Source organism: Sphingobium sp. FW305-3-2-15-F-TSA7 (assembly GCF_058787155.1).
This window is the reverse complement of sequence record NZ_JBYSZM010000013.1, coordinates 55,506-111,662: the sequence shown is the minus strand read 5'-3', so window position 1 is coordinate 111,662 and position 56,157 is coordinate 55,506. Positions and strand designations below refer to the sequence as shown.

Genomic DNA, 56,157 nt, shown 5'->3' with positions numbered 1-56,157 from the left:
CTGCGACGGCTGCGTCCGGCACATGCCCGTGCCGCGCTGAGCCTGATGCTCGATCATGCGCCGGGCCGCTGCGGCCAGGCCGTCGCCGATCCCTATTATGGCGACGATGCCGGTTTCGACGTCACCTGGGCCGATGTGACGGCGGGCGCGAAAGGGTTGGCGGCGCTGATCGCGCGCGGCGGGTAAGGCCGGAACCACACGCCTTCGTTTGGGCTGAAAACCGGCCGCAAGCTAGCCCCCATTCTTTGGTATTTATCCCGCTGAGAGGCATGCTGAACTCGTTTCAGTATCCATGCCACAACTCGTATTATCGCGCCCGTTTGGGCATGGACCCTGAAACAAGCTCAAGGTGACGGACGGGGCGGTTGGTCACCCACGAGCTCAGCCCAAACCGCCGGGACGCCGAAGCCTCACCTCAGCACATAACGCTCGATCAGGTCGTAGCGCGCGCCTTCGCCGCCCAATGTGGATTCGAACAGGCCGAAATGGGTGACGGCGAAGGGCTCGCTCGACAATCCGCCATGGAGCGTCGCGAAACCCGACAGATCGTCGGTGCCGCGGGTGAAGCGGGCCAGGGTGATATGTGGCTGAAAGGCGCGTTCCTCGGCGTCCAGCCCGATGCGGACCATGGCCTGGTCGATCTTGCGATGAAGGGCCGCGACCTCGTCGTGCGGATGGACGCCGGCCCACAGCGTGTTGATCCGTCCCTTGCGGTCGAATGTCCCGACGCCCGACAATGCGAGGTCGAAGGGCGGGTGATAGACCCCGCCAAGCGCGGCGGCGATGTCGGCGGCGACATGGCGATCGACCTTTCCGATGAAGCGCAGGGTCAGGTGAAGCTGGTCGTCATCCTGCCAGCGCGCGCCCGGAACGCCGCCCATGCAGGCAAGAAGCTGGGCGCGGATCGCGGCGGGGGGACGGAGCGCGACGAAGAGTCTGTGCACGGCGAATTGTTTCCAAATGTTTCTGGATCGGTTGCGAATTCCGGTTTTCCTTGAATCGCGGCGCGATTGCCACGATATTCAGGCTATCCGGCAAAATTGCCGGCCAAAGGAGATGTATTTCAATGGCTGACTGGTCTGATCCCCGGGCGACCGCCGCGCCTTTCCCGTCACAGGCGGGTGCGCGCGATGCCGCATATGATGCGGGTCTGCGGTCGTACATGCTTTCCGTCTACAACTATATGGCGTCGGGTGTCCTGCTGACGGGCATCGTCGCTTTGCTGTTCTCGCGCGGCGGGCTCGAATCGCCGGCCGCGACGATCATCCTGTCCGGCGGTCTGCTGGCCTGGATCATCATGCTCGCCCCTCTGGGCTTCGTGATGGTGCTGAGCTTCGGCATCAACCGTCTTTCGACGGGGGCCGCGCAGGCGCTGTTCTGGGCGTTCGCGGTGGTGATGGGCCTTTCCATGTCCACCATCTTCCTGCGCTTCACCGGTGAATCGATCGCCACGACCTTCTTCGCGACCACGGCCGCTTTCGCTGGCCTCAGCCTGTTCGGCTATACGACGAAGAAGGATCTGAGCGGCTTCGGCACGTTCCTGATCATGGGCGTGGTCGGCATCCTGGTCGCGTCGATCATCAACCTGTTCCTGCAGTCGAGCGTGATGTCGCTGGTGATCAGCATCGTCGGCGTGCTGCTGTTCGCGGGCCTCACCGCCTATGACACGCAGCGGATCAAGAGCATGTATGCTTATGTCGCGGGCACGGACATGATGGGCAAGACCGTGATCATGGGCGCGCTGTCGCTCTATCTCGACTTCGTCAACATGTTCACGTTCCTGCTCAACCTGATGGGCAGCCGCGACTGATCGCGGCGGCTACAGGCCGACACAGAAGGGCCCGGCGGAGCGATCCGCCGGGCCCTTTCTTTTTCTGCTCAGCAGGAACGGCGTCGATCAGGCCCGTTTCGGCATCAGCGCATCATCCTTCTCCGTCGCGCGCCGATAGGCCGGCCGGGCGTGAAGGCGATCGACATAGGCCTCGAAGGCGGGCCGCCTGGGCAGCGTACCGAACTGGAGACCCCAGCCGAGCTGCGATCCGACATAGACGTCGGCGGCGGTGAAACCGTCGCCGGCAACATACTCGCGGCCAGAGACCGCCTGTTCCAGCACATCGACCATCTGGTCGAAACTGCCATAGCCGACCATGCGGCCCTGCTCGGCGGTCGGCGTCATGCCCATCGCCTTGTTGGTCACGGCCTGCTCGACCGGGCCGGCGGCGTAGAAGAGCCAGCGATAATAATCGGCGCGATCGTCGGCCGGCGGCGCGAGTCCGGCTTCGGGAAAGGCGTCGGCCAGATAGGCGCAGATCGCGGCGCATTCGGTGACGATCTTGTCGCCATGCCGGATCGCGGGAACCTTGCCCATCGGATTGATGGACAGATAGGGCTGCTGCTTCATCGTCGTGGCATAGTCGAGCAGCTGCGTCTCATAGGGCGCACCGATCTCCTCCAGCATCCAGCGGGCGATCCGTCCGCGCGACATCGGATTGGTGTAGAAAGTCAGGTCGGTCACATCGCTCTCCCTCGCGATCTCATCGGCAGCGGAGATTAGCGCCTTGGCTGCGGTTGGGCGAGGCCCTGTGCCTCCGGTTATGTCGGCGATATCAAGGTTTTTCCGATCGTCACCCTGAACTCGTTTCAGGGTCCATGCCGAAATGGGCGCGATGGTGCGGTTTGCGGCATGGATGCTGAAACGAGTTCAGCATGACGATGGAGTATTCCTGGTCCGGCGATAGACACCCCATGTTTCACGATTGTCACGCGATTGTCGCGCTTCCGTCACGGACGATACGCCGCGCCGTCATTCCCCGCCGCTAACGACGCCGCAGCGCCCCAGCGCTTTCGATTCATTGCTTTCTCATTAGGGGGACATCCTAAATGTCGCATCTCACGGACGAAGCGCGCGCACCTTATCGCGACGCTGACGGCACGATCACCGTTCCCGGCCAGTCGCTCGAAGAACTGGTCGCCGCCAATCCCGCCCGCCGCTCGATCCTCAAGAGCTTCGGCCTGATCTCGGCGCTCGGCCTCGCTGGCGGCCTCGCCGCATGCTCGGACGACGACACGCCGACTCCCACGCCGACACCAACCCCCACGCCGACGCCGACCCCCACGCCGACCCCGGTCAGCTATGCGGTCGATTTCACGCCCGTCGCGGCGAACCAGGACGACAAGGTCACCGTCCCGACCGGCTATGTCGCGGAAGTCCTGTTCTCCGCGGGCGACGCAGTCGTCCCCGGCGCGACCGCCTGGTCGGCCGGCACGTTCCTGGATTCGGCTGCGGCCGAGAAGGTCGCCGGCGGCAACCATGACGGCATGCATCTTTTCGAGCATCCGACGCTCACCGCCAACCAGGGCGGTCTGCTCGTGATCAACCACGAGCTGCCCGACTACAACATCCTGTTCGCCAGCAAGTCGTACAATGCCGCGACCGCGACGGCCGAGCAGAAGAAGATCGCGCTTTCGGCGGTCGGTGTTTCGGTGATCGAGATCACCAAGGCCAGCGACGGCAAATGGTCGGTCAACAAGGCCTCGACCTACAATAAGCGCTACACCGGCAACAGCATCTACCGCGTCGGTGGTCCCGCCGCGGGCATCGTCGGCACCAGTGTCGTCGGCACGCTCAATAACTGCGCAAGCGGCGCCACGCCCTGGGGAACCTACCTGACCTGCGAAGAGACGACGGACAATTATCTTGATCCGACCCGTCCCGCCGTGGGTTATGGCTGGGTGGTCGAGATCGATCCGCGGGGCGAACTGACCGAACCGACCAAGCGCACCGCGATGGGCCGTTTCGATCACGAGAATGTCGCCTACATGACCGACACGGGCAACCGCGTTGCATTCTATATGGGTGACGACGGCACGCCCGGCTGCATATACAAGTTCATCCCCAGCCGCGCCTATTCGCCGACCAATCGCGCAGCGAACACCGATCTCCTCGACAGCGGCACCCTCTATGTCGCCAGGTTCAAGGCCGATGGCACGGGCGACTGGATTGAATTGACCCAGGGCAAGAACGGGCTGGTCAATGGCGCAGTCGATCCGGGCAATGTCTCGCAGGGGCCGCAGACTCCGGCGACTGTGAATTTTGCCACCCAGGCCGATGTCCTGATCAACACCAAGGTGGCCGCGCGCGTCGCCGGCGCCACGGTCATGGATCGTCCCGAGTGGATCACGGTCGCACCCGACAAGTCGATCTTCTGCACGCTCACCAACAATTCGGGCCGCCGCGTCGTCGACGCCGCGAACCCGCGCGTCACCAACCTCCACGGCCATATCGTCAAGTGGAAGGAAAACGGGGATTCGCCGCTGGCGACCAGCTTTACCTGGAGCATCTTCCTTTTGGCGGGCGATCCGTCGCTGGCGAGCGGCGGCGACAATCTGGTCGGCAATATCGTCGGTGATACCTTCTCCAGCCCCGACGGCATCCGCGTCGATCCGCAGGGCCGCCTTTGGGTGCAGACCGATCACTCGGTTCCCGGCAATTCCGGTGTCGCGGGCAAGACCATCGACGGCACGTTCGGCTATAACGCGATGTTCTACATCGATCAGACCAGCAAGCGTTCGCGTCGCTTCCTGGTGGGGCCGATGGGCAATGAGATCACGGGTATCGCCTATTCGCCCGACCTGACCACCTTCTTCATCAACGTCCAGCACCCCACGGGGAACTGGCCGGAAGCAGGCAAGGAGCCGCGTTCTTCGACCGTCGTCATCCGCCGTACCGACGGAAAGCCGGTCGGCGCCTGACATGTACCGGTGACGTAACAGGGGGCGGGGGCGGCGCGTATATGCCGCCCCCGTATTCCCGTCGCCGCCATTTGCGTAGATATCCCGGTGGAACGCATGACCGGGAGTGACTCGTGACACCATTGGATTCGGGCCAGCTCTGGGTGATGCGCATCCATGGCGCCATTGCCGCGGCGGTTCTGATCGCACTGGCGCTTGCCGCCGAACTCGTGGTCGCGACGATACCCGAAGACCTGCCGCCGAGCGGCCTGATCGCGGGCCTTGTCGTCCTCGCGCTCATCTATCCCTGCCTGATCTCACCCGGCCGCCGTTACCGCGCTTGGGGGTATCGCATCGAATCCGACGAGCTTCATATCGGCCATGGCGTGCTGACCAGGGTCTTCACGGTCGTGCCCTTCGTCCGTGTCCAGCATATCGACGTGGCGCAGGGGCCGATCGAGCGTGTCTTCGGTGTCAGCCGGCTGATGCTGCACACGGCGGGAACCGAGCACAGCCTGGTGGTATTGCCTGGGCTGGATGCGGAGACCGCGGAACGGCTGCGCGACGATATCCGTGCCCGTATCCGCGCGGACGCGGCATGACGGAGCCTGTCGTCGCCGACCGGCGACTGCATCCCGGCACGATGGCATTGCGCCTGCTCAAGGCGCTTCCCCAGACATTGCTGATCTTTCCCGCGATCCTGACCATGGCATCGGACATCGGGTGGCGATATTTCCTGCCGGTCGCGGCCGTGAGCGTCGCGCTGTCGGGCCTGGCGCGATGGATTGGATGGCGATGCTTCCGCTATGGGATCGGGCCGGGCGAACTCGTCATCGAACAGGGCCTGATCCAGCGCAGCCGCCGCACCATCCCCTTCGATCGGATCCAGGACGTCGATTTCGAGCAGGGGCCGCTTCATCGTATCTTCGGCCTGGTCCGGCTGCGCTTCGAAACCGGCGGGCAGGGGGCCGACGAAGGCGTTCTCGACAGCGTGACGGTCGCCGAGGCCGAACGGCTTCGTGCGGCGGTGCGCGGAGCACCGCGCGATGCGGTGCCGGACGCAGTTGGCACCGATGCGGTCGCGACGCCGCTCTTCGCCATGCCGATCGAACGCGTGATCCTGTCCGGCCTGTTCAATTTCTCGCTGCTGTGGATCGCCGGCATCTTCGCGCTGTTGCAGACCTTCTCGAATTGGCTGCCCTTCGATGTGCGCGATATCGGCGCCTGGATCGGGTTGGCGGAACGGAACCTGGCCGGGCGTGTGACAGTGGGGGCGGTCGTCGGCGTGCTGCTGCTCGCGGTGGTGCTGGGGTTGGCGAGCGGCGTGGTGAACACGGTGACGCGCGATTTCGGCTTTCGGCTGACGCGCGAGCGCAAGGGGTTCCGCTGTGAACGGGGGTTGCTCACGCGCCGCGACGTGCTGATCCCGCGCGCGCGCATCCAGCTTGGCCTGCTCAGGTCCGGTCCGATCCGGCGCGCGGCCGGTTTCCAGGCGCTGACTTTCCAGACCCTGGGCATGGGCGAGGCGGATGGCGCCGGCGGATTGCAGGATGCCGCGCCCTTTGCCCGCATCGACGAGATCGCCGCGATCGTTGCCGAGACCGACGGGTTGCGGTTGCCCGCCGACGTCCCCCTCGCACGCGTGTCGCACCGTCATTTGTGGAAGGCAGCGTTGCCCACGGCGATCATCGCGTCGGCCCTCGTCGTCGCCGCGACGATATTCGATCCCCGGCTGATTCTCACCGGATTTGCCGTCCCGCCGCTCGTCGCGATCGCGATCGTCGAACGACGGAGCCATGGTTATGCGTTCGACCGCGAATTGCTGTTCGTACAGGCCGGGTATTGGCGGCGCGCGCTGTGGATCCTGCCGGTGGCGAATGTCCAGACGGTGGCGATGCGGCGGGGCTGGCTGCAGCGGCGGCTCGGTCTCGCGACGCTGGTTTTCGATACGGCCGGAGCTCCATCCGGTGGTGGAGCCGCGATCCACGACATCCGCGACGACCTTGGCGATGCGCTGCTTCTTGCCATGACGGAACGAAACCGTAACGGACGGGTTTGACGCCCATGAACGGCGGGGATCCGAAGCAATCGATCATCGAGGCTGGCAGGAATTGCTGGCGGGTCGCGCGCGCGGACCGTGCGGCGGTGATCGTCGATGCCTGCGATTATTTCCATGTCGCGCGGCAGGCGATGGAGAAGGCCAGGCACCGGATCCTCCTGATCGGATGGGATTTCGATGCGCGTATCCAGCTCGAGCGATCCGAGAACGGCAAGGACGGGCAGAGCCTGGGTGCGTTCCTGCTGGAGGTCGCGCAGCGCCGACCGGAGATCGCGATCGACATCCTCAAATGGGATGTCGGCGCGCTCAAGCAGCTTGGGCGCGGTGCGTCGCTGCTGATGCTGGGGCGCTGGGCGATGACGCCGCAGATCACCTTCAAATTCGACAGCGCGCATCCCACCGGCTGCAGCCATCATCAGAAGATCGTCGTGATCGACGACAGTTTCGCGGTGTGCGGCGGGATCGACATGACCGGCGATCGCTGGGACACGAGCGCGCATCGCGACGACGATCCCTGCCGGCGGCGGCCGGGCGGGCAGCCCTATGGCCCCTGGCACGACGTGACGATGGTGGTCGACGGCGCCGCGGCCAAGGCGCTGGCCGAACTGGGGCACGACCGCTGGCAGGTCGCGACCGGGGAGGATCTGCGACCGATCCCGCAGGACAATGATCCCTGGCCCGACGATCTGGTGCCGCAATTCCACAATGTCGATCTGGCGATCGCGCGGACGCGTGCCGAATATGGCGAGGTCGCCGAAGTCCGCGAGATCGAGGCATTGTGGCTCGACCTGATCGCCGATGCGAAGCGCTTCATCTATATCGAGAACCAGTATTTCACCTCGGGCAAGCTCGCCGCCGCCATCGCGCGACGGATGCAGGAGCCGCACCCGCCCGAGATCGTGATGATCAACCCGATCCGCGCCGATGGCTGGCTGGAGCAGAAGGCGATGGATGGCGCGCGGGTGAAGCTGGTGCGTGCGATCGGCGCGCTCGACACCAGCAATCGCCTGCGCATCTACACGCCCAGGACCGCGGGCGGCGAGGACATCTACGTCCATGCCAAGGTGATGATCGTCGACGATCGCGTGCTGCGGGTCGGATCCTCCAACATGAACAATCGGTCGCTGGGGCTGGACAGCGAGTGCGACATGGCGCTCGATTGCCGGACGGCGGGCAATGAGGCGTGCGCGGCCGCGATCGCGGCATTGCGGACCAGGCTGATGGCCGAACATCTCGGCATCGAGGAAAAGGTGGTCGCGGCCAAGCTCGAAGAGACCGGCTCGTTGATCGAAACGATCGAGGTCCTGCGCGGCAGGGGCAAGACCCTGGTCCCGCTGATCCTCGAGGAACCCGACGCGGTGGAGGACTTCATCGCGGAAAACGAACTGCTCGATCCTGAGCGTCCCGACGAGATGTTCGAGACGCCGGGCAAGCGCGGGCTGTTCAGGCGTTGGCGGCGGCGGGCGCTGCGGTGATCATCTCACGCTTCGGGCGGCTTATGGCTGGTCCGTGGCCATCGGAATCGGCTTCGCCTTGGGACGGGGCGCGATCGGTGCCGCGTCGTCCTGTGGCTCGGGCGCCGGCCGCAGCAGCGCCGTGCGCAGATCCTGCAGGCTGACGCGTTCCTTGCCGGTGCGTGGCGCGCGCGTCTCCTGCGCAGTGACGGTGCGCGTCTTCATACAGTCGCGCTTGTCGGCGCGATTGAATTCGTCGCAATTCCACAGCGATTTCTCGAAGCCGCTCTTGCGATCGCGCAGGTAGCTGAACGACATGCCGGCCAGCGCGGCCGGATCGACCGGGAAGCTGCGCGGGGTTTCGGCGATTTCGGCCCAGCCCATCACCTTGCAGTGATCGAGCGTGCCGCAGGCGGCAAGCGCGAGGCTGGGAAAGCTGTCGGGTGATGCCTTGCGGCCAAAGGGCACGATGAAGCTGTCGCCTTCGCGCACGATCGTCTTGTCGTAGCGCGCGAGCAGGAGGGGATCGGCCAGCGCCTCGATCGGGGCAGCGATGCCATCGGCCATCAGTACCGCGCCGCCGCGATGCGCCTCGGATAGGCCGGCAAGTTGCCCCATTGCGGGTTCGCCGCCGGCATAGCGATCGTGGAAAGCGCCGGGCGTGCCCCACCAGCCCGTCCAGCGGAAGAACAGATGCGTGCCGACCGCGGTCACCTTGTCGAGGCTGGCGCTCCAATAGGGCACCACCCAGTCGGTGTGGTAATGGGTCGCATATCCGACCGACGTGTAGACATGGCCGCCGAGCATCTGCTGCGCGACCGCGCGTGCGCGCGTCCATGCCTCGGCAGAGGGAATGCGGCGCATCGCGCCGTCGCAGGTGAAGGTGAACTGGCACCCGGTCCGGCGTTCCGATCCCTGGAACACAACGCCGCAGATCGTCTTGGGAAAGGCGGGATGGCGGAGCCGGTTGAGCACGACCTGGATCACCGAGCGCTGACCGTCGGCATCGCCCGAGCCGGCTTCGTACAGCCCGACCGCCGCCAGGCAATCGACCGAGCGGGCATAGTCCGGAGAGGTCGGCGCCAGGAAGAAGGGGCGGGCGGCAGGATTGGGCGCGGTCGAGAAGGGGACTGCGGCGTTGATCGCGACCGCGTCCTGCGGCGCCACGGCCTTGAGCTCGAGCGGTTCCACGGGCGGCGGCGGTGTCGTCGGCCGTGCATAGCGTGCCGCTGCCTGGGGCGGCGCGACCGGATCGGTCCGCGCCACTATCCAGGCAGCCGCCAGCAGCCCCAGCGAGAGGACGAGCAGCATCGCCCGGCCGAGGATATCGGCCGTTGGCGCCACGGGCATCGGGGCGTCAGCGATGGCAGTCTGCATCAATATGGGGCTTCGCCTTCCGCCTCAGCTCTCGGGCAGGAAATCCGGCACCGAGAGATAGCGCTCGCCGGTGTCGTAATTGAAGCCAAGAACGCGGCTGCCCGCCGGGAGTTCCGCCAGCTTCTGCGCGATGGCGGCAAGCGTGGCGCCCGACGAGATGCCGACCAGCACGCCTTCCTCGCGCGCGGCGCGGCGCGCCATCTCCTTGGCATCGGCGGGATCGACCTGGATCACGCCGTCGATCGCCTGGGTGTGGAGATTGGCGGGGATGAAGCCCGCGCCGATGCCCTGGATCGGGTGAGGCCCCGGCTGGCCGCCGGAAATGACGGGGGAGAGGGTCGGTTCGACCGCATAGACCTTGAGCGCGGGCCAGTGGCGCTTCAGCTCCTCGGCGCAGCCCGTGATATGGCCGCCGGTGCCGACGCCGGTGACGAGCACGTCGATCGGCGCGTCGGCGAAGTCGCGCAGGATCTCGCGCGCGGTCGTGCGGACATGGACGTCGATATTGGCCGGATTCTCGAACTGCTGCGGCATCCAGGCGCCGGGTGTCTGGTCGACCAGTTCCATCGCGCGCTCGATTGCGCCCTTCATGCCCTTTTCCTTGGGAGTCAGGTCGAACGACGCGCCATAGGCGAGCATCAGGCGGCGGCGCTCGAGCGACATGCTCTCGGGCATGACGAGGACGAGCTTATAGCCTTTGACGGCCGCGACCATGGCCAGGCCGACGCCGGTATTGCCCGAAGTCGGCTCGACGATAGTACCGCCGGGCTGCAGGTCGCCCGACGCTTCGGCCGCCTCGATCATCGCGAGCGCGATGCGATCCTTGATCGAACCGCCCGGATTGGCACGCTCCGACTTGATCCACACCTCGGCATCGCCGAACAGGCGGCCGACGCGGACGTGCGGGGTGTTTCCGATCGTGTCGAGTATCGATGCGGCCTTCATGTCGCTGTCTCCTTCAAGGGTATCGTCTCAAGAGTCTTTGGCGGGGCAAAGGTCCGCGCAGCGCGCAGTTCGGGGAACCAGCGCGCCCAGAGCCCGGCCACCAATATGGCACCGATTCCGCCCGCGACAACCGCCGCGACGGGCCCGATCAGCGCGGCGAGGAATCCCGATTCGGCCTCACCCAATTCATTCGACCCCGAAACGAACAATGTCGAGACCGCGCCGACGCGCCCGCGCATATCGTCGGGCGTATAGATCTGGATCAGCGACTGCCGCACATAGACCGACAGCATGTCCGCGGCGCCGAGCACCACGAGCATGGCGAGCGAGAGCGTCATGTCGCGCGACATGCCGAAGGCGATGGTCGCCGCGCCGAAGATCGCGACGCCGATCAGCAGCTTGGTGCCGACATCCTGGCGCAGCGGCCGCCAGGCGAACCACAAGGCGACGAAAACCGCGCCCAGCGCCGGCGCCGCGCGCAAATGGCCGAGACCTTCGGCGCCGACATGCAAAATGTCGCGCGCATAGACCGGCAGCATGGCGGTGGCGCCGCCGAGCAGCACCGCGAACAGGTCGAGCGAGATCGCGCCGAGCACCAGCCGGTTGCGCCGCACATAGCGAAGCCCGTCCAGCATCTGCTGCCAGGGATTGGCGGTGCCCAGCATCGCGGTGCGCCGGATCGGCCGGATCGTCATCAGCGCGACGAACGCGATCGCGAACAGCCCGGCGCACACCGCATAGGGCAATGCATGATGCGCGGCATAGAGATAGCCGCCCATCGCCGGGCCGAACACCGATCCCGATTGCCAGGCCAGCGAACTCATCGCGATCGCGGCGGGCAGCGACGTGGCGGGGATCAGATTGGGAGCCAGCGCCTGGAGCGCGGGGCTGGCAAAGGCGCGGGCGACGCCGAGCAGCGCCGCGACGGCGAACAAAGCGGGCAGGGCGATCGCGTCGGTCCAGCTCAGCCAGCCCAGAGCGAGCGCGCAGCCCGCCTCGAGCGCGATCGATCCGCGGGCGATCCAGCGCCGGTCGATCTTGTCCGCCACCCAGCCGACGACCGGGGTCAGGATCAGCAGCGGCAGGAACTGGGCAACGCCGATCAGCCCGAGCTGGAGCGCGGCTTCCTTTGGCGTCATGCCGAGCTGGCTGCGCGACAGGTCATAAACCTGCCAGCCGATGACGATGACCATCGCCATCTGCGCCAGTGTCGACGTCAACCGCGCCACGAAATAGGCACGGAAATCGCGGAATGCGAAGGGGTGCGCTGGCTTCTCCACGCCCGCCTCCTAGAGCCTGATCGGTCTCGTTGGAAGCGCTTTGCGATTCCAACGGGAGCGTGAATCAGGCTCGAAGCCAATGTCCTGATCGGTCTCGTTGGAAGCGCTTTGCGATTCCGACGGGAGCGTGAATCAGGCGCCGAACGGCATCGCGATCAGGCCGGGCGGAGACCTTCGGTCAGCCCAGCGAAACCTCGGCTACCTTGTCCTTATAATCCTGTTTCGGATCGCCCAGGCCGAGCATCATTTTCGCCCCGGCGAACAGGCTGTTCTCGTCGAGCCAGATCTGGGCGCGCTCTGGATCGAGGCGAATGAGCTGAAGTTGGGGATCGTCCTTTCCGCCGGGAAACCAGGCGGCGACCCAGCGATTCCACAGCCGGTCGATCATGCCGCGATCGTCCTCGATGACGAGATCGCCGTGGATCGTCGCGAACAGATCATGTCCTTTCGATGTGAAATGCGCGATCGCGCGGTGACCCAGTTTCATTTCCTTCACCAGCATATTGTCCCGCGTGGTGAAGAACCAGATCGGGCTGCGTTCCGTATCCTCGTCGGTCAGTGCCGTCATCGGCTGGGCATGACCGTCGGCGATCCCGTCGAGCCCGAGCATCATCGTGCGATCGGATCGCAACGCCTTCCAGAAACGGGTTTCGAGTTCTTGCGGGCTGGTCATGACACGCTCCTGCATGGGGGTGGAGCAGGAACGGGCCGCATTGCCGCCGGGTTCCGATGTCAGGCGAAGAAGGTCGTCAGCCAGTAGAAGAGCGAACCGATCACCGCGGCCGCCGGCAGGGTCACGACCCAGGCGACGACGATGCTCGACGCGATGTTCCAGCGCACCGCCGACAGCCGCCGCGACGCGCCGACGCCGACGATCGCGCCGGTGATGGTGTGCGTCGTCGAAACCGGGATGCCGAAATGGGTGGCGGCGAACAGGGTGATCGCGCCGCCCGTTTCCGCGCAGAAACCCTGTGCCGGCGTCAGGCGCGTAATCTTCGATCCCATGGTGTGGACGATCTTCCATCCGCCGAACAGCGTGCCCATTCCCATCGCCGCCTGACACGAGATCACGACCCAGAAGGGAACGTGGAATTCGCCCTGAAGCATGCCCTGCGAATAGAGCAGCACCGCGATGATCCCCATCGTCTTCTGCGCGTCGTTGCCGCCATGGCCGAGCGAATAGAGCGATGCGGAAACGAGCTGGAGCTTGCGGAACCAGCGGTCGGCGGAAAGCGGGGTGAAGCGCACGAACAGCCAGGATGTGATCAGCACCAGCATCAAGGCCAGGAACAGGCCGATCGCCGGCGACATCACGATCGCGGCACTGGTCTTGAACACGCCACTCCACACCACGGCGGACAGCCCGGCCTTGGCGGTGCCCGCGCCGAGCAGGCCGCCGATCAGCGCATGGCTGCTGCTCGACGGGATGCCGAGCGCCCAGGTGATCAGATTCCAGCTGATCGCGCCCATCAGCGCGCCGAAAATCACCTGCGCGTCGATGATATTGGCCTGGACGATGCCCTTGCCGACGGTTTCGGCGACATGGAGGCCGAAGAAGAGAAAGGCGATGAAGTTGAAGAACGCCGCCCAGGCGACTGCATATTGCGGGCGCAGCACGCGGGTGGAGACGATGGTCGCGATCGAATTGGCGGCGTCGTGCAGCCCGTTGAGGAAATCGAACGCCAATGCGACGCCGATAAGCGCGATCAGCAAGGGAAAGGCGATATGTGCGGCGTCCATGTGCGGTCGTCGGCTCAGGCGTGATCGATCACGAGACCCTGGATCTCGTTCGCGACATCCTCGAACCGGTCGGTGACCTTTTCCAGATGGCTATAGATTTCGCGTCCGACGATGAAGGTCATCGGATTGCCGTTCTTGCCCGCCTTGAACAGCGCCTTGAGGCCGGCTTCGTGGATCTCGTCGGCATGGCCTTCCAGCTTCACCAGCCGCTCGGTCAGGTCGTGCAGGCGCGGGGCGTTGATGTTGAGCGATCGCAGCAGCGGCATCGCCTCGGCGGTGATCCGTGCGGCCTCGACGATGATCGCGCTCATATCCTGCATCTGCGGCGCGAATTCGGTCACTTCGAACAGCTGGATCGCCTTGGCGGTCTGGTTCATCTGGTCGATCGCATCGTCCATGACGCCGATCAGGTCGGTGATCGCGCTGCGGTCGAACGGCGTGACGAAGGTGCGCCGGACGTCCTGCAGCACGTCGCGGATGATGTCGTCCGCTTCATGTTCGCGGTCGAAGATCTCCTGACAATGGCGCGCCATGTCCGGCCCGCCCTTCAGCAGCTTGGCGAGCGCGTCGGCGCCCGCGACGAGCGTCGCCGCATGATCCTCGAACTGCTCGAAGAATCGGCCTTGCTTGGGCATCAATGCCTGGAACCAGCGCAGCATGGGTATCCTTTCCGCTCCCTGTTCGCGGAGCCATAATATTGCGCGATACAATGGGCCCGGGGCCGGTGGCGGCTCCCTGAAGGCCGCGATGATCGCCTTGAGATCGAGTTCGTCCACGGCCTCGGCGGCTTCGGACACCGAAAACCAGCGGGTTTCCCGTTCGTCCCGCTCGGGCCAGGTTTTGGACTGATCGGTGACGGCCAGCGGGAACACGTCCACCGTCGCCGTCCGCGCCGATCCGTCGCGCCGATTCTTGCGATATTGGTAACGGCCGAGCGGCGCGGGACAGGCGACGCCGGCAATGCCCGCTTCCTCGAACGCTTCCACCTCGGCGGCGCGGTGCGCGGCCAGGCCCTTGATCCGATTGCCCTTGGGAATCACCCAGCGCCGCGTCTCCCGCGACGTGATCAGCAGGATGCGCATCGCGCCGGTTTCGTCGGTCGAATAGGGAAGGGCGGCGATCTGCCGGATGGTCGGGCTCCTGTTGCTGTCACGAGCCTGTAGCGTAACTGTAATTAGATTGTCACAAATGATTGTCGGCCAAATCCACACCCGTCGCTCCAGCGAAAGGATCTCCTGAGCGAAGTCGAAGGGCTGGAGCCCATACGATCTGTCGGTTGCAGCGAAGTTGACGGCATGGCTTGGGCTCCAGCTTTCGCTGGAGCGACAGGTGGATTAGGCCTTGTTTTCGAAGGCTTACGCGGCGGGCAGCTTCGCCCCGACCTGCAGCATCTGTCCGTCGGTGATGATCACGCGATCGCCCAGTCTGACCTGGTCGAACAGCAATTTGGCGAATTCGAGGGGAACGCCGATGCAGCCATGCGTTGCAGATCCCCATTTCACGTCGCTGCCATGGATGGCGACGCCGTCATTGGTCAGGCGCAGCATATAGGGCATCGGCGCATTGTAGAGATTCGAGATATGGTGCTTTTTCATCTGCGTGATCGGAAAGGTGCCGAGCGGGCTCGGCTTGTCGGTCGCGCCATAGAGGATGACGGCGACGCCGATCTCATAGCCGTCGCGGAAGACCGACAGTGTTTGTGCCGTGAGGTCGACAGTGATCAGCATCGGCCCGTCGGGAACGCCCTCGTCGTTCCACACATAAGCGCCATGTTTCAGCGGACCGTCAATCTGGAGCGCCGACTTGATCACATAGGGCGCAGGCTCGGCAGATTCGGCGGCGACGGGTCGGGGCGTGGCCTTCGGCATGGGCGCGGTTGCCGGCGCGATTTCGGCCTTGGGTGTCGCGGGCGTCGCCACGGGCTTGGGGCGCGATGCGGTGGGCAGCATCTTCGTGGGCAATCCGCTCGCCGCGACCGCGCTTCCGATCAGGCCGACGGCAAGAAAGGCCTTTACGCCCGCGCCGATCGCGCTTTTCATTGCCTTGCCCGCCACTGCCGATGCTCCCGGTTCGATTCACACTTTGTTTACCCAAAGCGCGGGCGAGAAGAAGGGGCGGATTTCCGCTGTGCCGGGACGGGACGACGGCGTGGCGAGATGTTAATTGGTAAATGACGATGATCCGGCCGGGGGCGGTGCGGGCCGGGACGCGAGGGCGAAAGAACGATGAATTTCTTCAACCTGCTGCGATCGCTCGACGAACTGCTCTACGAAGTCATGTCCTGGCTGGTCTTTTATCCGGTCACTCTGTGGCGGACGCTGCGTTATCCGCGCAGGATGATGGATTATGCGGACAGTGAGCTCGGCGATTCAGCGGAGCGGCAATATACCGATACGCTCAGTCCGCCCTTGTTCCTGCTGCTCACGCTCGTTCTCGGCCATGCGATCGAACTGGCCGTCGTCGGTGAGAACAGCATCGTGAAGAGCCATGTCGGCCTGGCCGGCCTGATCGACAGCGATACCAATCTCGTGCTGCTGCGCGTCGTGATCTTCAGCCTGTTTCCGCTGATCATGGCGACGCGGCTGGTCCGCAAGCAGCGGATCGGGCTCGAACGCGCGACACTGCGGCCGCCATTCTACAGTCAATGCTATGTCGCGGCGCCCTTCGCGCTCCTGCTCGGGATCGCCGCGATCATCGTTCAGCTTCCCTGGATCTGGGCGCCGCCGCTTGGCCTGGCGATGATCCTGGTCGCTTTGCTCTGCTATGGCGGTCTCCAGATCGGCTGGTTCGCACGGCATCTGCGCGTTTCGCGCTGGCAGGGCCTGTGGAACGCATCGCTTGCCATGATCGAATGCGTGGTTGCCGCCAGCATCGGCGCGCTTCTGTTCAGTTGAACTTTCTCAGCCGAGCGTCACGAAACTGTCCATCACGCGCTTGCGTCCGGCCTGCTCGAAATCGATCTCCAGCTTGTTGCCCTCGATCTCGGCAACGGTGCCGTAGCCGAATTTCTGGTGGAAGACGCGCATGCCCAGGCTGATGTCGCTGCGGCCCTTATTGCCCAGGCTGACCGCGCTGGTCCGTGCCTCCATCACGCGTTGCGGCGCGGTCGAGAAGCTGCCGGTGGCGGCGGCGCGCTGCCAGCCGGGGCCGCGGCCGGTGCCGCGACCGACATTGGCGAAGGGATCGGCGCGTTCGGACCAGCTGGCGCGCCACAGGCTTTCGCCGCCCGACATGCTGCTCTGTTCCTCGATATGCTCACGGGGCAATTCGCCGACGAAGCGGCTGGGGATGCTGCTCGTCCATTGGCCATAGATGCGCCGGTTCGCGGCGTGGAGGATGACGGCGCGGCGGCGCGCGCGGGTGATCGCGACATAAGCGAGCCGGCGCTCCTCCTCGAGCGAGGCGAGGCCGCCTTCGTCCAGCGCGCGCTGTGACGGAAACACGCCTTCTTCCCAGCCGACGAGAAAGATGGTGTCGAACTCCAGCCCCTTGGCGGCATGGATCGTCATGATCGTCACCCTGGCCTCTTCGGCGGTGGCTTCATTGTCCATCACCAGGCTGACATGTTCGAGGAACGCGCCCAGCGTCTCATATTCCTCCATCGCGCGGACGAGCTCGTTGAGATTCTCGAGCCGTCCCGATGCCTCGACCGATTTTTCGGCCTGCCACATCGCGGTATAGCCGCTTTCGTCGAGGATCTGGCGGGCCAGTTCGGGATGGGGCAGCGTGTTCGCCATGTCGCGCCAGCGGGCAACGTCGCCGACGAAATTGCCGAGCGCGCGGCGTGCCTGCGGCGTGATCTCGTCGGTGTCGAGGATCCGCGCGGCGGCGAGCGTCAGCGGAATGCCCTCGGCGCGGGCGAGCATGTGTAGCTTCGCCACCGCCTTGTCGCCCAGGCCGCGCTTGGGGACGTTGACGATCCTTTCGAAGGCGAGGTCGTCGGCGGGCTGGTGGACGATGCGCAGATAGGCGAGCGCATCGCGGATTTCCTGGCGTTCGTAGAAACGGAAACCGCCGACGATGCGATAATTGAGCCCGATCGCGATGAAGCGATCCTCGAACTCGCGCGTCTGATGCTGCGCACGGACCAGTATGGCGGCGTCGTCGAGCGATCCGCCGCGGCGCGTATGCGCCTCGATCTCCTCGCCGACGCGGCGCGCTTCCTCCGGCCCGTCCCAGACGCCGAGTATTTCGACCTTTTCGCCGTTGCCGGCATCGGTGAAGAGCGTCTTGCCCAGCCGTCCGGCATTGTTGGCGATGACGCCCGATGCCGCGGCCAGGATATGCGATGTCGACCGGTAATTCTGTTCGAGGCGGATGACAGCAGCGCCCGGGAAGTCCTTCTCGAACTTCAGGATATTCTCCACCTGTGCGCCGCGCCAGCTATAGATGGACTGGTCGTCATCTCCAACGCAGCAGATGTTCTTGCTCGCCTGGGCGAGCAGGCGGAGCCACAGATACTGGCTCGAATTGGTGTCCTGATACTCGTCCACCATGATGTATTTGAAGCGCTGCTGATAGTGTTCCAGCACGTCGCGATGACGCTTCAATATGGTGAGCATGTGGAGCAGGAGGTCGCCGAAATCGCAGGCGTTGAGCGCGCGCAGTCGGTCCTGATAAATCTGGTACAGCGCCTGTCCGCGGCCATTGGCGAACAATTCGCTTTCGCCCGCGTCGAGCATGTCGGGGGTCAGCCCCTTGTTCTTCCATCCGTCGATCAGGCCGCCGAGCTGCCGTGCCGGCCAGCGCTTCTCGTCGAGATCGGCGGCGGCGATGAGCTGCTTGATCAGGCGGAGCTGATCGTCGGTGTCGAGGATGGTGAAATTGGATTGCAGGCCGACCAGCTCGGCATGGCGGCGCAGCATCTTTGCGCCGATCGCGTGGAAGGTGCCGAGCCAGGGCATGCCTTCGACCACGTCGCCGACCAGGCGGCCGACGCGTTCCTTCATCTCGCGCGCCGCCTTGTTGGTGAAGGTGACCGACAGGATCTCCGACGGCCATGCCTTGCGCGTGTGCAGCAGGTGCGCGAGCCGCGCGGTGAGTGCCGCGGTCTTGCCGGTGCCCGCGCCGGCCAGCACGAGCACGGGGCCTTCGGTGGTCAGCACGGCCTGGCGCTGTGCTGGGTTCAGGCCGCGCAGATAGGGCGGGTCTTCGGTGGGGGCAGGAACGGTCACGCGTGAACAGTTAGGGAACATGGCGCGCCGGGGCAAGCCATCCGCGGCTCAGTTCGTGGCTTGCGCGATCTGGACCTGATTGCGGCCTTGTTTCTTGGCCAGGTACAATGCCTGATCGGCCGCCTTCAACGCGCCACGCGGATCCTCATGGGCCAGCACATCGGCGATTCCGGCGGAAAAGGTGACGGTGGGCAGCCTTTTGCCCGTCACCCGATTGACCAGATTGCGTTGCGATAGCGTCTCGCGCGCGTCGTCGACGATCTCGAAGACCTGCGCGCTGGTCATGTTGCGGAACAGCATGACGAATTCCTCGCCGCCATGGCGGGCGACATGGCAAGCTTCGCCGGAAATGTCCGAAAGGATCTCGGCGACGAGTTTCAGCACGCGATCGCCGGTCGCATGGCCATGGGTGTCGTTGACCGTCTTGAAGTGATCGATATCGCAAAAGGCGATGGTGAGGGCTTCGCCCGCGCTGCCGGCGGCTTTGGCATCTTCGGCCAGACGCGTTTCGAAGGCCCGCCGATTGGGCAGGCCGGTCAGGTGATCATGCTCGGCTGCGTGTCGCGCGCTGGCCAGACTCTTCTCGAGCAGCTGGACCTGCTTCTGCTGGCGCCGCAATTCCTTTTCGACGTCGCGGGTTTCCTTGATCATCGATTCGGTCAGGCTCAGCAATTTGATGAAGCCGCTCGAATTGTCGATCGTGGGCAGATCCTCCGCGGCACCGGCCAGTGCCTTGCCATAATCCCTCGCCGAGATATGCGATCGATCGATCACCGTCGCGGCATCGCCGAGATTGGCCTCGATCCGCTCGATCATCGTGCGGAGCGCGTCGGCGGTCAGTTCTTGATCCCGTTCCGCGGCGAGCAGCGCCTCGGCCCAGCTGTCGGTGATCGTGCCGGATGCCTGGAGCCGCGCGGCGACCGCCGTCGCGATCCGGTGATTGTTCCCGGTGAGATAATCGCTCGCCAGGCTGAAATTGAGCGGCGTCAAATCCAGGTCGTGGGTGAACAGGAACGTGCCGATCTCGTCGAACAGCCGGCGACGCTGCTCGCCGGCGCGCGCAAAGGATCCGCCGTCGTTGCCGGATCCCACCCAGCGTGCGATCCGTTTCGTGATGCTTTCATTTTCGCTCATACGCATCCGGTCAGTGCCGCCGCATCGGTCCCCACCGCGACGACCCGGACCGCTCCCCACTCAAGTCCGAACTGTCACCCCCCATAAGGCCGAGTCGCGCATGCGCCGAGTCCCTTGTTGCGTGATTTCTTCGTTTATTCGGGGCAAAAGGGGCCGGATGGCGTCAAATCGGTGCTGCATGACGTCATACGGCAAGGGCGCGCAACGATGGCGACTCGCCGGGACCGGGATCATTTGCGGCCATGCACCGACCGTCGCCGCCAAAAATCAATGCGAGATGGTTCGGAAAAAGCGGGCGATGCCGGGGCCGGGATTGTCGTAGCGGCGCGTGGTGTCGTCGCAGCGATAGGCATGGAAATCGCCGGCGCCGATCGTCTTCGATCCGTCAATGAAGGTGATGACGAGCGTGCCCTCCGTCACGCACACCGTCTCGGTCCAGGCCGGGCCATGGATGACGGGCGTGTAGCACTCGCCCGGCGCCAGCGACCAGCGCCAGACCTCGACTTCCTGCCGCGTGGTGAAACTCGACAGCAATGTGCCGGAGCTTTCCGGTGTGTCCCCGGCCCAGGCCAATGCCTCGATCTTTTCCGGATTGGCGCCGGCGGGCCCCTGGACGAGATCGGAAAAACGCACGCCCAGCGCTTCGGCAAGACGATCGAGCGTGGCGAGGCTGACATTGGCGTCGCCGGCTTCGATCGCCGCGATCATGCGCCGGCTGACGGATGAGGCGGTGGCGAGTGCGTCCTGACTCATATTTTCGGCGTTCCGATAGCGACGCAGATTGCCGGCGACATGCGCGAGAAGGGGTGGGCGGGGTTGACTGTGCAATATATTGCTCATAGCGATATGTGCATTATGCTGCACAATGTTCGGAGGAGCAAGGCATGTCCGGGATGACGGGGCGGAACATCGCCTATCCGATCCTGTTGCTGCTGATCGCGATGGTCTCGATCCAGATCGGGGCGACGATCGCCAAGGGGCTGTTTCCGCTGGTCGGCGCGCCGGGCGCCAGCGCGTTGCGGCTTGGCCTGGGTGCGCTGATCCTGATCGTCGCGATGCGACCTTGGCGGACCATGCCCGGGCCGGGCGAATGGCGGGCGCTGCTGCTGTACGGCGCGGCCCTCGGTTGCATGAACCTGCTCTATTACATGTCGCTGCGCACGGTGCCGATCGGCATCGCGGTCTCGCTCGAATTTGTCGGGCCGCTTGCGGTCGCGGTCTTCGGTTCGCGGCGTGCGCTCGATTTCCTCTGGGTCGCGCTGGCCGCGGGGGGATTGCTGCTTCTGCTGCCGATCGGGACGGGCGGCAGCGATATCGATCCGCTGGGCGCCGCCTATGCGCTGGCGGCGGGTGCCTTCTGGGCGGGCTATATCCTGTTCGGCAAGAAGGCCGGCGGCGATCTCGGCGCGGGCAGTGTCGCCTGGGGGACGATCATCGCCGCATTGCTCGTGGTGCCCGTCGGCGTGGCGGACGCGGGCATGGCATTGCTCAACCCCGCACTGCTGCCGATGGCGCTGGGCGTGGCGATCCTGTCGACTGCCTTGCCCTATACGCTGGAGATGGCGGCGCTGACGCGCATGCCGGCGCATCTGTTCGGCACGCTGATGAGCGTCGAACCCGCGATCGGCGCGCTCTCCGGCCTGATCCTGCTCGGTGAGCATCTCGCGCCGATGCAATGGGCCGCGATCGGCGCGATCATCATGGCATCGCTCGGCGCATCGCTGACCATCGGCGGCGGGGAAAAGGTGGTTCCGGCGGCGGATTAGGGGCACAATCTTCTCCTCCCTGCGCATGGCGTGGGGAGGGGGACCGCTCCAGCATAAGCTGGAGTGGTGGAGGGGAATTTCGACACCGCAAGCCGCTCCGCGGCTCCCCTCCGCCATGCTGCGCATGGTCCCCCTCCCCACGGCTGCGCCGCAGGGAGGATTTAACGGTCCGATTTCCCGCTTTTGCGCCGAAGCGTTAAACGGCTATGGCGCTGGTCGGGGAGAGGTCATGACCAATAAAAGCATATCCGCGCCGTCCAACCGTCGCATCCTGTTCGCGAGCCTCGTCGGCACGTCGGTCGAATTCTACGATTTCTATATCTATGCGACCGCGGCGGCATTGGTGTTCGGGCCGCTATTCTTCCCGTCGAGCGATCCGGGCATGGAGATGCTGCTCTCCTATGCCAGCCTCGGCACCGCCTTTATCGCGCGGCCGGTCGGCGCCTGGGTGTTCGGTCATTATGGCGACCGGATCGGGCGAAAATCGACGCTGGTCGCCTCATTGATGATGATGGGCGGATCGACGTTGCTGATCGCGTTCCTGCCGACCTATGCGACCGCCGGCATCTGGGCGCCGATCCTGCTCAACATCCTGCGTTTCGGCCAGGGTTTCGGCCTGGGTGGTGAATGGGGTGGGGCAGCGCTGCTCGCGGTCGAGAATGCCGCGCCGGGGCGTCGCGGCCGCTATGGCATGGTCCCGCAACTCGGGGCGCCGGTGGGATTCATCGCCGCCAACGGGCTGTTCCTGATCCTCGGCACGATGATGACCACCGATCAGTTCTTCGCCTGGGGCTGGCGTATCCCGTTCCTGCTCAGCATCATACTGGTCGGCGTGGGGCTCTGGGTCCGCCTCAAGATCACCGAAACCCCCGCCTTCGCCGCGGTGCTGGAGGAGGGGCCGCCGCCCGCGGTACCGATGGGCGAGTTGTTGCGGGATCACTGGAAAGTGACGGTCGGTGCCACCTTTGGCGTGATCGCCTGTTTCGCGGTCTATTATCTCTCCACGGCCTTCGCGCTCGGCTATGCGACCAAGACGCTGGGCATCGATCGGCAGGTCTTCCTGTCGATGCAGATCGGCGCGATCATGTTCATGGCGCTGGGCATCTGTCTGGCGGGCTTGTGGTCCGACCGGATCGGTGCCGGACGCGTGCTGATCTACGGCACGATGGCGGCGATTGTGACCGGGCTGTTGCTCGCCCCGGCGCTCGAATCCGGCTCGCTCGCCATCATCTTCATCGGGCTCAGCGTCGCGCTGTTCGTGATGGGCTTCGTCTACGGCCCGCTCGGCGCATGGCTGCCCAGCCTGTTCCCGACGCGGGTGCGCTATACCGGCGTGTCGATGACATTCAACGTGGCGGGCATCGTCGGCGGCGGGCTGACGCCGGTCGCGGCGCAGGCGCTGTCGGATTATGGCGGGCTGATCTGGGTCGGCGTGTATCTCGCGGCCGCGTCGTCGATCAGCCTGGTGGCACTGCTCGCGCTGGGTGCACGGGATTAGGGCCGGCCAACTCACTTTCCGTCATTCCCGCGAACGCGGGAATGACAAAAGGGAGATCGAGAAGGGGCAGGTGGGCTGGATCATCGGCCCGGCACCGCCGATCCCGATCAATCCATGGTCAGCAGGGTCAGCTTCGCCTTGCCGTGGACACGCTCGACGGCAACGGTGAATCCTGGAATCTCGACCGCCTCTCGGGCGCCGGTCTCCAGGCTGACCCAGGTGCCCGGGGCGATCGCGCCCCGCGTGACGAGTCCGGCCAGCGCCTTTTGACCCAACCCGCTGTCATAGGGCGGGTCGAGCATGACGAGGTCGAAGGGCCCCATCAGCGGCGACAATGCCGATTGGGCGCGGATATCGGCGCGGTCGCCGGCCTTCAGCGCATCGGCATTGGCCCGCAGCGATGCGATTGCCGCGCGATCCTGTTCGACGAAGGTGCAGCGCGCCGCGCCGCGCGACAGCGCTTCCAGCCCGAGCGCGCCGGTGCCCGCGAACAGGTCGGCCACCCGCAATTCCTCGAAATTGCCGAGGCGGCTGGCAAGCATCGAGAACAGCGCCTCGCGCGTGCGGTCGGCGGTCGGCCGGGTTGCGTCCCCGACCGGCGCGCGCAGCACCCGGCCGCGCCAATCCCCGGCGATTATCCGCATATCGCCGATCCGTCGGCCAATGACGCGGACGTCACTTCAGCCCTTTCCTGAACGCGACGAGATCATGCTGCAGCACTTCGTCAACCGCACCGCTGGGCAGGTCGCCCAGTGATAGCGTGCCATAGGATGTCCGGATCAGGCGTGAGACCTGGAGGCCCAGATGTTCGAGCACGCGGCGAACCTCGCGATTCTTCCCTTCGGTGAGCTTCATCTCGACCCAGACATTGGCGCCGGTGCGGCGTTCCAGATTGGCGTCGATCGAACCATAGCGCACGCCCTCGATCTCGACGCCTTCGATCAGATCCTCCAGCTGTGCCTGGGAGACGTGCCCATAGGCGCGCGCGCGATAGCTGCGGACCACGCCGGAGCGCGGCAGCTCGAGCTGCCGCTTGAGCTCGCCATCGGTGGTCAGCAGCAGCAGCCCTTCGGTATTGAGGTCGAGCCGGCCGACGGGAATCACGCGCGGCAAGTCCTCGGGCAGCTTGTCGTAGATGGTCGGGCGGCCAGTGAAATCCCGTTCCGCGGTGAGCAGGCCGGCTGGCTTATGATAACGGAACAGACGCGTCGGCGCCGCGGCATTCACCGGTGTACCGTCCACTGTGATCCCGGCTAGCGAGGGCAGGATCGTCGCGGGCGTGTCCAGTGTTGTGCCGTTCAACGCGATGCGCCCTTCCTCGATCATCCGCTCGATCTCGCGACGCGACGCGATGCCCGCGCGTGCGAGCAGCTTGGCGATGCGTTGGCCGGCCTTGGGATCGGCCTGTGCATCGGTTGCCGGGATCGCATTCGGGTCTGCGCTGGGAGCGGCCTTGGCGAAGGGTTTTGGGCCGGGGGTGGAACTGCGCTTCGGCTCTGCCCTGGGATAGGGCTTTGGGCCAGCATCCGCACCGCGTCGTGCTTCGGGTCTGCCAAAGGGTTTCGCACCGGTGTCGGCACCGCGCCGTACGTCGGGCTTGCCGAAGGGCTTCGGACCGGCATCGGCACCGCGCCGTGCGTCAGGCTTGCCGAAGGGCTTCGGACCGGCATCGGCACCGCGCCGTGCGTCAGGCTTGCCGAAGGGCTTCGGACCGGCACCGGCACCGCGCCGTGCGTCAGGCTTGCCGAAGGGCTTCGAGCCGGCCTCGGCGCCGCGCCGCGCATCGGACCTGCCAAAGGGTTTCGGGCCGGCCTCGGTGCCACGCCGTGTGTCGGGCCTGCCAAAGGGCTTCGAGCCGCCCTCGGCGCCGCGCCGTGTGTCGGGCCTGCCAAAGGGCTTCGAGCCGGCCTCGCCGCCGCGCCGTGCGTCGGGCCTGCCAAAGGGCTTCGAGCCGGCATCGGCACCGCGCCGCGTATTGGCTTTGCCATGGGGCTTCGCGCTGGCGTCGCCGCGCTTTGCTTCGGCCTTGGAATAGAGCTTCGAGTCGGCGTCGCCGCCGCGTCTGGCATTGGCTTTGGCATAGGGTTTCGAGCCGGCGTCGGCATCGCGCTTTGGACCAGCCTTGGAATGAGGCTTGGAAGCGTCCTTGGCGCCGGACTTCGGGCCGCCTTTGGGATCGGGCCTGGAGCCCGTTTTGGGACCGGATTTACGACCGGTCTTCGCGTTATGCGGCGGCGGGGGCACGGGCAGACTCCGGAACAAAATGAATCGATGCGCGCTCATTGGCGAGCGGCTATGCGCTACGCGTATCGCGAAAGGACAAGCGCATAGATGCTGTTTGGGCGCAAGCAAAGGCTGATCAACCGGCTGCTTATCGTAGAGGATGAGCCGTTGGTGGCGTTCGACCTCGAAAATGCCCTGAGTCATGCGGGTTATCAGGTGGTCGCGACGGTCGATCGCTATCGCGATGCGATGGCGGTGATCGAGGCAGAACCGCTCGATCTGGTCCTGAGCGACGTGAAACTGACCGGGAAACGCGATGGCGTCGATCTGGCGCGTGCGGTGAAGCCGCGCGGGCTCCGACTGATGTTCGTGACCGCAAGCTGCCCGATCGATGCGCCGGACTTGTCGATCGGCTGCCTCGCCAAGCCCTATGGGCACAGGGAGCTGCTCGATGCGCTCGCGGTGGTCGATGCGACCTTGGGGGGCAAGCGCCCGAAGCGGCTGCCGGTGGGATTGAGTCTCTACGCGCTGTAACGAACGGCACGCCGGTCAGCCCAGATGCGCGTCCACCGTATCGTGGAACGTGCGGATGCCGGTCTCCAGCGTGCCGAGCGTCAGCCGTTCGATCGCGCCGGAGGCGAGACCTTCCTGGCCCAGCGCCGCGGCGCGGAAATCCTCGCCCGCGAAGACGCCTTCATCGAGCAAGGTCCAGCTCCGTTCCCAATGCGCCAGCGCCTTGTCGGTCGCGGGCGGTTCGGGGATCAGCATGAAATCCTCGACCAGCACACGGTCCACCGCGCGGGGCATCAGCACCATCAGGTTCACATAATCGGGACTGACGATGATGACGGTGGCGGGAAACAGCTGATAGGCGAAGGTGATGCTCGCGCGCAGCGACTGCCAGTCGTTCAGGTCGAGCGCCGCGACCGCGGCCTCGCGGCCGACCGCGGAGCGCTGATGCGGGCCGATCGTGTCTCCGCTCGTCACCCCGTCCTGAAAGAAGGGGCCGATCGTGTCGGCATGGAGCCGCTGGACGTGATAGCTTTCCAGGAACGCGTCCATGATCAGCTTCCAGTTGGCGGGCACGTCATGGGTCCGGCGGCGGAACAGATGCTGGCCGCCAAGCGCGAAAGCGTCGAAATCATGCGACAGCGTTTCCGCCCCGGCAAAATCGGCCTGCTCGGCGAAGGAGAACCAGATCAGCCCGCCCGCTTCGAAGGTCGGGAGCTTCACCAGCCCGAAATCCTGCTTGTCGAGCCCCGGAAAACTGTCCGGCCGCGGCATGCCGGCAAGCGAGCCGTCGAGTTTGTAGGTCCAGGCATGATAGGGGCAGACGAGCCGGGGCGCGCAGACGGCTTCGCCGCCTTCGACCAGGCGCGTGCCGCGATGCCGGCAGACATTGCGAAAGACATGCGCCACCCCCTTGCCGTCGCGCGCGATCAGCAGCGGCGTGCCGAATCCGTCATGCGGCACCGCCATATTGGGACGCGGCAGCAGCGCCGACGGTGCGATCACCTGGGGCAGGCCGCGGAACAATCTTTCCTGTTCGGTGTCGAAGCGGATGGGGTCGGTATAGGCGCTGGCGGGAACGCTGGTGACGCCTTCGCCCGTGCGCGGACAGCCATGCGCGATCGCATCCGCCAGCGCGAGCTGGCCCGAAGTGGGGGTGAGCGCGTTCATGCCGCAATTCCTCTCCGTTCGCGGTATTCCGGTTGTTCTGGGGCTAGGCATATCCCAGAAATTCTATAGTTTCCCGCGGAAATTGAAGGGGCGGGGTATGGTTCATGGCTGACGCTACGGCATCGGGGACTTCAAGCTTTCTCGAAACAATGCGTCCCTATATACGCCCGCGTCCGCTGGCTGCGCTGCTGCTCGGCATATCGAGCGGCTTTCCGCTTGCGCTCCTCCTCGGGACGATGACCTTCTGGCTGGCGAAGGTCGGCATCGACAAGAAGACCATCGGTTTCGCGATCGGCCTGACGACGCCCTACACGCTGAAATTCCTGTGGGCGCCGCTGGTCGATCGGATCAATCTTCCGATCCTGACGCCGCTCTTTGGGCAACGGCGTTCATGGCTGTTTCTTGTCCAGTCGCTGCTGTTCCTGTCGGTTTGGATGCTCGGCGCGAGCCAGCCGGAACACCATCTTGGCGTCTTCGCCTTCTGGGCGATCCTGACGGCCTTTCTGGGCGCGACGCAGGACATCATCATCGACGCGTATCGGATCGAGATCCTTTCCGACGAGGAACTGCCGCACGGCACCGCGACAAATCAGCTGGGATATCGCATCGGCGCCTTTATCGCGGGTGTCGGCACGATCGCGATGGCCTCGACCGAGGGACTCAATCTGGGCTGGGCGCTTGCCTATGGCTTGACGGCGCTGTGCATCATTCCCGGCATCGTCGCCGCGATGTGGGCCGGGCCGGGCCTGCACGACAGGGCAATGAAGCGCGTCACGACGGGCGGCCAGTGGCTCAAAGATACCATCATCTCGCCCTTCGCCGATTTCCTGAAGCGGCGCGGCGCGGTGCTGATCCTGTTCTTCGTCCTGCTCTACAAGGTCGGCGATGCGATGGGGCAGGGCATGCTCAATCCGATGATCGTCGAACTGGGCTTCTCCGACACCGAGTTCATCGCGATCAACAAGGTGCTCGGTTTCTGGGGCCTGATCGTTGGAACTGCGCTTGCGGCACCATTCATGGCCTGGCTGGGCATGGGCCGCGCGCTTTTCATCTCCGGTCTCATGATGATGCTGAGCAACTTCTTCTTCGTGATCGTCGCGCTTGCCGGGCATTCCGTTCCGTGGCTGGCGGTTGCGATTGCGGTCGAACAGATCACCAGCGGTATCGGACTGACCGTGATGGTCACTTATTTTTCGGGCCTTTCGAGTGTGGCTTACACCGCGACTCAATTCGCGTTGCTTTCCGCCCTGGCGGGCGTCGGCCGCACTTGGATGTCCACGCCGTCGGGCTATCTTGCCGAATCATTGGGCTGGCCGGGCTTCTGGCTCTTCACGATCGTGGCGGCGATTCCGGGCATGGTCCTGCTCTGGATCCTGTGGAAGCGCGGCTTCGTGGCAGAGACCGTGCGGCAACCCGGTACTCAGGCCGTCGAGGAAAAGGCGAGCGGCTGATGCCCTGGCTGATCGTCTCCGTCCTGATCCAGCTCGCCTGCGCGATCCATGTGATCCGCAGCGGGCGCAACCAGACCTGGATCATGGTGATCATGTTCCTGCCGCTCGCGGGCGCGGCCGCCTATTTCATTCTCGAGATCATGCCGGGATTGCGGGGCAATCGGCATGTGCGGACGGTGCATGCGGTGTCGCGGCTCGACCCGGAACGCGATCTCCGCGGCGCGCGTGACGCATTGTCGCTGGCGGATACGGTGGCGAACCGGATCTTGATGGCCGATGCGCTCGCCGGGCTCGACCGGTATGAGGAAGCGGTGTCCTATTATCGCGAGGCGCTCGTGCGTTCGCCCGGCGGCGACGACCGGACCAAGGCCAAGCTCGCCCGCGCCCCGATCGAGATCGGCGAGGCCGCGGAGGCGGAACGGCTGGTCGACGAGATCGCGCCGCCCACCGGCATCGGCGAGCAGGATCGGCTGGCGATGCTGCGCGCGCGCGTCCTTGAAGCGCAGGGCAAGATCGCGCCGGCGATGGCGACCTATGCCGATCTGGTCGCGCGCTATCCGGGTGAGGAAGCGCGCTGCCGCTACGCCGCGCTGCTGCTGCAGACCGGCGATCGCCGGCGCGCCAGGGATGTGCTGGAGGAAGTGGAGCAGCGCATGAAGCGTCTCGACCGCACCCAGCGCGCGGCGGAGGCCGATATGTACGATTGGGCGACGGACCAGCTTCGTTCGCTGCGAGCATAAGCTGCAATCAGGTCTCGCATCTCGACCTTGGCGTTGGCGATTATACCTTCGACCGAGGCCGGGGCCCACATCGTCACCCTGAACTTGTTTCAGGGTCCATGCCCAAACGGGCGCGGTGGTGTGGGTTGCGGCTTGGATGCTGAAACGAGTTCAGCATGACAATGAAGTGTCCTTGGCTCAGCGAGATAAGCCGTGCTTATACCCCTCCGCTCAGCCCGAACGGTCTTCCATCCATCTCGAACTTACCGGAAAACCACCGACTTCCCGTCATTGAGGAACACCCGCCGCTCGCCCAGCGCGTTGACCGCACGGGCCAGTACCTGAGCCTCGATATCGCGGCCGATGCGGATCATGTCGTCGACCGAGGCGCGGTGATCGACGCGCTCGACGGCCTGTTCGACGATCGGGCCTTCGTCGAGATCGGCGGTCACGAAATGCGCGGTCGCGCCGATCAGCTTCACGCCGCGCGCATGGGCGCGATGATAGGGTTTGGCGCCCTTGAAGCCGGGCAGGAAGCTGTGATGGATGTTGATGCAGCGTCCGCTCAAGCGCGCCGAGAAATCCTGCGACAGCACCTGCATATAGCGGGCGAGCACCAGCAGTTCCGCGCCGGTATCGGCCATCAGTGCTTCGATCGCGCGCTCCTGCGTATCGCGATTGTCGGCATTCACCGGCAGATGATGCCAGGGCAGACCATGCCATTCGACCAGCCCGCGCAGATCGTCGTGATTGGAGACGACACCGACGATATCGACCGAAAGACCGCCGGTCTGCCGCCGATGGAGCAGGTCGTTCAGGCAATGCGATCCCTTGGACACGGCGATGAGTGCGCGGGGGCGCTCGGTGGCGGCGGTCAGCGACCAGTCCAGGTCCAGCGTCGCGGCGGTTTCGGCGAACTCGGCGCACAATTGCTCGGTTTCGCGGGGAAAATCGGGGCCGCCGGCGGTGAAGACGACGCGCATGAAGAAGCGCGCCGTCTCGATATCGGCATATTGCTGGCTGTCGAGGATGAAGCCGCTGCGCGCGGCGAGAAAGGCGCTGACACCCGCGACGATGCCGACCCGGTCGTTGCAGGTCAGTGTCAGGATCCAGCTCGGTTCGCTCATCAGGCGGCCAGCCCCGGAACCGCGACCGCGCCGACCGCGTCGGCCTCGAAGCTGCCGATCGGATAAGCGCAATAATCCGCGGCATAATAGGCGCTTGGCCGATGATTGCCTGATGCGCCCAGCCCGCCGAACGGCATGTTGCCCGCCGCGCCCGTCGTCGGCCGGTTGCGGTTGACGATGCCCGCACGGCTCCCTTCCAGGAAGCGATCCCAGAGCGCCGCGTCAGCGCTGATCAATCCGGCGGAAAGGCCGAATGCCGTTGCGTTCGCCGCTGCGATCGCCGCATCGAAATCGGCGACGCGCGTGATCTGGAGAACCGGTGCGAAGATTTCCGCATCGGGCACGTCGACACCCGTCACGTCCAGGATCGCCGGCGTGACGAAGGCGGCGGAGCGTCCGTCGACGCCGTCAAAGCCGCGAATGGTACGCGCGCCGCGCGCTTCCAGCCCGGCAAAGGCGGCACGTGCGCCAGCGGCGGCCGCGTCCGAGACCAGCGGTCCCATAAAGCCATCCTCGGCATCGTTCCATGCCCCGATGCGCAGCCGGCCCGCCATCGCGTCGACCGCGTCGACGATCGCATCGCCGGTCGCGCCCTGTGGTACGATCAGCCGGCGCGCGCACGAACAGCGCTGCCCGGTGGTGACGAATGCCGACTGGACGATGATCGACGCGGCCGCCTCGGGCGAATCCCACACGATCAGCGGATTGTTGCCGCCCAGCTCGAGCGCCAGGATCAGATGCGGGCGATCGATGGTCGCGCGCTTCAACGCCGCGCCTGCGCCGGCCGAACCGGTGAAGAGCAGCCCGTCGATATCGGCAGCGACCAGCGCCTCGCCCGTGGCGCGGGCGCCTTGGACGAGATTGAGCACGCCCGCAGGAAGCCCCGCCTTTTCCCATGCCTGCATCATCCGCTCGCCGGTGGCGGGGGTGATTTCGGACGGTTTGAAGACGATGGTGTTGCCGGCCAGCAGCGCGGGCACGATATGGCCGTTGGGCAGGTGGCCCGGGAAATTATAGGGGCCGAGCACCGCCATCACGCCATGCGCGCGATGGCGCAGCACGGCGCGGCCGAAATCGGTGTCCGCCGATCGTTCACCTGTCCGTTCCGCGTTCGCCGCGATCGAAACCGCGACCTTGGCGATCATCGATCCGATCTCGGCGCGGGTCTCCCACAGCAATTTGCCGGTCTCGCGCGAGATCAGCTGGGCAAATGCCTCGCGATCGGCTTCAAGCGCTTCGGCGAAGCGGCGCACCGCCGCGATGCGACCGTCGAGCGGCGCCGCGCGCCATGCCGGCATTGCCTTACGTGCGGCAGCGACGGCGGTCGCGATATCCGCGGGGGTCGCGGCCGCGCCCTCCCACACCGTCTCTCCCGTCGCGGGATCGAGCGACCGAAAGACCTCGCCGCCTGCCTGATTCCATTGGCCGTTCACATGCATCGATATCACCCATTCACTCGAACGGCCTCACCTTCGCGGAGGCCTAGCGCGGTTGCGGTTTGCGGATCAACCGTCAGTGTGCCGTCGTCGATCGCGGCGGCGGCGTGCGTCGCCCGGAAAGTGGGGATCGCGGCGCTCGACAGCAAGCATTGCGGGCCCTCGACGTCATGGCCGATGCCCAGGCGCAGCGTGCGGCCGCCGCGCACCGTTGCCAGTGCGTCGCGCTGGCAGGTCATGGTGGGGCCGCCATCGAAGATGTCGACCAGTCCCGATCGTTCGAAACCCTCGCGTTCCAGCAGCGCGCGTGCGGGTTCTCCGTCGCGATGGACGCGGCCGATCGCCTCGGCGGCATCCTGGTCGATCAGCTCGACATAGATGGGATGGCGCGGCGCCAGGTCGAGGATGAACTGGCCGTCGCTGGCGGTCACCATATGATCGGCCTGTTCGAAGGGGATGCGGTAGAATTTGTACGACACGCCTTCCCAGAAGGGCGATCGGCCGTCCTCGTCGAACCAGCCGCGCAGTTCCGACATCACCGTGTGCGAGAAACGCAGCGGATCCGCGCCGATCAGCATGTAGCGCGATCGGGCGAGCAGGCTGCCGGCGCCGCCGCTGCGGCGGTCCGCACGGACGAACAGCGATCCGACTTCGGTCCAGCCCGCGCATTCGTTGACCAGCACCAGCGCCTGGTGGTCGAAGCGCGTTTTCGTCGCCAGCGAATGCTGGGCGAGGGTGACGATCCGGAACGAGAAATGCGGCCGGCCCATGCCGACCGCGGCGCGCACGCCCGCGACGCCGGCAACGGCGCCGGTCTCCGCATCCTCGAGCATCAACGTGTACCAGGCTTCGGCCGGCGCGATGCTGCTGGCGAAGCTCTGCTCCGACAGGGCCAGCCGCTCGGACAGCACCGCTTCGTCTTCGGGCAGGCTGGTGAAGCCGCGGCCCGACAGGACCGCAAGCTCCATCAACGCGTCCAGGTCCGCCGGTCCGGCGGGCCGCACCACCAGCATCAAGCGGCCTTTGCGAGGTGGGCGCGGGCGGCTTCGCAGGCTGCTTCCAGCCGGGTGACGGCTTCTGCCGCTTCCTCATGGCTCAGGATCAGCGGGGGCAGCAGGCGGACGCAATTCTCGCCGCCGCCGGCAATGAGCACGCCATGATCGCGCGCCAGCGCCATGAACTCGCGATTATTGGGAATCATCTTCAGGCCGATCAGAAGCCCCTTGCCGCGGACGTCGACGATCAGGTCGGGATAACGCGCTGCCAGGTCGGTCAGCCGGGTCTTGAGATCGTCGGCGATCGCGCGGGCATGGGCCAGCGTCGCGTCCTTGGCGATCTCGTCGAACGCCGCGATCGCGACCGCCATCGCCAGTGGATTGCCGCCGAAGGTGGAGCCGTGGACGCCGACGGTCATGCCCTTTGCGGCTTCGCTGGTGGCCAGGCATGCGCCGACGGGGAAACCGCCGCCCAGCGCCTTGGCGATGCCCATGATGTCGGGCTCGACGCCCTCGAACCACTGATGCGCGAACAGCTTGCCGGTGCGGCCCATGCCGCTCTGCACTTCGTCATAGATCAGCAGCACGCCATGGGCCGTGCACAGGTCGCGGACGCGCTTCAGCCATTCGCCGGTCAGCGCGCGCGCGCCGCCTTCGCCCTGGACGGGTTCGACGATCAGCGCCGCGGTGGTCGGCCGTGCGATCGCTTCGGCGATGCCCGCCTCGTCGTCGATGGTCAGCTGGACATAGCCGGGCAGGCGGGGGCCGAAACCCTCGACATAGGACGGGTTGCCCGCCGCGTTGATCGCGGCATAGGTTCGGCCGTGGAACGATCCGGCAAAGCCGATCACGTCGATCCGCTCGGGCTGGCCATTGACGAAATGATAGCGGCGCGCGGTCTTGAGCGCGCACTCGATCGCTTCCGACCCCGAATTGCCGAAGAACACGACATCGGCGAAGCTCGCATCGGTCAGGCGCTTCGCCAGTTCTTCCTGCGCCGGGATGCGGAAGATGTTGGAGACGTGCCAGAGCTTGCCGGCCTGCTCGGTCAGCGCAGCGACCAGTGCCGGATGCGCGTGGCCCAGCGCGTCGGTGGCGATACCCGCGACGCAATCGAGATAGGCGCGGCCTTCAATATCGTGGAGCCAGGCGCCGCTGCCGTGCGAAACGGCGAGCGGCGCGCGATTGTAAACGCCCATCAATGCATCGGTCATGTCGTTGCTCCCATTAGAGTGATTTGCAGTTCGATGGAATCATCGAACGACTCGAAAATCGCGTTAAAACAAATATATAGAGCAGGCTCTCCGCTTCCATCAAAACACAGCCTGCTCTAGTCCAAAATCCACCCGGCCGATCGGCGCCGGTGCGATCAGTTGCTGCACGGCGCCGGACAGAGCACGCGTCTCCGCCGGCACCAGCCGCTGATACCAATGCGCATTGCCCGGCCCGATGCCATGCTCAGCGCTGAAGCTGCCGCCATAGCCTTCGACCACCGCAACGAACACCGCCGCGCGGGCGGCTTCGCCGATTTCCGGGTCGAAGGGGCCGGCCTCGGCCGGCCAGACCATGTTGAAGTGCAGGCCGCCGTCGCCGATATGCCCGAAATCATGGAGGCGCAGTTGCGGCGCGATGCCCGCCAGCCGCTCTGCCAGATCGCGGCGGAAACGCATCACGTCACCGCGCCGGAGCGCGATATCGCAGGCGACCACCTTGCCCGCGGCACGCAATCCTTCGGGAACGGCATGGCGGATCGCCCAGAGGCTGTCGCCGCGATCGACCGCCGCATCCCGGATCGTGCCGCGATCGAACCAGGGCATCAATGCCGCGCCGAGCTTGTCCTCGAGCAATTCGGCATCGAACGCCGCGCCCGCCGAAAGCTCGATCAGCACGGCATAATCGGGCCGCACGCCGGCGAAGGGATCGCGCAGGCGCGGCACATGATGGAGCGCCGCTTCGAGTGCCGGGCCGGAAATCCCCTCGAATGCGGTCAGCAGGGTGCCGAAACCCTGTTCGAGCGCGACAAGCAGGTCGGTCGCCGACTCGGCGCGATCGAGCGCGACCATCGCGGTCACCGTGGCGGCGGGCCGGGGGGCCAGGGCCAATGTCGCGCGGGTCACGATGCCGAGCGAACCCGAGCTGCCGACAACGAGCTGTTTGAGGTCCAGCCCGACATTGTTCTTCCACAGTGCGGCGCCGAGCCGCATCAGGCGGGGCTCGGCATCGGCGGTCACCAGCTCGATGCCCAGCAGGTTGCGGCGCACATCGCCATAGCGCAGGAAGCGCGCGCCACCGGTGTTCGCCGCGATCATGCCGCCCACCGACGGATCGGCGCCCAGATCGATCGGAAAGAACAGTCCATGCTCCGCCGCCGCGGCGTTGATGGCGGACAGCGGCACGCCGGCATCGACCTCCGCGGTGCGATTGACCGGATCGATGACCGGCGGGCGGGCAAGCCGTTCGAGCGTCAGCACGATCTCGTCGCCTTGCGGTCCCGCGATTCCGGCGGCGACCAGGCCGGTGCGCGCGCCCTGCGGCACCAGCCGGACCTGAGCCGCTACGGCGAGCCGGACGATCCGCGACACCTCGTCCGCACTCGACGGACGCGCCACCGCAAGCGGTGCGCCGGTCGCACCGCGCCCGTCGCTGGCATAGCTGGCGAGATCGCCTGGATCGGTCAGCAGATTCGCCGGCCCGACAATCTCCGCCAGAGCGGCGAGAAGGATGGTTTGGCCGGTCACGCCGCCCGCGTCATCGCGAAGATGCCCGTTGCGTTGCCGCTGTCGAATGCGAGGTCGAGTGCGCCCGTCGCGGGATCGGTTTCACGCGTAATGAATTCGTAGAAAGAACCGGGGACCGTTCGCGGCATGCCATTGCCGCCGACGAACGAACGCTCGACCGGGTCGGCGCGAAAGGCGGTCTGGCGGACGCGCCCGCTGCCCGAGATTTCGACGCTATCCTTGATTGGCCAGCCCTCGCCGCGCAGCCGGTCGGCCAGCGCATCGACATCGGCGACTCGATCGGTCGCGTGGTTGAAGGCATTGCCCTCGGTCGCGATCCACCCTGCCTCGGCCGATCGCGCGAGCAGGATTTCATAATCCGCGACGCTGATTTCGCCATGATGCCGGTCGAACGCGGCGGCGATGCGCGGCAGCATGGCAAGTGCCTGCGCGAAGGGGACGGCATTGTGGCGCGCGAAATCGTGGAGCAGCGCGGCTTCCTCGGGACCCAGCGGGTCGCGCGATCCACCGAATACGCGCCGCGCCGCCGCGCCGAACGCGTCGTCGAAGCGCTCGACATGCAATTCGCTCACGAAATATTGCGGGATCGCCTCGGGCAGGTCGCGATGGCAATAGGCATGGCCCGTCATCTTGAGCGCCGGCAGCGGATAGACGCCCGCGACATGATAGCCGAGCGGCGCCAGGATGCGCGCGAACGCGTCCTGGCCGGCGGGCAGGGCGCCGGTGGGGCCGACGGGAAAGCGGATGGTCCGCAGCGCGCCATGATCGAACAGGATCTTTTCGCCGCGCGCACGGCGTTCCACGCCATAAGCCGCGCCGCTGGGGACGCGGGCCAGCAGCCCGTCAAACAGCACCGCGCCCAGCGCCATGGCGAAGGCGGCACGCGAGACGGTCTGTCCGGTTTCGGCCAGCAGTCGCGGATCGATCGCCAGCGCATCGAGCGCGGCCATGCCCGCCGCGTCGCCCAGCGTGCCGATAACGAGCCGTTCGATCGTGCTTTCATTCCCGTTGCGCATGATTACCTCCAACGCGATCTGGCGGCTCTCTGATGCAGATGCTACGATATGACAAACGCGAAGGGGTCATCTGCTGATGATGGATTGGAATGAAGGAGCGCGCAGATTGTTGCCGCCAATGGGTGCGCTCAACAGCTTCGTGGCCGCGGCGCGGCTCGGCAGCTTCTCGCGTGCGGGGGAAGAGGTCGGCCTGACCCAGAGCGCTGTCAGTCGGCAGGTGGCGCTGCTGGAGGATTGGCTGCAGGCGCCATTGTTCACGCGGACCGGCCGCCGGGTCAGCCTCAATGCGGAGGGGCGGGCCTATGCCGAGGATGTCGGTCCGGCGCTCGATCGGATCCGCCGTGCCACCGCGCGCTTTGCCGATGGGCGGCCGACCAACGAGCTGAGCATCGCGACATTGCCGAGCTTCGGGATGCGCTGGCTCGCGCCGCGCCTGCCGCGACTCACCGCACGGCATCCCGAACTGGTGGTGAATTTCGCCGCGCGCTCATTCCCGTTCGATTTCGCCGATGAGGCATTCGATGCCGCGATCCATTTCGGGCGCCCCGACTGGCCGGGCGCGGTGCATGATTTCCTGCTTCGGGAAACGGCGCTGCCGGTCTGTTCGCCCGAATGGCTCGCGGCCAATCCGATCGCCACGCCCGCCGATTTCCTGGGGAAATCCTTGTTGTTCCAGACATCGCGCCGCACGGCCTGGGATCGCTGGCTGCGTGCCGCGGGCGTCGATGCACCGGGCATCACCGGCGGGCCGGCGTTCGAGCATTTCCTGATGCTGGCGCAGGCGGCGGCGGCCGGGGCGGGGGCCGCGCTGATCCCGAGCTTCCTGATCGAGCCCGAGCTCGCGGCGGGCACATTGGTCTGTCCGATCCCGGTGCCGCTCTCGACCGACGAGGCCTATTATCTCGTCTATCCCGAAGGTGCGGCGATCAGCGCGCCGCTCGCACGGTTTCGGACGTGGATCGGCGAGGAAGCGCGCGACGCGGTCTTGTGACGGTCAGGCGTCCGGACGGGGCGCGAGCCGGTGCAGCGTCAGTCGTGAGAGTTCGAGCGCGCGATCGCGCGGCATGCGGGTCGGTGACAGGCAGAAATCGATCCAGAGCCCGTCGGTCACCGCCGAGAGCAAGGCGGCAATGTCATGGGCCGGCACCGGGCCCGGCGGCAGGCGCAGCACCGCTTCGGCCAGCATCTCGCGCAACCGGCGATTATAATCCTCGCTGACCGCCGCGAATTCCTCGTTGCTGCGCACCAATGTCCAGAATGCGATCCAGGCGCCCAATATATCGGGATTGGCCCATTCGTCGGAGAACAGCATGACCAGGAAACGATCGATCGTTTCCCATGGATCGTCATGAGGCAGCATCATCTCCGCCTCGAAGCGCACGATCACGCTGTCGCACAGCTCCTGATAGGTTTCGAGCAGCAGATTGTCGGGGTTTTTGAAATAGTGGCGAAGCAGGCCGTGCGAGACGCCGGCCTGGCGGCAGATCTCGCGGCCTGTGGTCCCGCGCGCGCCCAGCCGCGCAAGGCAGCTGATCGTCACCGCAAGCAGATCCTGACGCCGTACGGTCGGTGCCTGCCGGCGCACGCGCCGACGCGGCGGTTTTTCAGCTTCGGCGTTTGTTTCCACGGACTTGGTCATCGCCGGGTGCGTATCGCAGCCGGTTGAGCACACCGCAAGCGCTCATACCAAGGCTCGATGAGCATGACTCATCGAGCCTTGGTAAAGCCCGCGCGGCGCTTGAGCGTTCCAGGGTGCGGATGCGTCAGCATCCCTGCACCTTGGCATAGGACGCGTTGGCCGATCAGTCGGTGACGGGAACGCCGAACAGGTCGTGCTCGTCGGCATCCTCGATCTCGACCGCAACGATGTCGCCGGGCTTCAGTCCCTCGGCGTCGCGCAGATGGACTTCGCCGTCGATCTCGGGCGCATCGGCCTTGGAGCGGCCGGTCGCGCCGCCTTCATCGTCGACCGCATCGATGATGACGTCGAGCGTGCGGCCGATCTTGGCTTCGAGCTTCTCGGCGGAGATCCGCGCGGTCAGCTCCATCAGCCGGGCGTAGCGCTCTTCCTTGACCTCCTCCGGTACCGGATCGGGCAGGTCGTTGGCGGCGGCGCCCTCGACGGGTTCGAAGCGGAAGGCGCCGACACGGTCGAGCCGGGCTTCCTCCAGCCAGTCCATCAGATAGCGGAAATCATCCTCGGTCTCGCCGGGGAAGCCGACGACGAAGGTCGAGCGGACCGCGATGTCGGGGCAGATGTCACGCCATTTCTTGATCCGTTCCAGCACCTTCGCTTCGTTGGCGGGGCGCTTCATCGCGCGCAACACGTTGCGGCTGGCATGCTGGAAAGGAATGTCGAGATAAGGGAGCACCAGCCCCTCGGCCATCAGCGGGATCACCTGATCGACATGGGGGTAGGGATAGACATAATGGAGCCGGATCCACGCGCCCAGGCTGCCCAGTTCGCGCGACAGGTCGGTCATGTGCGCGCGGACTTCGCGGCCATGCCATTCGCGCGGCTGGTGACGGATATCGACGCCATAGGCCGACGTATCCTGGCTGATCACCAGCAGCTCTTTGGTTCCGGCCGTGACCAGCTTTTCGGCTTCGCGCAGGATTGCATCGGGGCGGCGGCTGACCAGATCGCCGCGCAGCGAGGGGATGATGCAAAAGGCGCAGCGATGGTTGCAGCCTTCTGAGATCTTCAGATAGCTGTAATGGCGCGGCGTCAGCTTCAGGTCGCGCTCGGGCACCAGGTTGAGGAAGGCGGAGGGCGGCATCGGCGCTGCTTCATGGACCGCGCCGACCACTTCCTCATATTGATGCGCACCGGTGACCGCGAGCACGCCGGGGAAGCGCGCGCGGATCGCCTCGGCTTCCTTGCCCATGCAGCCGGTGACGATGACGCGGCCATTCTCCGCGATCGCCTCACCGATCGCCTCCAGGCTCTCTTCCTTCGCGGAATCGAGAAAGCCGCAGGTATTGACCAGCACCACGTCCGCGCCGGCATAGTCGGGCGACATGCTGTAGCCGTCGGCGCGCAGCTTGGTCAGGATGCGTTCGCTGTCCACGAGGTTCTTGGGACAGCCGAGCGAAACCATGCCGACCTTCGGCGGAGAGGGAAGTTGGAGTGCCATGGGAGCGCGCCACATAGTGCCTGCGCGCGCAAATGTCATCAGGGCGTGACGATCAGGGTTTCTGGGCGCCATCCCCCTGGACGATCGCGAGGATCGTGTCGCCGGCCTCGAGCGACGCCGCGGCGGGCTGCCAGAATGCGATCGGGGCGCCGTCGCGATAGATGCGGACGCCGATTCCGTCGGTGATCGCCGACAGCGGCTTGCCGATTTCGTGTGGCGCTGCCGGCCGCTCGGACAGCTTCACGCTGCCGTCGGTGGCCGCGAGATCGGCCATATAATCAGCGATATGCGGGCCATGGCACGATCCGGCGAGCAGCAGCCCGGCGAAGCTGACCGGATTGATCACCGTGGTCGCGCCGGCCTGGCGCGCGAGGATCTCATTGTCCTCAGCGCGCACGAGCACGCTGATGGGTACATGGTCGGCCAGATGCCTGACGGTCAGCACGATCAGGATCGAGGTGTCGTCGCGCCCGGCCGAGACGATGACGTTGCGGGCACGGTCGATCTTGACCGCCTTGAGCGATTCGTCGCGCGTGGCGTCCGCCTCGATCACCGAGCAGCCACAGGCCGCGGCTTGTTCCAATGCGACGGCGGATCGGTCGATCACGACGATCTCGCGCGGATCGGTGCCGCGAGCGAGCAGTTCCTGGACCGATTCGGAACCGCTGGTGCCGAAGCCGCAGACGACGATATGGTCGTGGAGATTCTTCTGGATCAGCTTCATGCGCCATTTGTCCCAGGTTCTTTTGAACACGAAATTATACGCCGTGCCGAGGAAGACGAGTACGACGAAGACGCGGATCGGCGTGACTATGAGCGCGTCGAACAGCCGCGCGCGCTCCGAAACCGGCGCGATATCGCCGTAACCGGTCGTCGTGATCGAGATCATCGTGAAATAGATGACGTCGACGAAGCTCACATGCCCGTCATAATTGTCGCGCAGCCCGGTGCGGTCGATCCAGTGAACGCCGACCGCGATCCCGACCAGCGCGAGCACGAACAGCACGCGCCAGCCAATAGAGAGCCAGACGGGGGTGCGCGTGTTGCGCTGGAGCGTCTCGTAACGCAGGTCGAAACGGGATTTGCGGATCGGCATCAAGCGGGCGGCAGATGCTTGATCGGATCGACCGGCTTGCTGTTCTGGCGGATCTCGAAATGGAGCTGGGGCTGGTCGGCGAAGCCGGACTGGCCGCTGCGTCCGATCACCTGACCGCGCTTCACCGCCTGGCCGCGCGAGACCAGCAATTCCTGGGCATGGCCATAGGCGGTCGCCCAGCCGCTGCCATGGCGGATCAGGATCAGCCCGCCATAGGCATTCACGCCGTCGCCGACATAGGCGACGACGCCGTCGGCCGCGGCCTTGATGTCGGTGCCGCGCGGCAGTGCGATGTTGACGCCCTGATTCACCTGACCCTTTCCACTCGGCCCGAAACGCGTGAGCAGCCGACCGGTTGCGGGCCAGATGAATCCGCCCTGGAAGCGTGACGGAGCCGCCACGGCGGCATTGGGCGGCAAAGTGCGTGCGGCGGTGGCGGCAGGACGGGCAGGGGGCTTGCCCTCGGGCAATGCCGGTTCGCCGCCGCTCAGGATCGATGCGATGTCGAGCCGGAAGGCGGCGGCGCGCTGTTCGAGCGTCTGGCGCTGCGGCGGTGCGGCGGCATCGGGCAGCGCAAGCCGCTGGCCGACACGCAGCACGAACGGCTCCTGCAAACCGTTGAGCGCGAGGATGTCGGACCAGCCGACGCCATAGGCGCGCGCGATGGCGATGCCGGTTTCGCCCTGGCCGACGCGGTGATAGCGGCCGGCGGGAATGCGCAGCATCTGGCCGGGAAAGATGGTGTAAGGCGCGACCAGGCTGTTGGCGCGCGCGATCGCTTCGGATCCGGCGCCGGTCTTTTCGCCCACGCCGCGCAACGTGTCGCCGTCCGCCACGCGGTAGAGCGAACCCTCGACCTGCTTCGCGCCGGCTGCGGCGGGCTTGGCTTCCCAGGCGGGTGGCGTTTCGGGAAGATTGACGATCTCGGTTTCGAGCATCGGCACGGGCGGCGGCGGGGCGGGCGGCGCGGATCCGCCGCGCGGGACGCAGCCCGCGACGAGCAGCGCCGTTGCTGCGATGATGCTTCTGGTCCCCACCCTAGCGCCCATATTGTTTAGACTAGCATGGATTTCAGCGGTTTGCATGCACCGTCATGCAACGGCTTATCGATAAAGCGCGTCGACCGCGGCCATCGATTCGTCGTGGGTGAGGTCGAGGTGCAGCGGCGTCACCGTGATCCAGTCTTCGGCGATGGCCTCCAGGTCGGTGGCATGACCCGGCGTATGCTCGGTAGTGCCCAGGCCGAACCAGTAATAGGGATAGCCACGCGGGTCGGTGCCCTTGACGATGCGGGTGCGGCCATAATCGTGAAAACCCTGCCGCACCGCTTTCACGCCGCGCACCGCATCGGGCGTGGTGGCGGGGAAATTGACGTTGATGAGCGTGCGGAACGGCATCTTCATGCCGATCAGCGGACGCAGCACGCGTTCGCCCCAGGCCTCGGCGACGGCGAAGGGCACGCTGTCGCCCATGCCTTCGCGCGCATAGACCTGGCTGAGCGCGATTGCGGGCACGCCGGCGAGCGCGCCCTCCATCGCCGCGGAGACGGTGCCCGAATAGGTGACGTCTTCGCCGAGATTGGCGCCGCGATTCACCCCGGACAATACGAGGTCGGGCTTCTCACCCTCGACCAGCTGGCCGAGCGCCATCAGCACCGAGTCGGTGGGCGTGCCCGTCACCGACCAGCGACGCTCGCCATGGCGGCGGATGCGGACCGGACGACTGAGCGTGAGCGAATGGCCCGCGCCCGATTGCTCTTCCGACGGCGCGACGACCCAGACATCGTCGGACAGGGCATGGGCGATCGCTTCCATCACCTTGAGGCCCGGTGCGTGGATGCCGTCGTCATTGGTGACCAGGATACGCATCAGGCGGGCACCAGCTGTTCGATGCCGCCCATAAAGGGGATCAGCACCTGAGGCACGCGGACCGAGCCGTCCGCCTCCTGATAGTTTTCGAGCACGGCGACGAGCGTGCGTCCGACCGCCAGCCCCGATCCGTTGAGCGTGTGGAGGAAACGGGTGCCCTTGGTGTCCCCAGCCGGGCGATAGCGCGCGGCCATGCGGCGCGCCTGGAAATCGCCGCAGTTGGAGATGCTGCTGATCTCGCGATAGCAATTCTGCCCGGGCAGCCAGACTTCGAGATCATAGGTCTTGCGTGCGGCAAAACCCATATCCCCGGTGCAGAGCAGCATCTTGCGATAGGGCAGCGACAGCGCCTGGAGGATCGCCTCGGCCGCACCGGTCATCCGCAGATGCTCGTCTTCCGACTGTTCGGGGGTGGCGATCGTGACCAGTTCGACCTTTTCGAACTGGTGCTGGCGGATCATCCCGCGCGTGTCGCGTCCGGCGGATCCTGCTTCGGAGCGGAAACAAGGAGTCAGCGCGGTCAGGCGAATCGGCAGCGCCGCTTCGTCGAGAATCTGTTCGCGGACCAGATTGGTCAGGCTGACTTCGGCGGTCGGGATCAGCCAGCGTCCGTCGGTCGTCTGGAACAGATCGTCGTGAAATTTTGGAAGCTGGCCGGTGCCGAAGACAGCCTCGTCACGCACCAGCAGCGGCGGCGCGGTCTCGGCATAGCCGGCGTCGGACTGGCGATCGAGCATATATTGGCCGAGCGCGCGGTGGAGCCGGGCGATACCGCCGCGCAGCACCGCGAAGCGTGCGCCTGAAATGCGCGCGGCGCTTTCGAAATCGAGGCCGAGCGCCGGGGCGAAATCGGCATGTTCCTGCGGCTTGAAGTCGAAGCTGCGCGGCGTTCCCCAGCGCGAGATCTCGACATTGTCGGCTTCGTCCGCGCCATCGGGTACGTCGGCATCGGGCAGGTTGGGAATGGCGGCGAGCGCATCGTTCAGCGCGTCGTTCAGCTCGCGTTCGCGCGCTTCGAGCGCCGGCAGCGTCTCCTTGAGGATCGCGACCTCCGCCATGAGCGCGGCGGCTTCGTCGTCGCGTTTCTGCGCCTTGGCGGCACCGATCGCTTTCGATGCCTCGTTGCGGCGGGCCTGGGCGGTCTGTGCTTCGGTGACGACGGCGCGGCGCTCCTCGTCGAGCGCGATCAGGGCGGTCGAGGCGGGGGCTGCGCCGCGGCGGGCGAGCGCGGCGTCGAAGGCGGCGGAGTCTTCGCGGATCAGGCGGATATCATGCATGGCGCGGCTATGGCGAGGGCGCTGCGGCCATGCAAGCCGCAACCACGCATGGGCGCGGCGCGTTATCCGTCGACGCTAACAGAAGGAGTGCGTCGATGCTGATCGCGAACAAGAGCCTGGTGGTGGTGGCCGACGGCCGGAAAATGCTGTTCCTCCGTAACGAGGGTGACGCGAAACACCCGAATCTTGCGATGGATCATGTGCGTGAACAGGACAATCCACCCGATCGCGACCAGAAGTCGGACGCCCCCGGCCTGTCCTTTTCAAGCGTCGGCCATGGCCGCCACAGCTTTGCCGAAGTCGATTTCCACCAGCTGGAGGAAGACCGCTTCGCCAGTGAGACTGCCGACCTGTTGCGCAAGCGTGCGCTCTCCAACGATTTCGAATCGCTGATCATCGTTGCGCCGCCAAGGACGCTCGGCGAACTCAGGAAGCACTATCACAAGGAAGTGGAGAATCGCCTCGTCGGGGAAATCGCCAAGGACCTGACCGGCCATCCGGTCGACCAGATCGAGAAGATCATCGTCGCGGCCTGATCAAAAAAAGGGGCGGCGCATCCGGGGTTGTGGATGCGCCGCCCATGCGTTGGGCTCTACAAAACTTGTCAGTCCTTCGGCTTGACCAGCCGCTTGCGCGCCACGAGCGCGACTGCTGCGGCGCCGAACAGCAGGACGACGGGCGGGGCCGGAACCGGCGTGCCGCTCGATCCGGAACTGCCCGTGCTGCCATGGCTGCTGCTCGAACCGTGGCTGCTGCTCGATCCGTGCCAGCCGCTCGATCCGCCGAAGCTGCTCGACGAACTGGAACTGCTCGAAGACGAGCTCGAGCTGCTGCTGGAGCTCGACGAACTCGACGAACCGCTGCTGCCCGAAGACCCGGAACTGCCGGAAGACCCGGAGCTGCCCGAGGAGCCGGAGCTGCCCGAAGAACCGTGATGGCCGCTCGATCCATGATGGCCGCTCGATCCGTGCGGCGGCTTGGGCGGCTTGCCGCCGCTCGAGCTGCTCGACGAACTGGAACTGCTCGACGAACTGGAACTGCTCGACGAACTCGAAGAGCTGCTGCTCGAGCTTGAACTCGAACTGCTCGATCCGCTCGACGTGGAGGTCGATCCGCCGCTGCTGGTCGAGGAGATGACGATATTGCCGCCCGAGCTGCCGCCGCTGAAGAAGCCGCCGCCGAAGAAACCGCCGCCGCCAAAGCCGCCGCTGCCGCCGACCATGACGCCGCCGCCACCGCCGCCGCCGCCGCCTTCAAAGGGGACGCCGGCATAGGGAATGGGGGGCATCGGCGCTTGGGCGACCGTGACCACCGTGGGCATCGCGCAGGCGGTCTGCGTCGTGGTGGTCACCACGCGCTTGATCCGCTTCACCGGGCGTTTCGCATAACGGACGCGCTTCACCGGGCGCTTGACCGCCTTGGTGCTTTTCGCGCTCGTGACGTGCGCCGGGCGGGGTGCATCCGCGATATGCATCGCACCGCCGCCGACAATCGCGCCGCCGCAGGTGCATGCGCAGAGTTTCGCCAAGGCCATCCGAACAGACATCGCAAATCTCTTTCCTCTGCGGCCGTTGCGGCTGCCCGGACTATCTACCGGAACCGCGCCCCCGACCTGACACACGCCTAAAAAGGCTTCATTCGTCGCCCAATAACAAGATTATTAACCATGATTTTCTCATTCGATCCGGGTGCATGCCCATCTCGACCGGAAGGGAATTGGTTAATGTCTCATTACAGGGCGTTTTACGCGTCGATGGTTAAACCTTCGCCCAGTCGAGACGGTTAACATGCTGGTGATCACGATATCGAGTCGGGCCGAGTCGGGGTGGGCTGGCCGGTTCATCGCGCCTCAATATGGCGAAGATTAGAGCGCTTGGACGCGCACGGGCCCGTGGTTTCGACCGAATGCGGGGCTTCGTCGATTCGCTGGCTTGTGCGGCATTTTGGGCGTGGCTATAGCCGCGCCGGAGTGGGCGTCTGGCGCGGGCGTGATACGGCCGGGCCGGAATGTATCGTAACTGGAGACGGGTATGGCGACGGCGTTGACGACCAGCGAGGGAGACCGAGATCCCTTGTCGAAACCGCCGGTGCTGGACACCGACTACCGGCCATCCCCCGATGAGGCCTTTATGAGCGAGCGGCAGCTCGCTTATTTCAAGGCCAAGCTCAATGCGTGGAAGGACAATATCCTTCGCGAATCACGCGACACGCTGAATCAGCTGCAGAATGATTCGCTGCGCGAGCCCGATGTCACCGACCGCGCGTCGAGCGAGACCGACTGGTCGATCGAACTGCGCACCCGCGACCGTCAGCGCAAGCTGATCTCGAAGATCGACGCGGCGCTGCGCCGCATCGCCGAAGGCGAATATGGATATTGCGAAGTGACTGGCGAGCCGATCTCGCTGGCGCGGCTCGAAGCGCGCCCGATCGCGACGATGACGGTCGAGGCGCAGGAGCGTCATGAGCGTCAGGAGAAGATTTCGCGCGACGAGTGAATGCGCGATAACCATTCGACTTAAAGCTTTAGACACCCTTTTTGGCTTAATTGATCGCCATTGCCCCGCGCATTTCCGGCGCGCGCGATCATCCGGAGGCCTGGAAGGTTGGAACACCCGATCAAGATCGAAGCGGCGAACGCGAAGCAGAACCGTGAGGCGATGCGCGACAGCCTGTTCCTGTCTGCGATAGTGCGCCGGCTGTCGGATCAGTCGGAGCGGACGGTGCGCGTACGTAATCTCTCGCCGGGCGGCCTGATGGCCGATTGCGCGGAGACATTCGTACGCGGCGAAGCCGTCACGATCACGCTGCGTGGCATCGGCGAAGTCACCGGCCTGATCATATGGCGATCGATCGACAAGATCGGCGTCGCTTTCGATGATCAGATTGATCCGAAGCGCGCGCGCAAACCGGTTGGTCTGGCGGAGTCGAACGTGCCGAAGCACGTCAGGCTGCCGGTCGTACGGCGGCCGCGCTTCAAGGTCGACTGAAGGGCGCGGCGAACCGGCCCTTCAGCATGAGGCGATCAGTGTGACGAAAGCTCGTCCTTGATCCTCAATTTCTCTTTCTTGAGCTGGGCTACGACGACCGGGTCGGGATTGGGGCGGCGGGTTTCTTCGGCGATCCGATTTTCAAGACCGGCATGCTTGGTCTCGAGTGCCGAGAAATGTGCCTGTTCCATCCTTCTGTCTCCTTCTGGTGGTCAACGCGGATTGGATTGAAGCACCAAATTCCTTTCCTGTCTGCATCCAATTCAAGTGAACGCGATGGTTGCAATTGGCGCTGCGACGATTCGATTGCGCTTCACGCTTGAGCCGGACGGCGGCTCGCCCTATCGCTGACCCGCTGAAATCAGGGGCTCGCCATGGAACCGGAAGAGATCAGGGCAAGACTCGAGCTGCTGCGGATGGAGCATCGTGACCTCGACAGCGCTATTGCGTCGCTTTCGGAGATCGCCGCGCCCGACCAGCTTCAGCTGGCGCGACTGAAGAAACGCAAGCTGCGATTGAAGGACGAGATCGCCATGTTCGAGGATCAATTGATTCCCGACATCATCGCCTGATCGGTACGCGGCCTGACTCATTCCGGGACATGTTCGCGATGTGCGAAGATGTCCGCCTCGATCCAGCGATTAATCGTTTCGCGAACGCGCCGATTGTGTCAGTCTTCGGACATGGACTGGGGCCAAAATCAATCGCGTCTGACGCCACGACTCATCGACGCGCTTTACATCGAGGCGATGCTGCTTGCCGATGAGGCGCGCGCTTATTTCGACGAGAATGGCCGCGACGATCGCGAGATGCTCGATCCGATGCTGCGCGTCGGATTTTCGTGTGAGTCGCTCAAGGTGACGACGCGGCTGATGCACGTCATTGCCTGGCTGCTCACCCAGCGCGCGATCGATACCGGGGAATTGAGTCCCATCCAGGGCCGGCATCCGTCACGCCGCGTCGGCCATGCCGCGGCGAGCGACGAGGCACTGGTCGAGCGCCTGCCCGACGATGCGCGCGGACTGATCGAAGCGAGCGTCGACCTTTATGAGCGTGTCAAGCGGATCGATCGGGGACTGGTTCCGGGCGAGGTGCCGCCGAGCCCGGCGCACAGCCTGATGCGGCGGCTCGAAGCGGCTTTCTGATACGGCACTCGCGCGGCGGAGGTTAGTCCGTCGGAATCGGAACATTTCCACGCTGCCTGTCATTCCTGCGAAAGCAGGAATCCAGCTTCTTCTTCTCCTTTCGGATACTTCACGGAAAAGCTGGATTCCCGCGTATGCGGGAATGACACAAGATGGATGGATTCATCCAGCCGGACGGATGCCTATCCGCGATACGCCTGATCGAGCGATGCCTTTGCAGCGCGATACTCCGCCTCGAGCCGGTCGACGCGATCGGCCACCGATTCCACGGCCGCGACGGCGCCGATTCCCTGGCCCGAACCCCAGATGTCGCGCCAGGCCTTCTTGTTTTGGTTGCCGCCCGATCCGAAATCCATGGTCTTCAGGTCGCCATCAGGCAGATTGTCGGGATCGAGCCCGGCCGCGCTGATCGAGCCGCGCAGATAATTGCCGTGAACGCCGGTGAAGAGATCCGAATAGACGATGTCGGCGGCGCGGCCCTCGACGATGCCCTGCTTGTAATCGTCACCCGCATTGGCCTCACGCGTCGCGATGAAGGCCGAGCCGATATAGGCGAAGTCGGCACCCATGGCCTGCGCGGCGAGGATAGACCGGCCATGCGCGATCGCGCCCGACAGTGCGACCGGCCCGTCGAACCAGGCGCGGATCTCCTGCATCAGCGCGAACGGGGAGATGACGCCGGCATGTCCGCCGGCGCCCGCCGCCACCGGAATCAACCCGTCGGCGCCCTTTTCGATTGCCTTGCGCGCGAAGCGATCGTTGATGACGTCGTGCAGCGTGATGCCGCCCCAGCCATGCACCGCGGCGTTCAGATCCTCGCGTGCGCCCAGCGACGTTATCGTGATCGGCACCTGCCATTTGCCGCAGGTTGCAAGGTCGTTTTCGAGCCGGTCGTTGGACTTGTGGACGATCTGGTTGACCGCATAGGGGGCCGCGGGGCGATCGGGATTGTCGCGGTTCCAGGCTGCAAGCTCTTCGGTGATGCGGTGCAGCCATTCGTCGAGCTGCGATTGCGGCCGCGCGTTGAGCGCAGGGAAGGATCCGACGATCCCCGCCTTGCATTGCGCGATCACCAGTTCGGGGCTGGATACGATGAAAAGCGGCGAGCCGATGACGGGAAGCCGCAGGCGATCGAAGAGCGGTGAGGGCAGGGTCATGATGGTTTCATACCGAAACGAATCGACCTGTCCAGCAAGGTGCGGCCGACGCTACGGCATGCGCGGCGCCAGTCGCGCGGATCAGCCCGACTCGGCGGCGCGCTTGAGCGCAAGCGCGTCGAAGATCATCGCACCGGCCATGAACACCGCGCCGGTACAGGCCGCGCAGAGCAGCCAGCCGCCATAGCCGGGATATTCGACCAGATAGGCCTTGCCGCGCTGCATCGCGCCGACCGCGAGCGCGTAGATGATCAGGCACGCCTCGAAGCGAGTCTTGATGACGAACAGGCGTTTGATCCGCTTCAGCATGACCCTTGCCAAGCAAGGGTCATGCCGCTGGCCTATTTCCGCCGATCGGCTCGATCGAACAGGGTAAATTGTAAGTTAAGCCGACACTGAGAACTCAGGCGAGTTCGCCAAGGCCGAGAGTGTCGAGCAGCGCGATGCGCGCGGCGGTGATCTCGGCGCGCAACGTCTCGCTCGACAGCTCGGATGGATCGATGCTTTCGGGCCAATGCCGCGCCACCAGCGTTTCAAGCGCATCGATCTTTGCATGATCGAGCAGGAAACGGGGATCGACATCGGCGGGATCGCAGGCGACGCGCAACCTCAGACAGGCCGGGCCGCCGCCATTCGCCATCGACTGGCGCACATCGACGGGGGCGAGTTGCCGGATCGGCCCGTTGCCGGCGACGTGCTCTTCCAGCCAACTCCAGACCGACGGCGTCTCCTGTGCTTCGGTCGGCAGCACGAGCGTCATTTCGCCCGATGACGGCGTCAGCAGCTGCGCGTTGAACAGATAGGATGAAATGGCGTCGGCCAGGCTGACACGCGAGGCAGGCACCTCGACGATTTCGACCTCGGGCATCAGCCGCCGCAGATCGGCGTAGAACGCATCCTTGTCGGCAAAGGCATGCTCGTGGGTGAACAGGACACGCTCATTGGCGACCGCGACGACGTCGTTGTGGAAGGCGCCGGCGGCGATGGCCTCCTCCGACTGGGCGACGAACAATGTCCGCTGCGGATCGAGGCCGTGGAGCCGCGCGACCGCCTTCGACGCCTCGACATGCTGGCGGGCGGGGAAGGGGCCGCCGCTGCGCCCATAGACGAAGACCTCGACGCCCGGCGCGCCGTGCGACGCGCACAGCCGCATATGATTGGCGGCGCCTTCGTCGCCAAAGGGCGAGGGGACGGGCATGTGGACGGCGAAAGCGGGTGCCGCGAACGCCAGGCGAAGCTGGGCGAGGGTGCCGGGCCATTCATGGCTGCGATGCGGCATGGTCTGGAGATTGGCGACGGTCAGGTGGCAGCGGCCATCGGCGGTATCGGGCGCGGGGGAGACCGTCGCGGCATTGGCCGCCCACATCGGCGACGCGGAGAGCGCACAGGCGCGCAGATGTGGCTCCGCGTGCTCGATATCGGTGCCGAGCGCGGCCAGCCAGTCATGATTGGGCCGTGCATGCGGCAGCAACAGGCCCTGTGTCAGACCCCGCGCCAGATTGCCGCGCATCTTCGCCAGGCCCTGCAGCGCCGCGGCGCGAGGCTGCGAGGCAGCGCCGGCGTTGCGCGACGAGGCGAGATTGCCGAGACTGAGCCCGGCATAATTATGGCTCGGCCCGATCAGGCCGTCGAAATTGATTTCGGTGATTGTCATGGGCTCTCTCTAAGCGTCTCGTTCCATTCTTGCGGGAACGTCGTTGAATCCTTTTACCAGCGCGCGACGTGGCTGATCACGTCGCCCACCGCGACGCCCAGCAGCCTGGCTGCACGCTCGTCGATGGTGACGCCGCCGTCGCGCCGGTCGATCTGCGCATAGCAGGTCGCGAAATCGGCAAGGCGGCCGGTCGAAACCAATGCCTTGGTCTCACCGTCGGCGAAGCCGACAATCTCGCTGTCCTCGGCGTCGGCGACGCTGCGGATGCGATCGGTCTCGACCGTCATCGTCGGTCCGCCGTCGAAGATGTCGACATAATTCTCGAAGCGGAATCCTTCATTCTCCAGCATCCGCATCGCCGCGCGGCCGCTGGGATGCGGCGATCCGATCACGGTGCGCGCGATTTCGGGAAGCATCGCGGTATAGATCGGATGCTTGGGCATCAGATCGGCGATGAACTGGTTGCCATGGATCGCGTTGAACGCATCCGCTTCCTGGAAACCCATGCCGAAGAATTTGCCGGCCAGCCCGTCCCAGAAGGGCGATCCGCCGGCTTCGTCGATCACGCCGCGCAATTCGGCCAGCGTGCGGTCCGCGAAGCGGTTGCGATGGGCACGGATGAAGAGATAGCGGCTGCGCGCGATGAGCAGGCCGAGGCCGCCGGCACGCTCGCCGGGATGAAGGAACAGGCCGCCGACTTCGCTGGAGCCTTCCAGATCGGTCGACAGCGTCAGCATGTCGGCGCGGAAGGTGCGATCGAGTTCGCTGCTATGCTGGGTGAGCGTGCCGAGCCGATAGGAATAAAAGGGCCATTTCCGGCCGACCTGGCTGAACAGCTGGCACGTGCCGCGGACTTCCCCGGTTTCGACATTCTCCAGCACCATCACGAACAGATCGTCGCCGAGAACCCCGTCGTCACGGCCGAGCGCCGCCTCCGAGCGGGCGAGCTTGGCGGTGAGCGAGGCTCGATCGGCGGGCAGGTTGGTGAAGCCGCCACCCGTGAGCTTTGCCATTTCGTAGAGCGCCTGGAGATCCTTTCCCCGGGCCGCGCGCATCCTGAAACTCAAACCGTCCCCCTTTCAACGATCCGCATTATGGTGAGCGCCGACAAGGCTGCACGCTCGGGTAGCGAATCCGTGATCAAAAATTCGTCCGACGAATGGATCGCGCCGCCGCGCGCGCCCATCGTATCGACGACAGGCACGCCGCATGCGGCGATATTGTTGCCGTCACACACGCCCCCGGTCGCTTTCCACGTCACGCCGATGCCGAGATCGGCACCGGCCTGCTTGACCAGTCCGAACAGCCGCTCGGCGGCGGGGTCGAGCGGCTTTGGCGGGCGGTTGAAGCCACCATGGACGTGGACGTGCACATCATGTTCGACCGCGGTCGCGGCGGTCAGCGCGTCGAGCATTGTCCGTGCGGCGGCTTGATCGGCAGGAGAAGCGGGGCGGAAATTGACGCGGAGCACGGCGTGGTCGGGCACGACATTGTTGGGGCCGCCGCCATCGATCCTGGCCGGATTCACTTTCAGCGCCGGTCCGTGCGCCGCCTTGAGACGGACAGCGAGATCGGCGGCGGCGACGAGTGCGTTGCGGCCTTCCTCGGGATTGCGGCCGGCATGCGCGCTGCGACCCGTGATCACGATCGAGAAATTGCCGCTGCCCGCGCGCGCGCCGGCCAATGTGCCGTCGGGCAGGGCGGGTTCATAGGTGAGTGCGGCGACCTTGCCGCGAGCAAGCCGCGCGATCAGCGCCGCCGAGGAGCCCGAGCCGATTTCCTCGTCGGAATTGATCAGCACGTCATAGCCGAAGCGTTCGGCGACCGGCGATGCCTCGACCGCGCGGAGAGCCGCCAGCATCAGCGCGATTCCGCCCTTCATGTCGGCGACGCCCGGGCCGTTGAGCACACCCTGCTCCAGCCAGTCGAGCGACTGGAATGCGTGATCGACGGGAAAGACGGTGTCCATATGGCCGGTGAAAAGCATGCGGACGGGCGCTTCGGGGCGAACGCTGAGGTGAAGATGCCGGCCGTGCTGGGGCTCGGACACGCTGCCATCGGCCGCGACGGCCTCGACCGTATCGGGCGCGACGAGCGCGATCTCGCCGGGCAGTGCGGAAAAGGCGTCGGCCAGCAGCCCTGCCATCGTCTCCAGCCCCGCCAGGTTGCGTGAACCGCTGTTCACACGTGCCCATTGTTCGACCTGGGACAGCATCGGTGCGGCTCTCGCCGCCTCGACGGCGGCGTGTTCGGGCGTGGACAGGCTTGTCATCCGGCGCTTCTAGAGCCTGATCGTGCGGGGTGGAAGCTCTTCGCTCCTTGATTGGATTTTGGCCCGGGGTACGCCAATTTCCGTGCCTTTTCGTATTCGGGCCAAGCCATTGATCGTATTGCATTGCGCAGCGCGAGGCAGGGCGGGCGCATCCTTCTTCTCTGGTGATCGCAGTCTTCATCGACCGCCGTCTGACATCGTCGGTCATAAAAGCGAAAAAATCTGGAAACCAACCGGGCGCTCACGCATTGTGCGGCTATGGGATCAACTAAACATAGATCAAGATGACCGTAAGAGCGCTCATTGTCGAAGATGAAATCCTGGTGGCACTGGATCTCGAAAGCGCCCTGATGGAGATCGGGATCGATGTTGTCGGGATCGCTGCGGATCGCGTCACCGCGCTTCGCATGGCGGAGGATGTCGACTTCGCTTTGGTCGACGTCAATTTGCGCGATGGCCAGACCGGGCCGTCGATCGGTCGTGCGCTCGCGATGGAGCATGGCGTCAAGGTGATCTTCGTGACCGCCAATCCGGCGCAACTCGGCGACGGCATCGAGGGCACGATGGGCGTGATGTGCAAGCCCTTTTCGGACGCGTCGATCTGCGCCACCGTCGCATTCCTGACGGCGAATGATGCGAAGGACGCGGTGAACCCGCCGCGCGAACTGAAGCTTTTTCAGCTCAACTGAGGGGCAGCTGAAGCGCCTTTCCTGCGATTTGTAATGGTTGCGTAAAAATGCCCGGCCCCGGGGTCATGCCCCGGGGCCGGGAGCGTATTGCCGTCTACGCTTTCAGTCGTCGACCCGGGTCACCACGCCCGCGCCGACGGTCTTCCCGCCTTCACGGATGGCGAAGCGCACGCCCGGCTCGATTCCGACCGGCTTGTTCAGCATGAAGCCGATCTCGGCCTGGCCGCCCGGCGACACCGAAGCGCCGCCGTCGATTTCGACCACACCGGTCACATCGGTCACGCCGAAGAAGAATTGCGGGCGGTATCCGCTCGCAAACGGCGTGTGACGGCCGCCTTCCTCGCCGGTCAGGACGAAGATCTGCGCCCTGCCGGTGCTGCGTGCCTTGATCGCGCCGGGTGCGCTCAGCACCTGACCGCGCTCGACATCGTCGCGCTTGAGGCCGCGGAGCAGCAGCCCCACATTCATGCCGGCCCGTGCCTCCGGAATATCCTTCCGAAAGGCCTGGGTGCCGGTCACGATCACCTCTGCGCCACCATTGTCGAGACCGACGATCTCCACGCCGTCGCCGACCTTGAGCGTGCCGCGCTCGACCCGGCCCGACACGACCGTGCCGCGGCCGGGAATGGTGTGCACGCCTTCGATCGGCATCAGGAACGGGCCGTCAAAATCGCGGACCGGGTCCGGGATATGCGTGTCCAGTGCCTGCACCAGTTCGACGATCGCAGCCGCGTCGGGGCCGTCGGTTTCGCCGCGCTCCACCGCCTCGGTCGCGCGCAGGGCGCTGCCGAAGATGAACGGCGAGTCCCGATAGCCTTGCGAAGCCAGCAACTCGCTGGTTTCGAGCTGGATCAGCGCCATCATATCGTCGCGGTCGCCCGCATCGATCATGTCCATCTTGTTCACGAACACGACGATGTGGCGGACATTCACCTGCCGCGCGAGCAGGATATGCTCGATAGTCTGCTTCGCGGCACCCTTGGTGGCGTCGACCAGCAGGATCGCCCCGTCCATCTGCGAGGCACCGGTGATCATGTTCTTCACATAATCGGCGTGCCCCGGGCAGTCGATGTGCGCGTAATGGCGGCTCTCCGATTCATATTCGACATGGCTGGTGTTGATGGTGATGCCGCGTGCCTTCTCTTCGGGGGCCTTGTCGATCTGGTCGAACGACAGGGCCTTTCCGCCGAGCCGCGCCGCCTGAACCCGCGTGATCGCGGAGGTCAGCGTGGTCTTGCCGTGATCGACATGGCCGATCGTGCCGACATTCACATGGATCTTGTTATTCATCGTCTTCACTCACGTTAAGGCGCCGTTCGAACCCGGTTGGCCAGACCGGGCCGAACGGCCATTGGCATTGGCGCGCCAATTCGGTGATGGGGCACCGCCGAACGGCGCCCCGAAAAGCAAAAGGCCCGCCGGGCGGAACCCGGCGAGCCTTGGAAACTCGGTGCCCGGATGTCCGTCAGCGGACCCGGGCGGAAATTGCCCGGAAAATCAGGTTTCAAAATGCCATGCGGCATCGGCGCGCAGCCGCGTGGCGCGCGCGTTCAGGGCAGCATTGGTCATCGGCAAAAGCGTCATCGCCCTGCTCCTTCGCAAGTTCAGCGCAAGCAAAGCATGCGCACAATAAAAACCCTGGAGGGCGGTGGCCATCCAGGGTCTTGCAACGCGTGGGGAGGCCGACGCCTCCCGAAAACAAGAGACGGGTCAGATCAGGATGGATTCTAGCGAGTCTACGCCGGCTGTCGCCGTCGCATCGATCGCTGCCATGTTGAATTCTACGCCCGTCACGAGTCTTTCCTTCGAATAGTGGCGCAGCCGCTATCATCGGTCAGGCGTAATTGCAAGTTTGCGCGCGGACGGGGTCGGATGCTGACGACATTGCTGCCCTCCATTCCCGCTCAGGGCGCGCTTCACGTCATTTTATCGATGGAGCGATTCGAGGGGGATGCTGATCCGGGCCTCCAGGCCATGGGGTTGCCACTGCTTCTCGATCGCGCCCTTGAGTTGCGTCACCACGCTGAGCTGGACAAGGCGCGATCCGAAGCCGTTCAGCTCGGGTGTTTGTTCGATCGGCGGGCCGCCATTTTCCTGCCAGTGGATCGCGCATTGCGTGTCGTTCGTCGCAATCTCGATCCGGATGCTGCCGTCCGGCGTGGATAGGCCGCCATATTTCGCGGCATTGGTCGCCAACTCGTGGAACAGCAGGGCGAGCGGCGTCGCCGCGCGGTCGTCGATATCGGTGTCGTCTCCGGCGATCACGATCCGTCCCTCCCGCCCGCCATAGGGCGCGAAGAGCTGGCCGAGCATGCCGTGAAGGCTGGCCTGG

General features: G+C 65.4%; 57 protein-coding genes (2 of these 57 running past the window's edge). 21 read left to right on the top strand and 36 right to left on the bottom strand.

The genetic code is table 11. The annotated features are described in order from the left end of the window. Positions 1-186: the end of a low molecular weight protein-tyrosine-phosphatase gene (locus tag AC3WN8_RS12620; protein WP_492669774.1), read on the top strand. 282 nt of this gene lie to the left of the window's left edge; only the last 186 of its 468 coding nucleotides appear in the window; its start codon lies off the left edge, out of view; the stop codon is at positions 184-186. A 224-nt stretch (positions 187-410) separates the two neighbouring features. Here the strand turns inward: AC3WN8_RS12620 and thpR are convergent, their stop codons facing one another. Then, complete coding sequence (thpR, locus tag AC3WN8_RS12615) at positions 411-944, bottom strand: RNA 2',3'-cyclic phosphodiesterase (RefSeq protein WP_492669773.1); 534 nt, start codon at positions 942-944, stop codon at positions 411-413. Positions 945-1,066: 122 nt separating this feature from the next. Between thpR and AC3WN8_RS12610 the strand changes: the two genes are divergently transcribed. Then, positions 1,067-1,810, top strand: coding sequence for a Bax inhibitor-1/YccA family protein (locus tag AC3WN8_RS12610; protein ID WP_492669772.1), 744 nt, complete (start codon positions 1,067-1,069; stop codon positions 1,808-1,810). 87 nt (positions 1,811-1,897) lie between these two features. On the opposite strand, the gene AC3WN8_RS12605 is transcribed toward AC3WN8_RS12610, so the two are convergent. Continuing rightward, positions 1,898-2,515: a glutathione S-transferase family protein gene (locus AC3WN8_RS12605; protein ID WP_492669771.1), complete on the bottom strand. Its 618-nt coding sequence runs from the start codon at positions 2,513-2,515 to the stop codon at positions 1,898-1,900. A gap of 365 nt (positions 2,516-2,880) precedes the next feature. On the opposite strand from AC3WN8_RS12605, the gene AC3WN8_RS12600 reads away from it, so the two are divergent. The 4 genes from AC3WN8_RS12600 (at position 2,881) to AC3WN8_RS12585 (ending at position 8,265) form a co-directional block, all read left to right on the top strand. Next, positions 2,881-4,752 (top strand): PhoX family protein, encoded by a 1,872-nt coding sequence (locus tag AC3WN8_RS12600; RefSeq protein ID WP_492669770.1) that lies wholly within the window; start codon positions 2,881-2,883, stop codon positions 4,750-4,752. A 113-nt stretch (positions 4,753-4,865) separates the two neighbouring features. Continuing rightward, complete coding sequence (locus AC3WN8_RS12595) at positions 4,866-5,333, top strand: PH domain-containing protein (RefSeq protein WP_492669769.1); 468 nt, start codon at positions 4,866-4,868, stop codon at positions 5,331-5,333. Further along, complete coding sequence (locus tag AC3WN8_RS12590; RefSeq protein WP_492669768.1) at positions 5,330-6,790, top strand: PH domain-containing protein; 1,461 nt, start codon at positions 5,330-5,332, stop codon at positions 6,788-6,790. Before AC3WN8_RS12595 ends, AC3WN8_RS12590 begins: the two co-directional genes overlap by 4 nt. 5 nt (positions 6,791-6,795) lie before the next feature. Next, positions 6,796-8,265: a phospholipase D-like domain-containing protein gene (locus AC3WN8_RS12585; RefSeq protein ID WP_492669767.1), complete on the top strand. Its 1,470-nt coding sequence runs from the start codon at positions 6,796-6,798 to the stop codon at positions 8,263-8,265. 21 nt (positions 8,266-8,286) lie between these two features. On the opposite strand, the gene AC3WN8_RS12580 is transcribed toward AC3WN8_RS12585, so the two are convergent. The 7 genes from AC3WN8_RS12580 to AC3WN8_RS12550 form a co-directional block, all read right to left on the bottom strand. Then, positions 8,287-9,621, bottom strand: a complete 1,335-nt coding sequence (locus AC3WN8_RS12580) for a cell wall hydrolase (RefSeq protein WP_492669766.1) — start codon at positions 9,619-9,621, stop codon at positions 8,287-8,289. A 24-nt stretch (positions 9,622-9,645) separates the two neighbouring features. After that, a complete protein-coding gene (gene cysK / locus AC3WN8_RS12575) occupies positions 9,646-10,566 on the bottom strand; it encodes a cysteine synthase A (RefSeq protein WP_492669765.1) in 921 nt (306 codons plus the stop codon). Further along, complete coding sequence (locus tag AC3WN8_RS12570) at positions 10,563-11,846, bottom strand: MFS transporter (protein ID WP_492669764.1); 1,284 nt, start codon at positions 11,844-11,846, stop codon at positions 10,563-10,565. Before AC3WN8_RS12570 ends, cysK begins: the two co-directional genes overlap by 4 nt. 178 nt (positions 11,847-12,024) lie before the next feature. Next, the gene (locus AC3WN8_RS12565; protein ID WP_492669763.1) at positions 12,025-12,519 is read right to left on the bottom strand and encodes a pyridoxamine 5'-phosphate oxidase family protein; all 495 of its coding nucleotides are present in this window, start codon (positions 12,517-12,519) and stop codon (positions 12,025-12,027) included. Positions 12,520-12,578: 59 nt separating this feature from the next. Next, entirely contained in the window at positions 12,579-13,586 is a 1,008-nt protein-coding gene (locus AC3WN8_RS12560; protein WP_492669762.1) for an inorganic phosphate transporter, read from the bottom strand. Between the two features lie 14 nt (positions 13,587-13,600). Next, positions 13,601-14,716, bottom strand: coding sequence for a DUF47 family protein (locus AC3WN8_RS12555; protein ID WP_492669821.1), 1,116 nt, complete (start codon positions 14,714-14,716; stop codon positions 13,601-13,603). A 225-nt stretch (positions 14,717-14,941) separates the two neighbouring features. Beyond that, positions 14,942-15,640, bottom strand: a complete 699-nt coding sequence (locus tag AC3WN8_RS12550) for a L,D-transpeptidase family protein (RefSeq protein ID WP_492669761.1) — start codon at positions 15,638-15,640, stop codon at positions 14,942-14,944. A 171-nt stretch (positions 15,641-15,811) separates the two neighbouring features. Here AC3WN8_RS12550 and AC3WN8_RS12545 point away from each other — a divergent pair, with 171 nt between their 5' ends. Further along, positions 15,812-16,480, top strand: a complete 669-nt coding sequence (locus tag AC3WN8_RS12545; RefSeq protein ID WP_492669760.1) for a hypothetical protein — start codon at positions 15,812-15,814, stop codon at positions 16,478-16,480. 6 nt (positions 16,481-16,486) lie between these two features. Here AC3WN8_RS12545 and AC3WN8_RS12540 read toward each other — a convergent pair whose 3' ends face one another. The 3 genes from AC3WN8_RS12540 to AC3WN8_RS12530 all read right to left on the bottom strand — a co-directional run bounded on the left by AC3WN8_RS12540 (position 16,487) and on the right by AC3WN8_RS12530 (position 20,734). Further along, positions 16,487-18,760, bottom strand: a complete 2,274-nt coding sequence (locus AC3WN8_RS12540; protein WP_492669759.1) for an ATP-dependent helicase — start codon at positions 18,758-18,760, stop codon at positions 16,487-16,489. A 48-nt stretch (positions 18,761-18,808) separates the two neighbouring features. Then, positions 18,809-19,894 (bottom strand): GGDEF domain-containing protein, encoded by a 1,086-nt coding sequence (locus tag AC3WN8_RS12535; RefSeq protein WP_492669758.1) that lies wholly within the window; start codon positions 19,892-19,894, stop codon positions 18,809-18,811. 267 nt (positions 19,895-20,161) lie between these two features. Then, positions 20,162-20,734 (bottom strand): helix-turn-helix domain-containing protein, encoded by a 573-nt coding sequence (locus tag AC3WN8_RS12530; protein WP_492669757.1) that lies wholly within the window; start codon positions 20,732-20,734, stop codon positions 20,162-20,164. Between the two features lie 44 nt (positions 20,735-20,778). On the opposite strand from AC3WN8_RS12530, the gene rhtA reads away from it, so the two are divergent. Beyond that, on the top strand, positions 20,779-21,660 hold the full coding sequence (rhtA, locus tag AC3WN8_RS12525) for a threonine/homoserine exporter RhtA (RefSeq protein WP_492669756.1): 882 nt from the start codon (positions 20,779-20,781) through the stop codon (positions 21,658-21,660). A 229-nt stretch (positions 21,661-21,889) separates the two neighbouring features. Beyond that, a complete protein-coding gene (locus tag AC3WN8_RS12520) occupies positions 21,890-23,158 on the top strand; it encodes an MFS transporter (protein WP_492669755.1) in 1,269 nt (422 codons plus the stop codon). A 107-nt stretch (positions 23,159-23,265) separates the two neighbouring features. Here AC3WN8_RS12520 and rsmD read toward each other — a convergent pair whose 3' ends face one another. Both rsmD and AC3WN8_RS12510 read right to left on the bottom strand, forming a co-directional pair. Further along, positions 23,266-23,823: a 16S rRNA (guanine(966)-N(2))-methyltransferase RsmD gene (gene rsmD, locus AC3WN8_RS12515; protein WP_492669820.1), complete on the bottom strand. Its 558-nt coding sequence runs from the start codon at positions 23,821-23,823 to the stop codon at positions 23,266-23,268. 10 nt (positions 23,824-23,833) lie between these two features. Beyond that, positions 23,834-25,402, bottom strand: a complete 1,569-nt coding sequence (locus tag AC3WN8_RS12510; protein WP_492669754.1) for a pseudouridine synthase — start codon at positions 25,400-25,402, stop codon at positions 23,834-23,836. An 87-nt stretch (positions 25,403-25,489) separates the two neighbouring features. Here AC3WN8_RS12510 and AC3WN8_RS12505 point away from each other — a divergent pair, with 87 nt between their 5' ends. Then, positions 25,490-25,915, top strand: a complete 426-nt coding sequence (locus tag AC3WN8_RS12505; protein WP_492669753.1) for a response regulator — start codon at positions 25,490-25,492, stop codon at positions 25,913-25,915. Positions 25,916-25,930: 15 nt separating this feature from the next. Here AC3WN8_RS12505 and AC3WN8_RS12500 read toward each other — a convergent pair whose 3' ends face one another. Next, a complete protein-coding gene (locus AC3WN8_RS12500) occupies positions 25,931-27,061 on the bottom strand; it encodes an aromatic ring-hydroxylating oxygenase subunit alpha (RefSeq protein WP_492669752.1) in 1,131 nt (376 codons plus the stop codon). Between the two features lie 104 nt (positions 27,062-27,165). Between AC3WN8_RS12500 and AC3WN8_RS12495 the strand changes: the two genes are divergently transcribed. Together AC3WN8_RS12495 and AC3WN8_RS12490 are read left to right on the top strand one after the other, a co-directional pair. After that, positions 27,166-28,512 carry an AmpG family muropeptide MFS transporter gene (locus AC3WN8_RS12495; protein ID WP_492669751.1) on the top strand — a complete coding sequence of 449 codons (1,347 nt, stop codon included), beginning with the start codon at positions 27,166-27,168 and terminating at the stop codon, positions 28,510-28,512. Continuing rightward, positions 28,512-29,252: a tetratricopeptide repeat protein gene (locus tag AC3WN8_RS12490; protein WP_492669750.1), complete on the top strand. Its 741-nt coding sequence runs from the start codon at positions 28,512-28,514 to the stop codon at positions 29,250-29,252. Before AC3WN8_RS12495 ends, AC3WN8_RS12490 begins: the two co-directional genes overlap by 1 nt. Positions 29,253-29,494: 242 nt before the next feature. Here the strand turns inward: AC3WN8_RS12490 and purU are convergent, their stop codons facing one another. From purU to AC3WN8_RS12460, 6 genes are all read right to left on the bottom strand, one after another. After that, complete coding sequence (gene purU, locus AC3WN8_RS12485; RefSeq protein ID WP_492669749.1) at positions 29,495-30,358, bottom strand: formyltetrahydrofolate deformylase; 864 nt, start codon at positions 30,356-30,358, stop codon at positions 29,495-29,497. After that, complete coding sequence (gene astD / locus AC3WN8_RS12480; protein ID WP_492669819.1) at positions 30,358-31,797, bottom strand: succinylglutamate-semialdehyde dehydrogenase; 1,440 nt, start codon at positions 31,795-31,797, stop codon at positions 30,358-30,360. The genes purU and astD overlap by 1 nt, the downstream gene beginning before the upstream one ends. A gap of 5 nt (positions 31,798-31,802) precedes the next feature. Beyond that, on the bottom strand, positions 31,803-32,807 hold the full coding sequence (locus AC3WN8_RS12475) for an arginine N-succinyltransferase (protein WP_492669748.1): 1,005 nt from the start codon (positions 32,805-32,807) through the stop codon (positions 31,803-31,805). After that, entirely contained in the window at positions 32,807-34,003 is a 1,197-nt protein-coding gene (locus tag AC3WN8_RS12470; protein ID WP_492669747.1) for an aspartate aminotransferase family protein, read from the bottom strand. Before AC3WN8_RS12470 ends, AC3WN8_RS12475 begins: the two co-directional genes overlap by 1 nt. Before the next feature lie 99 nt (positions 34,004-34,102). Next, positions 34,103-35,527: an FAD-binding oxidoreductase gene (locus tag AC3WN8_RS12465; protein ID WP_492669746.1), complete on the bottom strand. Its 1,425-nt coding sequence runs from the start codon at positions 35,525-35,527 to the stop codon at positions 34,103-34,105. Continuing rightward, positions 35,524-36,543, bottom strand: coding sequence for a 2-oxoadipate dioxygenase/decarboxylase family protein (locus AC3WN8_RS12460; protein WP_492669745.1), 1,020 nt, complete (start codon positions 36,541-36,543; stop codon positions 35,524-35,526). The genes AC3WN8_RS12465 and AC3WN8_RS12460 overlap by 4 nt, the downstream gene beginning before the upstream one ends. A 76-nt stretch (positions 36,544-36,619) precedes the next feature. Here AC3WN8_RS12460 and AC3WN8_RS12455 point away from each other — a divergent pair, with 76 nt between their 5' ends. Then, positions 36,620-37,534: a LysR substrate-binding domain-containing protein gene (locus tag AC3WN8_RS12455; RefSeq protein ID WP_492669744.1), complete on the top strand. Its 915-nt coding sequence runs from the start codon at positions 36,620-36,622 to the stop codon at positions 37,532-37,534. A gap of 3 nt (positions 37,535-37,537) precedes the next feature. Here the strand turns inward: AC3WN8_RS12455 and AC3WN8_RS12450 are convergent, their stop codons facing one another. From AC3WN8_RS12450 to serS, 6 genes are all read right to left on the bottom strand, one after another. Next, positions 37,538-38,182, bottom strand: coding sequence for a TetR/AcrR family transcriptional regulator (locus tag AC3WN8_RS12450; RefSeq protein ID WP_492669743.1), 645 nt, complete (start codon positions 38,180-38,182; stop codon positions 37,538-37,540). 163 nt (positions 38,183-38,345) lie between these two features. Then, a complete protein-coding gene (gene rimO / locus AC3WN8_RS12445) occupies positions 38,346-39,680 on the bottom strand; it encodes a 30S ribosomal protein S12 methylthiotransferase RimO (protein WP_492669742.1) in 1,335 nt (444 codons plus the stop codon). Between the two features lie 52 nt (positions 39,681-39,732). Next, entirely contained in the window at positions 39,733-40,776 is a 1,044-nt protein-coding gene (locus tag AC3WN8_RS12440; RefSeq protein ID WP_492669741.1) for a potassium channel family protein, read from the bottom strand. Further along, the gene (locus AC3WN8_RS12435) at positions 40,776-41,813 is read right to left on the bottom strand and encodes a peptidoglycan DD-metalloendopeptidase family protein (protein ID WP_492669740.1); all 1,038 of its coding nucleotides are present in this window, start codon (positions 41,811-41,813) and stop codon (positions 40,776-40,778) included. The genes AC3WN8_RS12440 and AC3WN8_RS12435 overlap by 1 nt, the downstream gene beginning before the upstream one ends. Positions 41,814-41,879: 66 nt before the next feature. Then, positions 41,880-42,644, bottom strand: coding sequence for a 5'/3'-nucleotidase SurE (gene surE, locus AC3WN8_RS12430; protein ID WP_492669739.1), 765 nt, complete (start codon positions 42,642-42,644; stop codon positions 41,880-41,882). Then, the gene (gene serS / locus AC3WN8_RS12425; protein WP_492669738.1) at positions 42,644-43,921 is read right to left on the bottom strand and encodes a serine--tRNA ligase; all 1,278 of its coding nucleotides are present in this window, start codon (positions 43,919-43,921) and stop codon (positions 42,644-42,646) included. Before serS ends, surE begins: the two co-directional genes overlap by 1 nt. A gap of 95 nt (positions 43,922-44,016) precedes the next feature. Here serS and AC3WN8_RS12420 point away from each other — a divergent pair, with 95 nt between their 5' ends. From AC3WN8_RS12420 to AC3WN8_RS12400, 5 genes are all read left to right on the top strand, one after another. After that, entirely contained in the window at positions 44,017-44,457 is a 441-nt protein-coding gene (locus AC3WN8_RS12420; protein WP_492669737.1) for a host attachment family protein, read from the top strand. Between the two features lie 81 nt (positions 44,458-44,538). Beyond that, positions 44,539-44,856 (top strand): hypothetical protein, encoded by a 318-nt coding sequence (locus AC3WN8_RS12415; RefSeq protein ID WP_492669736.1) that lies wholly within the window; start codon positions 44,539-44,541, stop codon positions 44,854-44,856. 42 nt (positions 44,857-44,898) lie between these two features. Next, positions 44,899-45,195 carry a hypothetical protein gene (locus AC3WN8_RS12410; RefSeq protein ID WP_492669735.1) on the top strand — a complete coding sequence of 99 codons (297 nt, stop codon included), beginning with the start codon at positions 44,899-44,901 and terminating at the stop codon, positions 45,193-45,195. 756 nt (positions 45,196-45,951) lie between these two features. Then, complete coding sequence (dksA, locus tag AC3WN8_RS12405) at positions 45,952-46,416, top strand: RNA polymerase-binding protein DksA (protein ID WP_492669734.1); 465 nt, start codon at positions 45,952-45,954, stop codon at positions 46,414-46,416. A gap of 108 nt (positions 46,417-46,524) precedes the next feature. After that, the gene (locus AC3WN8_RS12400; protein ID WP_492669733.1) at positions 46,525-46,908 is read left to right on the top strand and encodes a PilZ domain-containing protein; all 384 of its coding nucleotides are present in this window, start codon (positions 46,525-46,527) and stop codon (positions 46,906-46,908) included. 35 nt (positions 46,909-46,943) lie between these two features. Here AC3WN8_RS12400 and AC3WN8_RS12395 read toward each other — a convergent pair whose 3' ends face one another. Next, on the bottom strand, positions 46,944-47,099 hold the full coding sequence (locus AC3WN8_RS12395) for a YdcH family protein (protein ID WP_492669732.1): 156 nt from the start codon (positions 47,097-47,099) through the stop codon (positions 46,944-46,946). 183 nt (positions 47,100-47,282) lie between these two features. Between AC3WN8_RS12395 and AC3WN8_RS12390 the strand changes: the two genes are divergently transcribed. Together AC3WN8_RS12390 and AC3WN8_RS12385 are read left to right on the top strand one after the other, a co-directional pair. Continuing rightward, entirely contained in the window at positions 47,283-47,480 is a 198-nt protein-coding gene (locus tag AC3WN8_RS12390; protein WP_492669731.1) for a YdcH family protein, read from the top strand. A gap of 111 nt (positions 47,481-47,591) precedes the next feature. Next, complete coding sequence (locus AC3WN8_RS12385) at positions 47,592-48,053, top strand: DUF1465 family protein (RefSeq protein ID WP_492669730.1); 462 nt, start codon at positions 47,592-47,594, stop codon at positions 48,051-48,053. Positions 48,054-48,235: 182 nt separating this feature from the next. Here AC3WN8_RS12385 and AC3WN8_RS12380 read toward each other — a convergent pair whose 3' ends face one another. From AC3WN8_RS12380 to AC3WN8_RS12360, 5 genes are all read right to left on the bottom strand, one after another. Beyond that, positions 48,236-49,210 carry an NAD(P)H-dependent flavin oxidoreductase gene (locus tag AC3WN8_RS12380; RefSeq protein ID WP_492669729.1) on the bottom strand — a complete coding sequence of 325 codons (975 nt, stop codon included), beginning with the start codon at positions 49,208-49,210 and terminating at the stop codon, positions 48,236-48,238. Positions 49,211-49,291: 81 nt separating this feature from the next. Further along, positions 49,292-49,519, bottom strand: a complete 228-nt coding sequence (locus AC3WN8_RS12375) for a hypothetical protein (RefSeq protein WP_492669728.1) — start codon at positions 49,517-49,519, stop codon at positions 49,292-49,294. A gap of 94 nt (positions 49,520-49,613) precedes the next feature. Continuing rightward, positions 49,614-50,864 (bottom strand): N-succinylarginine dihydrolase, encoded by a 1,251-nt coding sequence (locus tag AC3WN8_RS12370; protein ID WP_492669727.1) that lies wholly within the window; start codon positions 50,862-50,864, stop codon positions 49,614-49,616. Positions 50,865-50,917: 53 nt separating this feature from the next. Further along, a complete protein-coding gene (locus AC3WN8_RS12365; protein ID WP_492669726.1) occupies positions 50,918-51,931 on the bottom strand; it encodes an arginine N-succinyltransferase in 1,014 nt (337 codons plus the stop codon). Then, positions 51,928-53,136 (bottom strand): hydrolase, encoded by a 1,209-nt coding sequence (locus tag AC3WN8_RS12360; RefSeq protein WP_492669725.1) that lies wholly within the window; start codon positions 53,134-53,136, stop codon positions 51,928-51,930. Before AC3WN8_RS12360 ends, AC3WN8_RS12365 begins: the two co-directional genes overlap by 4 nt. Positions 53,137-53,420: 284 nt before the next feature. Between AC3WN8_RS12360 and AC3WN8_RS12355 the strand changes: the two genes are divergently transcribed. Next, on the top strand, positions 53,421-53,825 hold the full coding sequence (locus AC3WN8_RS12355; RefSeq protein ID WP_492669724.1) for a response regulator: 405 nt from the start codon (positions 53,421-53,423) through the stop codon (positions 53,823-53,825). A gap of 102 nt (positions 53,826-53,927) precedes the next feature. Here the strand turns inward: AC3WN8_RS12355 and tuf are convergent, their stop codons facing one another. The 3 genes from tuf to AC3WN8_RS12340 all read right to left on the bottom strand — a co-directional run. Continuing rightward, entirely contained in the window at positions 53,928-55,115 is a 1,188-nt protein-coding gene (gene tuf, locus AC3WN8_RS12350) for an elongation factor Tu (protein WP_492669723.1), read from the bottom strand. 207 nt (positions 55,116-55,322) lie between these two features. After that, positions 55,323-55,481: a hypothetical protein gene (locus tag AC3WN8_RS12345; RefSeq protein WP_492669722.1), complete on the bottom strand. Its 159-nt coding sequence runs from the start codon at positions 55,479-55,481 to the stop codon at positions 55,323-55,325. A gap of 270 nt (positions 55,482-55,751) precedes the next feature. After that, positions 55,752-56,157 carry the 3' portion of a PAS domain-containing protein gene (locus AC3WN8_RS12340; RefSeq protein ID WP_492669818.1) on the bottom strand. Its footprint extends 1,085 nt past the window's final position, so 406 of the gene's 1,491 nt are visible here — the last part of the coding sequence; its start codon lies off the right edge, out of view — the gene reads right to left on this strand; the stop codon is at positions 55,752-55,754.

What these genes read in the sequence shown, in the direction of transcription:
- AC3WN8_RS12395 (WP_492669732.1), bottom strand. Translation starts at nt 47,099, where the DNA reads ATGGAACAGGCACATTTCTCGGCACTCGAGACCAAGCATGCCGGTCTT.
- AC3WN8_RS12560 (WP_492669762.1), bottom strand. Translation starts at nt 13,586, where the DNA reads ATGGACGCCGCACATATCGCCTTTCCCTTGCTGATCGCGCTTATCGGC.
- rimO (WP_492669742.1), bottom strand. Translation starts at nt 39,680, where the DNA reads ATGGCACTCCAACTTCCCTCTCCGCCGAAGGTCGGCATGGTTTCGCTC.
- AC3WN8_RS12450 (WP_492669743.1), bottom strand. Translation starts at nt 38,182, where the DNA reads ATGACCAAGTCCGTGGAAACAAACGCCGAAGCTGAAAAACCGCCGCGT.
- AC3WN8_RS12360 (WP_492669725.1), bottom strand. Translation starts at nt 53,136, where the DNA reads ATGACAAGCCTGTCCACGCCCGAACACGCCGCCGTCGAGGCGGCGAGA.
- AC3WN8_RS12600 (WP_492669770.1), top strand. Translation starts at nt 2,881, where the DNA reads ATGTCGCATCTCACGGACGAAGCGCGCGCACCTTATCGCGACGCTGAC.
- AC3WN8_RS12565 (WP_492669763.1), bottom strand. Translation starts at nt 12,519, where the DNA reads ATGACCAGCCCGCAAGAACTCGAAACCCGTTTCTGGAAGGCGTTGCGA.
- purU (WP_492669749.1), bottom strand. Translation starts at nt 30,358, where the DNA reads ATGAGCGAACCGAGCTGGATCCTGACACTGACCTGCAACGACCGGGTC.
- AC3WN8_RS12505 (WP_492669753.1), top strand. Translation starts at nt 25,490, where the DNA reads ATGCTGTTTGGGCGCAAGCAAAGGCTGATCAACCGGCTGCTTATCGTA.
- AC3WN8_RS12610 (WP_492669772.1), top strand. Translation starts at nt 1,067, where the DNA reads ATGGCTGACTGGTCTGATCCCCGGGCGACCGCCGCGCCTTTCCCGTCA.
- AC3WN8_RS12475 (WP_492669748.1), bottom strand. Translation starts at nt 32,807, where the DNA reads ATGCTGGTGGTGCGGCCCGCCGGACCGGCGGACCTGGACGCGTTGATG.
- AC3WN8_RS12390 (WP_492669731.1), top strand. Translation starts at nt 47,283, where the DNA reads ATGGAACCGGAAGAGATCAGGGCAAGACTCGAGCTGCTGCGGATGGAG.
- AC3WN8_RS12535 (WP_492669758.1), bottom strand. Translation starts at nt 19,894, where the DNA reads ATGAGCGAAAATGAAAGCATCACGAAACGGATCGCACGCTGGGTGGGA.
- AC3WN8_RS12455 (WP_492669744.1), top strand. Translation starts at nt 36,620, where the DNA reads ATGATGGATTGGAATGAAGGAGCGCGCAGATTGTTGCCGCCAATGGGT.
- astD (WP_492669819.1), bottom strand. Translation starts at nt 31,797, where the DNA reads ATGCATGTGAACGGCCAATGGAATCAGGCAGGCGGCGAGGTCTTTCGG.
- AC3WN8_RS12470 (WP_492669747.1), bottom strand. Translation starts at nt 34,003, where the DNA reads ATGACCGATGCATTGATGGGCGTTTACAATCGCGCGCCGCTCGCCGTT.
- AC3WN8_RS12355 (WP_492669724.1), top strand. Translation starts at nt 53,421, where the DNA reads ATGACCGTAAGAGCGCTCATTGTCGAAGATGAAATCCTGGTGGCACTG.
- AC3WN8_RS12345 (WP_492669722.1), bottom strand. Translation starts at nt 55,481, where the DNA reads ATGGCCACCGCCCTCCAGGGTTTTTATTGTGCGCATGCTTTGCTTGCG.
- AC3WN8_RS12420 (WP_492669737.1), top strand. Translation starts at nt 44,017, where the DNA reads ATGCTGATCGCGAACAAGAGCCTGGTGGTGGTGGCCGACGGCCGGAAA.
- AC3WN8_RS12460 (WP_492669745.1), bottom strand. Translation starts at nt 36,543, where the DNA reads ATGCGCAACGGGAATGAAAGCACGATCGAACGGCTCGTTATCGGCACG.
- AC3WN8_RS12440 (WP_492669741.1), bottom strand. Translation starts at nt 40,776, where the DNA reads ATGCCGATCCGCAAATCCCGTTTCGACCTGCGTTACGAGACGCTCCAG.
- AC3WN8_RS12580 (WP_492669766.1), bottom strand. Translation starts at nt 9,621, where the DNA reads ATGCAGACTGCCATCGCTGACGCCCCGATGCCCGTGGCGCCAACGGCC.
- AC3WN8_RS12375 (WP_492669728.1), bottom strand. Translation starts at nt 49,519, where the DNA reads ATGCTGAAGCGGATCAAACGCCTGTTCGTCATCAAGACTCGCTTCGAG.
- AC3WN8_RS12380 (WP_492669729.1), bottom strand. Translation starts at nt 49,210, where the DNA reads ATGACCCTGCCCTCACCGCTCTTCGATCGCCTGCGGCTTCCCGTCATC.
- AC3WN8_RS12585 (WP_492669767.1), top strand. Translation starts at nt 6,796, where the DNA reads ATGAACGGCGGGGATCCGAAGCAATCGATCATCGAGGCTGGCAGGAAT.
- tuf (WP_492669723.1), bottom strand. Translation starts at nt 55,115, where the DNA reads ATGAATAACAAGATCCATGTGAATGTCGGCACGATCGGCCATGTCGAT.
- rhtA (WP_492669756.1), top strand. Translation starts at nt 20,779, where the DNA reads ATGTCCGGGATGACGGGGCGGAACATCGCCTATCCGATCCTGTTGCTG.
- surE (WP_492669739.1), bottom strand. Translation starts at nt 42,644, where the DNA reads ATGCGTATCCTGGTCACCAATGACGACGGCATCCACGCACCGGGCCTC.
- dksA (WP_492669734.1), top strand. Translation starts at nt 45,952, where the DNA reads ATGGCGACGGCGTTGACGACCAGCGAGGGAGACCGAGATCCCTTGTCG.
- serS (WP_492669738.1), bottom strand. Translation starts at nt 43,921, where the DNA reads ATGCATGATATCCGCCTGATCCGCGAAGACTCCGCCGCCTTCGACGCC.
- AC3WN8_RS12545 (WP_492669760.1), top strand. Translation starts at nt 15,812, where the DNA reads ATGAATTTCTTCAACCTGCTGCGATCGCTCGACGAACTGCTCTACGAA.
- AC3WN8_RS12495 (WP_492669751.1), top strand. Translation starts at nt 27,166, where the DNA reads ATGGCTGACGCTACGGCATCGGGGACTTCAAGCTTTCTCGAAACAATG.
- cysK (WP_492669765.1), bottom strand. Translation starts at nt 10,566, where the DNA reads ATGAAGGCCGCATCGATACTCGACACGATCGGAAACACCCCGCACGTC.
- AC3WN8_RS12590 (WP_492669768.1), top strand. Translation starts at nt 5,330, where the DNA reads ATGACGGAGCCTGTCGTCGCCGACCGGCGACTGCATCCCGGCACGATG.
- AC3WN8_RS12385 (WP_492669730.1), top strand. Translation starts at nt 47,592, where the DNA reads ATGGACTGGGGCCAAAATCAATCGCGTCTGACGCCACGACTCATCGAC.
- AC3WN8_RS12490 (WP_492669750.1), top strand. Translation starts at nt 28,512, where the DNA reads ATGCCCTGGCTGATCGTCTCCGTCCTGATCCAGCTCGCCTGCGCGATC.
- AC3WN8_RS12530 (WP_492669757.1), bottom strand. Translation starts at nt 20,734, where the DNA reads ATGAGCAATATATTGCACAGTCAACCCCGCCCACCCCTTCTCGCGCAT.
- AC3WN8_RS12500 (WP_492669752.1), bottom strand. Translation starts at nt 27,061, where the DNA reads ATGAACGCGCTCACCCCCACTTCGGGCCAGCTCGCGCTGGCGGATGCG.
- AC3WN8_RS12520 (WP_492669755.1), top strand. Translation starts at nt 21,890, where the DNA reads ATGACCAATAAAAGCATATCCGCGCCGTCCAACCGTCGCATCCTGTTC.
- AC3WN8_RS12370 (WP_492669727.1), bottom strand. Translation starts at nt 50,864, where the DNA reads ATGACAATCACCGAAATCAATTTCGACGGCCTGATCGGGCCGAGCCAT.